Consider the following 57671-nt stretch of genomic DNA (forward strand, 5'->3'; position numbering starts at 1 on the left):
CTCGACGACGATGGCCTCGACGATGTAGCGATCGCGATTGGACATGACCACCTCCGGATTTGGTGGTGTCCACTATGTCTTGCGACATCTGTCCACTATGTGCTGAAACCACACACCTGCCCCTCCGCCACACTTGGGTCTCCTCACCCGCACGCTCGGGAACCGCCACGGCCTTTCTGATCGATCGCGACCGGGCCGAATGTCCTATGGACGCTGCTCTTGCCCTGTGCTAATCCCAATGGGTCTCGGCGGTCTGTGAGTAGGAGGTGGGATGGTGCAGTTCTTTCGCCGGAAGCTTCCAAGCTTCCTCGGAGCGGCCGCTCTGGCGGCGACATTCATGGCGTCGGGGGTCGTCAATGCGGCCGCGTCCTTCCCGGACGCCACCTGCGCCGGAGGCACCGTCGCCGCCGGCACATACCACTCGCTGACCATCACCGGTTTCTGCCTGCTGAACGGCGGGAACGTGACGGTTCAGCGCAACGTGGTGATTCAGACCGGTGCGACTTTGCTGGCAGCGTTTGACGGCTCGAACCTGTCGGTCGGACGCGACCTCCTGGTCGGGTCCAATGCCAGGCTCGTGCTGGGCTGCGAGCCCGCAATCTTCCCGTGCTTTGGCGACGCGGATGGGGTGACCTCCGACACCATCGGCAACAATCTGGTTGCGATTGGGGCCAAGGAAGTCATCGCGCACCACAACACCGTCTGGGGTGAGGTCGCCCAGACCGGTGGCGGCGGTGGCCTCTTCTGCGACTTCAGCATGGGCTTCGCCAGCCTTTTCTACAGCACGTACGAGGACAACGTGATCCACGGCGACGCCACCGTCGCGGACCTCAAGACGTGCTGGCTCGGTTTCATCCGCAACACGGTGTGGGGCACAGCCAACCTCAACCAGAACTCAACCTTTGACGAGGATGGAAACGAGTTCATCAGCAATACGGTCCACGGTAATCTCAACTGCTTCGACAACGATCCCGCCGCTCAGGTCGGCGACTCCGGGGGCTCCCCGAACGTGGTGTTTGGAGTCGCCCGCGGTCAGTGCGCCGCCTTGTCGGTGCCACCCGCGCTCTAGCCTCGGATCGCGAGAGAGGGCCCCACGCCGGGCCCTCTCTCCCCGGCGCGCCGGCAGCGGTTCGCATCCATGCCGGATCGGCTCCAGCCAGCGCATTATGGGATCACTCGGTGGGAGCGGTGGCCGGTTACCTCGTGGTCGCGAATGAGACGGCGGAGAGCCCTGAGCTCCTCAGCGCAGTGGCTGAGATCCACGCGCGCGATCCGCGAGCCGAGTTCCTGATCGTCGTCCCCGCCACGCCGCTCAACCTGCTGCAGCAGTTCGAGGGCACGGCGAAGTCGGCGCGGGCGCTGGCCGCTCAGCGAGCGCAGAGCATGCGCCGGCACCTGGAGGACCGAGGGATCCGGGTCCGCTCGACGCGCATCGGCAGCTGGGACCCGTACGTAGCCATCGAGGCCGAGCTTGCCGCTGAGGAGTACGAGGCGGTCGTGCTGTCGACATTGCCGCCGGGTGTCTCGCGCTGGCTCCGTATGGACCTGCAGTCCCGCATCGCCCGCCGCCACCCAGGCATGCGAATCATCCACGTCGTCGCCCGATCAGCACCGAGCGAATCCGCCGAGAAGACGCCGCGTTAGCGCGCCGCGGTCGCCGCGCCGTAAGGGGTCAGCCCCAACTACGTCCCGCCCGACGGCGCCCTCAACGGCTATCGGGCCTCCGAGCAACTGCAGATCAAATGGCATGACGTCGACACGGTGGGCACGCCCGGCGGCGATCGCGGATGCCCGTGCCAAAGCCCAGGCGATGGCCGGCGCCGCGGGGGTCAGGCTCGGGCAGGTGATGCGGGTGAGCGACCTCTCGACGTCTGGGGGCAGGCCCGCGTACAGGGATTTCGCGGGCGCCGCCATCCCCGCCGCCAGTCAGCTTCCGGTGGGCGAGCTGGACGTGCAGGTGACGGTCGAGGTGGATTTCGCGCTCGCCGGCTGAGCCGGCCTCACAGGGCGGTGAAGAGCGTGATCGCGCCGCTGGCGATGAGGACCAAGCTCCAGCCCAGGTCGAGGTTGAACCAACCCCGGCGCAGGATGCCGAGTCCGACCCTCTCGTACACCACCACCGATACCACTCCCATCACGAACAGCATCGCCGCCACGTGCAGCGATGCCGCCGCCACCGCCAGGAGCGAGATCTCGCGCAGGCTGTGATAGGCGGCGCTGATGGGCAGCCCGAGCAACACCGGGGCCAGCATCAGTCCCGCTCCGTGCGCCGACGACATGAGGAACGACCAGCCCACCAGCCCCATAAAGCCGACGCGCATGCCGAATCCTTTGGGATGCGAGCGCGGCCGCGCCAGCTTGTACGCGCCGAAGCTGACGAGGACCAGCGCCGCGATCAGGCGCACCAGGTAGGGAGGCGCGAACTGCTCGGTGAGCGACACCGCGATGACCACGATCACGATCGAGGCCTCGTGGCCGAGCGCGATGGGCAGCAGGGAGCTGAGCACCGCGTTGCGGCTCTGCTCCTGCAGGCCGCGGGCGACCGCGAACAGCCAGCCCATCCCCGGGTTGATGCCGTGGTAAGCCCCGAGCAGCACGAGTGCCGCCCAGGGCCACCAGTCGACGCTCACGAGTAGCAGTAGGAGTCGGAAGAAGCGTCACCGCCTTCGAGGTGGATCTGGTGGGTTCGCTGCTGGAACTCGGTGAAGAATCCGTCTTCCAGGCTCAGCCCGCCGCCGGCCTTGGCGTGGATCAGCGTCACCCAGCTCTTGATGCCTGCGGGGTAGAACTGCTCGTCCCAGCTCCCGTACAGCGAGTTGGTGAGATAGATCCGCTTGCCGTCGCGGCTCACCTCCACCATCTGGGGGCCGCCGTTGAGCGGCCCGCTGTCGGGATGCGCGGCCTTGCGGACGATGCCGCCCAGGTGAACGCTGCCCGTCTGCTTGGGCTTGAACGGGTCGCTGACGTCGAACTGCAGGAACTCGCCGGTGCCCCACGCCGAGACGTAGAGCCAGCGGTCGTCGAGGGAGAGGTTAATGTCGGTGACCAGCGGCGGAACGGCCTTGAAGCCCTTGAGCAGTGGTGGCAGGTCGTCGGCCGAGGCCGGCTCGGCCGGGATCTCGATCACCTTCTCGACCTTGTACGACGTCCCGTCCAGGTGCCAAACCCAGACCGACGCGCTGAGGTCCTTCAGGCTCGTGACCACGCCGGCAAACCCGTACGCCCTGGTGGGGTTGTGGGCGGGGCGCAGCTCGAGCACCATCTGGTGCTCCGAGCCGAGGTCGATCTCCTGGCGGTGGCGTCGCTTGGGCAGGTCCCAGATGTGCAGTTTGTGGCCGTAGCCGCCCGCCAGCAGGGTCTCCGCGTTGACGCCCGCCTCGACCATGTTGGGGGTGCCCCATTCGCTCGTGATCGCCGTGTCGTAACCCAGGTGCCACCAGAAGTCGTATGCCAGCTGCTGCGGGCCGCGGTCGAGCTCCCACCGACCCTTGACCGAGAAGTTGTCGTGGTCGACGATGAAGATCCCTCCCGGGCCGTTGCCGTCCGGAGCGCCGAGCGCGCTGACGTAGATGCCGTCCGGTCCGCAGTGGATCGTATGCGGCCGGCTGTAGCCCGCGCGGTCGGCGATCTCGTCGGCTTCGATCGTGTGCACGAGCTTGGGCTGCCGCGGGTTGGCCTTGGTGTCGAACACGTAGATCCGCGAAGAGCGGAGCCCAGGAACCAGCAGGTAGCGGCGCTCGATGTGAGGATGTGGTGCATAAGGGCACAGCGCGGAGCTGCACGCGTTCCAGCCGAAGTGGTGGAACTCGTCGCCGGCATGCGGTGCCTCGACGCGGTCCGCCTGCTTGCCGTAGCCGGGCGACTGGGGGTCGAGGTCGAGGGTGACGAGCGCATCCGGCGCTTTGGCGGTCGGGTCGAAGGTGACCATGTAGGCGAGGGTTTCGACCGGTGCTTTTTCCGCCAGGCGTGGCGATGGATAGAAGGTCTGGTCGGGTCTTAGTAATGTGGTGGCCATTTGCTGCTCCTTTCAAGGCGCCTCGAGGGCGCGGGCGGGGGGAAAGGACAGGTCGCCTATGGGCCGGGCGTGCGCCCGGGGGCTAGCGACCTAGCAGGTACAGAAGCAATCTGGGGCCTCGATGAGTCGATGCGCCGGGAACTCCAGATCCGGATTCATCGTGTCCTGGAGTCTACCAGCGGACGCTCGGTTGGATCGGAGGTGGCTATCGTTGTCGCCATGTGCCGGAGCATCAAGACGCTGCGCCATGCGGATGTCGTCGCGACCGATGAGGAGATCCGCGCGGCGGCGCGGCAGTTCGTGCGCAAGGTGAGCGGGTTCCGCGAGCCGTCGGGCAGACACCAGGAGGCATTCGAGGGCGCGGTCGACGAGATCGCGATCGCCTCCCAGCGCCTGCTGGAAAGCATCTCTGGGAACCTGTCCAGGCGATCTTAACGACCTGGGTTGACGCCCCCCATACGCTGGTCTCGGCTGGCCGGCGGGGGAGGGACGGCCTGGTGGAGGAGGGAGGGCCCTCGGCGAGGAGCGCTCGCGGTTAGAGCTGACAGCCTCGGCAGAAGTTCAAGGGCTCCCGGTTCGAGCCGAGTTGGCTGATCCGGTGCCCGCAGCGCGGGCAGGTCTTGCCGCCTTTCATGTGGACCGCCAGGAACGACCGATCCTGCTTCGACTCCTCGTAGGCCGGGTTGGCGAGGATGGCCTCAACCGCACGCCGTAAAACCGCTGGTATTGCCGCGAACAGGGCCTCTTCGTCGGCCGGCTTGAGTGATGCCCGGCGCCGCAGCGGCAGCAGGCGGGCCTCGAACAGGATCTCGTCCGAATAGGCGTTGCCGACCCCGGCCAGGAACTCCTGGTTGCGCAGGAGGTCCTTCAGCTCGTCGCGAAACCGCCGCAGGCGCTTGCGGAAGACGTCGATGCCCATGTCGGGAAGGGAGTCGGCCTCGGGTCCCAGCAGCGCCCAGCCGGGGACCTCACGCTCCAGGTCGGACACCCAGTAGATCCGGCCCATGTCGCGGAAGTCCAGATAGCGCAGCTCACGCCGCCCCTCGATCCTGATGGTGAACACCTCGGTGGCGGGCACCGGTGCCTCGCCGTCGGCCATCTGGAACCTGCCGCCGAGCATGGGGTTGATCACCAGGCAGCGCGGCGACCCGCCGCCGCCGAGCTCGGTGGCGAACACGAGATGCTTGCCGCGCCGCGTGAGTGAAGCGATCCGCCGCGCCGGCAGCTCCCGGGCGAAGTTTTCGACCGGGTAGCGCAGCATGTGCGCCTTTTTCGGGTTGACTGACGCGGCCGTGATCAGCTTCCCCTCGAGTCGGGGACCCAACCGGACGCGGACCGCCTCCAGCTCGGGAAGCTCGGGCATGGCGCCAAGATACGGCTCCGGTTTGGCGCCCGGCGGCGGCGGGTAGCTTGACTACATGCGGTCGGACAGGTTCACGGAAAAGGCCCAGGAGGCTCTGCAGGAGGCTGCCGAGCTGGCACGCAGCAACGGCCAGCAGGCGGTTGAACCCGAGCACCTGCTGCTGGCGCTGATCGAACAGCACGGGGGCGTGGCGCGCACGCTGCTCGAAGGAGCCGGCGTCCAGCTGCGGCGCCTGGAGCGCCGCCTCGCGGAGCGAAGGGTGGGTCTGGTCGTCACCGACGAAGCCCGCCAGCTGCTCGCCAAGCGCGGCTGGGACCCGGTGTACGGCGCCCGTCCGCTGAAGCGCGCCATCCAGCGTCTCGTGCAGGACCCGCTGGCGATGATGCTGCTCGAAGCCAGGTTCGCCGAAGGCGACACGGTCGAGGTCGGCGTCAGCGGCGGCGAGCTGAGTTTTGTGAAGGCCAAGACCGCCGCGCCGGTCGGCTAGCCAGGCGCTCTCAGCCGGGGCAGACGGTCCCGGGGGCGGGGAGCTTGAGGTCGATCAGGTAGGCGTCCTCCGCCTGCCTGGCGCAGGCGCTCTTGTCATAGGACACGTGCCCGTTGCCCTGTCGCGTCAGCAGGACTGAACCCGCCATCTGCCGGTTCACGGCTTGCGCCCACGTGTAGGGCGTCGCCGGGTCGCCGGTTCCCCCGACCAGCAGGATCGGAGGCGCGCCCTCCGCGGTCAGCACGCCCGGAGTTCCGGTCGCCTTCACCGGCCAGTACGCGCACACCAGGTTGGAGTACTGGAACGCAGGCCCGAACAGGGCCGACGCCTTGGCATACGCGGGCCCCAGCTCGTCGTAGGCCGCGACGTCGGTCGGGACCGCACGGTCGAGGCAGTTGACAGCGCTGTTGGCGTCCGTCTGATTGTCGTACGTGCCGTTGGCGTTGCGGCCGAGGTAGAGGTCCGCGAACTGGAGAAGGAGCGCGCCGTTGCCGCGGTCGGCGAGCGTGAGCGCCTGGTCGAGGTAGGGCCAGGTGCTCTGGTCGTAAAGCGGCGTCAGGACTCCGATGACCGCCAGGCCACGGGTCAGCTCGCGGTTGCCGACCGGCAGCGGGCTGCTGTCCAACCGGTCCATCAGCGCCATCAGCTTGGTGCCGGGGTCGCCCGCCTGCGCGTAAGCGCAAGGATTCGCCGCGGTCTTGCGCGCCCGGCAGTCGCTCAAGAAGGACTGCAGGTTTTGCTCAAAGCCCACGAGCTGAGCGAACAAGAGGTCATTCGCCGAGAGGCTGGGATCGATCACACCGTCCAGGGCGAGGGCGCGGACGTGGGTGGGGAAGAGGTGGGCGTAGTTCTCGCCAAGAAAGGTCCCATAGGAGAAGCCGAGATAGGTGAGCTTGGTGTCGCCGAGCGCGGCACGGATGACGTCAATGTCCCTGGCCGCGCTGACCGTGTCGAGGAACGGGAGGATGTTCGCGCTCTTCTGCTCGCACCCGGCGGCAAACGTCTTGTCGGCCTCGATCGCCGCCTGCTTTTCCTGGGTGTCGTCCAGCACCGGGTCCAGCGCGTTGTAGGTGTCCTCCTGAGCGCCGTCGAGGCAGCGCACCGGCGCGCTCTGGCCGATACCGCGCGGGTCGAACCCGACGAGGTCGAATCTCCGATTCAGGTTGGTCATCGCGCCGACTTCGCCACGGAGGAACTGGATCCCCGAAGCGCCGGGACCGCCTGGATTGATCAGCACCGAGCCGATGCGGTTGGCGGGATCGGTCGCCGCCTTGCGGTTGATGGCGATGCCGATGGTGCCGGCTCCCGGATGTGAGTAATCGAGTGGCACCTGCACGGTCGCGCACTGGAACCCGGCCCCGCAGTCGGTCCACGCCACGCGGCTGGGCGAAGGAATCGCATGCGGGCTGTTCTCGGCCGCCTTGTGCGGGTTGCGCGTGCACGCGGTCGCGAAAAGCGCGGCGATCACCGCGAGCGCCGCAAGCCGTCGGACCATTGGACCGAGTCTAATGGCTCACCCTCGCCGGCCAAGTCGTACGGGTCTGCCGTCTATCTGAGCTGGGGCGCTTTGACTACGTCGCGGTCATCGACGCGCCAACGACGAAGTCGCGGCGCAGTTCGCCCTCGCGACGGGCACGCGTGAAACCTGACCACCGAAACCACCCGAGCCTTCACGGAGGCCGAGGTCGAAACGCTGATCAGCGCGCTACCCTGATCGCTGAAAGGTGGCGGCCTCTCCCATCCGCGACGGGTGCGCAATGGCAGGAAAGGAGGGATGCCCTGCCTGACTTGGCAACGCGAACGGGCTCTCGATCTGTGAGCTAGGCAGAGGACCGGTTAGGGCGCCCGCGATCACTGATCCGACGCGAGCAGGTTCTCCTTTTGGCTCTGGAATTCTTCTTCGGTCAAAACGCCGGCGTCGCGAAGCTTGCCTAGCCGCTCAAGTTGTGTGAGTAGGTCGGTAGCGGTGCCAGGACCCGACGGGGGCGCCGAAGAAGGCAGCGGCTGTGCCGTGGACCCGCCTTCGCGGACCCAAGTTACGGTCACCGGATCGCCCTTTCGCGATGGCCGCATAACTGCCCACGGCAGGAAAACGCCTGCCTTAAGCAGTGTTCGACCCATGTTCACTTTGCCGCGAGCCGTCGTCGTTGACAGTGGACGCCAACCCAATGGAATGCGGGAGCGCGCGTCGCGCTCGTAGTCGTCTTCGTTGCGGTACGTATTCACGTCAACCTGTGGCGCCGCGTTGGCACTCGGCGAATTGTTCTGCGTCGTCGGTGTGGCAACCGCCATAACTTTCCGAGAAATGTCTTCCAGGGCGTCAATCGGCTGACAGGCCTCGAACGTCTCAATTAGTTCGGCGCCGTCGTATACCCAGGCGTTTCCGAACTTATCCGCCTTCAGCTGTGCTCTACCTAGCGGGACGGTGATGCTCCGCTCAGGCGTAGGCTTCCTGACTAGGCTTCCCTTATCGGCTGCAATGGTCAAGACGAGCTGATCGCTCACCAACCTCAACTTTGAGCCGGCCTTGGACGAAGCAACCGGTCCCTCGGATACCGATCCAGAGTCAGCTCCGTTCGACCCCCCGGCAATCAACGCTCGTTCGGCCGATGCCAGGTCGCCATGCAGCGAAACGAGCTGCGCCAATTCCTTGCCAGCATCCTCGACCTTGCCGTAGTCCGAAAAGCTGCGACCGCGCAGCAGGTGCGCAACATCCTTGCGGTCCTTGCCAAGCAGCATCCCCGGTTGTCTCGAGATTGGATTCGGCCCTAGGGCAGCCCAGTTTCGGCTGTTCCAGTACCACTGCCCCGAGTCGTCGACGACCGCCCCGTTCGAAAGCATGCGTGCCATGGCGGGGAGTTTGCCATGAGCCCATCGCAAATGCCAGAGGCGCTCGAACTTTTCCGCTCGACGAAGGCGTTCCCGACCGGGCCTCTAACGCGCCACAAAGCCCGCAGCGGTCTCGGACGGACAACAACCAAGCGACCACCATCGAGCACTCAACAGGCAGTCCCGCGCCATCTTCAACGCACTCATCAAGGCCAAGCCCGCAGAGCAGCCAGCGCCTGTCGACCACCACGTCCGCCGCCGCGGCAAAATCGATCGCTTCGGCTCGGTCACCCTGCGCTACCTCAGCAAGCTCCGGCACATCCGCGTCGGTGGCGCCCACAAGAACAGGAAAGTCCACCTTCTCGTTGCCGATGCCGACGTCCGCATCGTCACCGAGGACGGTCAGCTTCTCAGAGCCCTCACACTCGAGCCAAACCGAAGCTACTACGGTCTTGCAGGCCGCTGGCCTGTGCACAATGTCCTGCAACAGGTGTCCTCGATGTCTTGAGACAGGACACTGGCGGGAAGGGAGGGATTCGAACCCTCGAGGGGGTTTCACACCCCCTACCCGCTTAGCAGGCGGGTGCTTTCGACCGCTCAGCCACCTCCCCAAGGAGTCAGGGTCGTCGATCGATTCTATCCGGCGTAGCTCCTCTCCATACTTATTGGCCGATGGAGGCTCCAGGAGGCCCAGGCGCACCGCCCATGTGGGGTCCCGCGCGCAAGATGGCGTTCGGAGCCGCGCCCGGTCCCAGGAGCAAGCTCTGGTACACGCTCGCGGACGGCTCGCTCAGCGAAGTCTTCTTCCCGTTCCTCGATCGCATCGCGCTCCACGAGCTGCGATTCTTCGCCTCCGCCGGCGGAGCGCCGCCGGTCGACGACGCCCGTGACGGCCAGCACCGCGTCAGCTGGCTCAGCCCGGGGGTGCCGGCGTTCACCGTCGACAGCACCCATCACGAATACCGGCTGACCAAAGAATTTTTCTCCGACCCTGAGGAAAACTCGTTGCTGATAGCAGCGACGTTCACACCGGAGCTCCCCGACGTCCGCCTGTACATGCAGGCATCCGCCCACTGGCAGCCCGGTACCGAAGGCAACTTCGCCAATGTGCTCGACACCCATCCGCCGGCGTTGCTGCTCCGGCAGCAGGACGTGTGGATCTGCATCGTCGGCCCCTTCAGTCGGGCCACCGTCGGCTACTACCGAAGCTCCGACCTGCAGGTCGACCTCAATGACGGGGACGGCTACCTCACCACCTCCTACGACCGCGCCGGTCCGGGGAACGTTGCGGTGGGCGCCGAGATCGGCATCCGCGCCGGGTCGTTCCAGATCGCCATCGGCTTCGCTCACTCGCGTGCGGATGCCGAGGAGGTCGCGCGGCAGGCGCTGCAAAAGGGCGCGGGCAGCATCCGCGAGTCGTTCGAGCGAGCGTGGCGGACTCTCCCCGACATGCCGCAGGCGCTGAGCAAGGTGAGCGGCGATGAGGGGATGCTGGCGCGCGCATCGCTCTCGTTGCTGCGATGCCTGGAAGACAAGTCGCACGCCGGCGCTTTCATCGCCGCTCCCTGCGCACCGTGGGGCGAGAGCAACCACGACGGCAACCACGTCTATCACCTCGTTTGGCCGCGCGACCTGTGCCGCATCGCGACCGCGCTGCTCGACGCGGGCGACAGCGATGCGGCGCTCCGTGCCTTCCGGCACCTCGAGTCCCAGCAGCGGCCGGACGGCGGTTGGCACCAGAACTGGTTCATCGACGGCACCCCGCACTGGACCTCGACCGAGCTGGACCAGGTCGCGCTGCCGATCCTGCTCGCCTGGCGCTTGGGAGTCGCCGGCTGCCTCGACCATGACCCGTATCCGGTGATGGTGCGGCCGGCGGCGCAATTTCTCATTCGCGAGGGGCCGCTCACGCAGCTCGATCGCTGGGAGGACCTTGGCGGCCTGTCGCCGTCAACCCTCGCGGTGTGCATCGCCGCGCTCGTGGTGGCGGCGGAGTTCGCCCACGACGCGGGCGAGCACGTCGCGGCCGCTCATCTGCGGGCGGTTGCCGACTACTGGAACGATCGGGTCGAGGCCTGGTGCTCGACGCCTGAAGGTCAGTACGTCCGCCTGGCCGGCGACCCCGACCACCGTCCGACCGAGGGCGCCGTCGGCCCCGAGTTTCTCGAGCTGGTGAGATACGGGCTGCGGCGGCCCAAGGACGAGCGGATCCTGCGCAGCCTCCAGGGGGTGGACATGTCGCTCAAGGTGAGCCTGCCCGCCGGGCCCAGCTGGCGGCGCTACACGGGCGACCAGTACGGCGAGCACGAGGACGGATCGCCGTGGGATGGCAGCGGGCGCGGCCGTGCCTGGCCGGTGCTCACCGGTGAGCGCGCGCGCCACTTCTTCGCCATGGGCCTGCCGGCCGGCGAGCTGGTGCGCACGCTCGAGGGTTTTGCCGGTCAGGGCCTCATGCTGCCCGAGCAGCTTTGGGACGCGGCCGACATCCCCGGCCGCGGCCTGCAGCTCGGACGGCCCACCGGCTCCGCGACGCCGCTGGGTTGGGCGCACGCCGAATACCTGGAGCTGCTGGTCACCATCGCCCTCGCCGGCTTTCCGGACATCGTGCTGCCCGCACGCCGCCGCTACACCGAAGGCGCGGCGCACGAGCCCGCTTTCGTGTGGTCGCACAACCATCAGATCACGAGGCTGGCCGCGGGGCGCCGGCTGCGGGTCCAGCTGCCGCGACCCGGCTCGGTGCACTACACGTTCGACCAATGGAAGACCGTCGGCGAGGTCGAGGCCACCGAAACTACGCTGGGCGTGTGGGTGGCGGAGATCCCCGCCAACAAGCTCGCGCGCGGCTCGGAATTCTCCTGGACCGCGCACTACGCGACCGGCTGGGAGGGGAAGAACTTCGATCTCACGGTGGAGTAGGTCGTCGGACCTGCCCGCCCGGACTCCGCCGACCTCCCAGGTGAGCGGGGAGGTGATGGGTCACCTCTCTTCGGGGGGCTCCAGGTCGTCGAGCCGGAGCTCGTTGCCGGCGTCCTCGTCGAACTGGCTGTGGAGTTCACCGCAATCCGCGCAGCGGTAATACTCGCCGACAAAGCCCTTGTGCCAGACGGCATAGCTCACGACACCCGGCTCCTCGACGAGGATCTCCTGCTCGAGCCGGTAGATCACCTGCTCCCAGCCGCCGGCCTCGATGTCGTCGTCGAGCACGACCACGCAGTAGGGGTGAGGCTCGCCCCAGACCATGGTCACCTCGCCTCGCCGCTCGTCGTCGGCGTTGACGATTGACCAGGCTTCGGCCGCCTGCGCGCGCGTGCTGCGTACGAGGCGCAGCGGCGCCCAGAACTTCTCCGCCGATTCGCGCTCGGCCTTGTCGTGCTCGGCCTGCGCCTCCTGGAACGCGCTCCACATGCGCAGCAGGTGGTTGCGGAAGCGGTGATATGTGGGCAGCATCTTCGGCTGCTGCTTGGGGGATCCGATGAGCTGCTCGAAGGCATGCTCGAAGGCCGCCTCGACCCGTTCCTGGCGGTCGGCGACATCGGGCGCCCAGCTCTCGTCCTCCGACAGCCGCATGCTCTCGTTGAGCACGACTTCGAAGTCGAGCCAGTCGTCGCCGAACTCCGGCACGAAGACGCTCTCGACGAGGTCGGCGAGCCGGTGTTCCTCCAGCACCGCCGGGGTCACTTTGCCGCGCGCGTCCGGCCACCCCTTCCAACCCATGACGTTGTGGATCCAGTAGTCGAAGATCGTGACCGCGTACTGCAGTGCCGCGGGCGATGTCCAGATGCCCGTGGGCCAGGTCCGCTTGCCGGTCCGGACCTTGTTGTAGAGGGCGATGACCTGCTCTTCATCGAGGTATTCGTTCTCCATGCGCCCCCTTCGGTAATTGCGGGTTGAACCCGCCACCAGACCTCTCCCCGAGGGGGAGAGCTTATCTAGTCTAGGAATAACCGCCGAACGACCCTGGGTATAGTTCTTTGGAGATGGCTCAAGGCAAAGGATTCACACCCGACCAGGTTGCCCGCTACGCCCGGCATTTGATTCTGCCCGAGGTGGGCGGCACCGGCCAGCGCAAGCTTTTGGCGTCGAGCGTGCTGCTCTTGGGGGCGGGCGGCCTCGGCTCGCCGGCGGCCATGTACCTGGCGGCCGCGGGCGTCGGCAAGATCGGGATCGTCGATTTCGACGTCGTCGACTCCTCCAACCTCCAGCGGCAGATCCTGCACGGGACCGCGGACATCGGACGCACGAAGGTCGAGTCGGCGGCATCCACGCTGCGCGGCCTCAATCCGGACGTCGAGGTGGTGCCGATCAACGAGCACCTCAACTCGGAGACCGCGATGCGGATCTTTGCCCCGTACGACATCATCCTGGACGGAACCGACAACTTCCCGACGCGCTACCTCGCGAACGATGCCGCCCACTTCCTGGCCAAGCCGCTGATGCACGGCAGCATCTTCCGGTTCGAAGGCCGCCTGGCGATGTTCAACTCGGCCAACGGCACGGGCTGCTACCGCTGCCTGTTCCCCGAGCCGCCGCCGCCGGGGTCGACTCAGAGCTGCGCCGAAGCGGGCGTGTTCGGAGTCCTGCCCGGAATCATCGGCAGCTTGATGGCCTTCGAAACCATCAAGTACATGCTCGGCATCGGCCAGTCGATGATCGGCCGTTACCTGCTGTTCGAGGGCGAGGACATGAGCTTCCGCGAACTGAAGCTGCGGCAGAGCAAGACCTGCCCACTGTGCGGCGAGAACCCGACCATCGACTCACTGATCGACTATGAAGCGTGGTGCGGCGCTCCCCTCATGGAACCCTCCGAAGCCCGAGCGAGCTAATCTCCTTGCTGGAATGATCCAGCTGGACCGCAACGACCCGAACCGCCTGGACATCGCCCGCGGGATCGTGCGCGACCTGGGGTCGGTGCTGGTGGCGTACTCGGGCGGCGTTGATTCCACGCTGCTGTTGAAGCTCGGGCTGGACGAGCTTGGCGACGGCGCGGTCGCTGTTCTGGCCAGCTCTCCGGCTTATCCCGAGGCCGAGCAGGAAGAGGCTCGCGCACTGGCCAAGACGCTGGGCGCCAAGCTGGTCGAGGTGTCGACCGGCGAAGTCGCGCTCGAGGCGTACGCGCGCAACCACGCCGACCGCTGCTTCCACTGCAAGGAGGAGCTGTTCGGCACCCTCGAGCCGATTCAACGTGAGCTGGGGCTCGCGCATCTCGCTTACGGCGCCACCGCCGACGATGCCGGCGATCACCGTCCCGGACACGGGTCCGCCATCCGCCGCGGCGTGCGCTTTCCCCTGCTCGAGGCGGGGATGGGCAAGGCGGAGATCCGGGCGGCTGCACGCGCCCTGGGCCTGCCCAACTGGAACAAGCCGTCGTTTGCGTGCCTTTCGTCGCGCATCCCGCACGGCACGCAGGTGACGGTGCTGGCGCTGCGGCAGATCGAGGCCGCCGAAGCCGCGCTCAAAGCGCTGGGCTTCTCGCAGGTGCGGGTGAGGCACCACGGCGACGTGGCCCGGATCGAAGTCGAGCCCGCGGACATCGCGCGGCTGCTGGCCGATCGGGGCCAGGTCGTGAGCGCGGTGCGGAAGGCCGGCTACAAGTTCGTCTCCGCCGACCTCGAGGGCTACGCGACCGGAAGCCTGAATCGAACCTGGAAACCCGGCGCGTAGCGGAGCCGGCAAACCCGTGCTTGATCGCGGGGTGGTCCTCAGCCTGGACGAGGGCACGACCGGCGCCACCGCCCTCGCTGTCGGCCTCGATGGCGAGGTGCGCGGCCAGGGCTATCGCGAGATCACGCAGCACTATCCCGAGCCCGGCTGGGTGGAGCACGACCCAGAGGAGATCTGGACGGCCGTGCAGCGCGCCGCGAGCGATGCGCTCGCCGCGGCGGGGGCGACGCCCGCGGACGTTCGAGCGATTGGGATCACCAACCAGCGCGAGACGCTCGTCATCTGGGATCGCCGCACGCTCAGGCCCCTAGGTCCGGCCATCGTCTGGCAGGACCGGCGGACCGCCGCCGAGTGCACCCGGCTCCGCGCGGCCGGGCACGAGGACAGGGTGCGCGAGATCACCGGCCTCGTGCTGGACCCGTACTTCACGGCCACCAAGCTCGCCTGGGCGCTGGAGCACCTGGAAGGCGCGGCCGGCGCCGCGGTGGGGACGGTCGACAGCTGGCTGGTCGCGCGCCTGTCGGCCGGGCGTGACCACGTCACCGACGCCTCCAACGCTTCGCGCACGCTGCTGTTCGACATCGGCCGGGGGACATGGAGCGAGGAGATGGCTGGACTGTTCGGCGTCTCCCTCGCCAATCTCCCCGCAGTGGTTGATTCCAGCGGCGATATCTCGCGCAGCGATCCAGCCTCGTTCGGAGGCATAGGCGTGCCGATCAGCGGCATCGCCGGCGACCAGCAGGCCGCGCTGTTCGGCCAGGCCTGCACCAAGGTCGGGATGGCGAAGAACACGTACGGCACCGGTTCGTTCGTGCTGTTGCAGACCGGGGCCGATCGCGTCGCGTCGAAGACGGGCATGCTCACGACGGTCGCGTGGCGCCGAGGCGGGCAGCTGACGTATGCGTTGGAAGGCGCCATCTTCATCACCGGCGCCGCGTTGCAATGGCTGCGCGACGGTCTCGGCATCATCGGCAGCGCCGCCGAGGCGGGCCCCATCGCGTCGTCGGTGCCGGACAGCGGCGGCGTCTTCATGGTCCCGGCCTTCGTCGGGCTCGGCGCGCCGCACTGGGACCCCTACGCCCGCGGCACGATCGTCGGCCTGACGCGCGGCAGCGCCCGCGCGCACCTGGTGCGTGCCGCGGTCGAGTCGATGGCCTATCAGACCTGTGACGTGGTCGAGGCCATGGAGCGGGACACCGGCGAGCCGATGCACGAGCTCCGGGTCGACGGCGGCGCGGCGGTGATGGACGTCCTGTGCCAGTTTCAGGCCGATTTGCTCGGCATCCCGGTGCGGCGGCCGCGGAACAACGAAACGACGGCGCTGGGCGCGGCCTTCCTCGCCGGTCTCGGCGCCGGCATCTGGACCGACTCCGACCTGAAGGACCTGTGGAAGCTCGACCGCGAGTTCGAGCCGAAGATGCCTCGCGACCAGGCGGAGGCGCTGCTGACGCAGTGGCGCAACGCGGTGAAACGGAGCCGGCAGTGGGCGCTACCTGATAATCAGTAGGTCTTGAGCACCAACCCAGTTTCCCCAGGGCGATTGCGGCACCCGATCCTCTATGCCGACCAGATGTGGCGGCAGCAGCGCTTTTTCGCCGGCTTCCTGGTCGCGGTGGGGCTGGTGATGACCGTCCTTCTGGTCTATCAGGGCCAGCTCCACAAGACCGCCAACCTCATCTGGCTGGTGTACATTCCGAGCGGGCTGCTGCTCGGCGGTGCCTTTCTGCTCTACAAGCGGCGCAGCTTCGTCGAACCGCTCGACGGCGGGCTGAAGCTGTCAACCCTCCGATCGAGCGTGCTGATCGATTACGACCTGATCCGGGGCGTGCGGGTGCAGCCGCTCAAGCTGGCGTTCCAGGACCGGCGCAGCCGCATGGTGGCGCCGATGATGAAGCCGCTGATGGACAAGCCCGCGCTCTTCGTTCGACTGCGCGGCACCGACGAGGACGTCGCGCTGCTCAAGAAGAAGTTGGGCTCGCGCATGTTGTACGAGGACACGATCGCGCTTCCGGTCAAAGACCCGGATGCGGTGGCATGGGAGATCAGCTCGCGACTGCCGGACCGCCTGGGCCAGAACCAGGGCGGGGGCAAGCACCGTAAACGGCGACGTTGACGGGGCCGCCCGCCCATCAGTTAGAAGAGTCACAAGCACCACAGGCTCGGCGCGAGCGAACCCATCTCGACCGCTGGGATCTGGTCGCGCTCCTGACGCTGACGGCCGTCGCGTTCGTCCTGCGCTTCTTCAGCCCGATCATGCCCGACGTTTTCGCCCACCCGTTCCACGGCCCGGCCGTTTCCGACTGCGTTTCGAGCACGCCCATCGACCCTCAGGGTGACCCGGGCACGCTGTGCGGCCTCGCCTACCCGTTCAACCGCGGCTACCCGGACGCCAACGGCCAGCTGTCGCCGCCCAACGGCCAGGTTTTCGACGAGATCTACTTCCCCGTCGACGCCTATGACGACGTCAAGGGCATGGAGGTGTGCCGGCCGTCCACGGTCAACTGCCGGTTCAACTATTTCGACCCTGAGCCTCCGCTCGGCAAGCTGATCATCGCCGCCGGCGAGTGGAGCTACGGCTGGTACCGGGCTCACTTCCAGGGCGCCACCGGCGATTACATCGACCTGGGATTCAAGCCTTTTGGCTGGCGAATCGCCGCATGCCTCTTCGGCACGCTCTGCATCTCGATCATGTACCTGCTCGCCCGGCGCCTGTGGCCCAACCGGCTGTTTGCGATCGCCGCCGCCACGCTCGCCTGTTTCGACGGGATGTTCTTCATCCAATCTCGAATCGGAATGATCGACATCTTTCCGATCTTCTTCATCCTGCTCGCCTACCTTCTCTACCTGGTCCACGTCCAGAGCCGCGGTCCGCGCGGGTCGCTGATCTCACTGCTGGCGCTCGGAATCGTCCTGGGCATCGGCATCGCCTCGAAGTGGATCGTCCTCGCCGCGTTCGCGAGCATCGTTTTCCTCCTCGTCATCCGGGCCGTCCGCCGGCACGTGAATTTCCACGTCGGTCCGCCCGGCGGCCCGATCTGGTCGTGGGGCCGAGGCGATGGGCCCGCGGTCCCGGGCGGCGTGCGGTGGCAGGTGTACCTGCCGCTGGCCCTGGTCGCCCTGGTGGTGATCCCGGCCGCGATCTACGTCGCCGCGTGGTACCCGTTCTTCGCCCGCGGCCAGTTCCACAACCTGGCCGACCTCATCGACTACCAGCGGGCGTCGTACATCTACCACGCGACGTTGAAAGCCACGCATCCGTATGGCTCGCCGTGGTGGTCGTGGCCGTTCCTGTCGCGGCCGGTGCTCTATTACGCCGAGTACACCGGCCTGGGGGTGGACCACTGGACGGGCCAGCAGCTCGTTTCGCGGATGGCGAACCTTGGTAACCCCTGGATCTGGTGGACGAGCCTGCCCTGCGTGGCGTCGCTGCCGTACTTCATCCTCCGGCACCGAAGCTTCCCGGCCACGGTGATCCTGCTCGGGTTCATCAGCCAGTACCTGCCCTGGTCTCAGATCAGCCGGGTGATCTTCATGTACCACATGTTCGGCGGGCTCATCTTCATGATCCTGGCGCTCGCGTTCGTGCTCACCCACATGGCCGAGCACCTGCGTCCGCCCGGCCGGCAGCTCCTGGTCGTCAACCACCTGGCGGTGGCCGTGGTCTTCTTCATGTACTTCTACCCGGTCTGGACCGGCCTGCCGATCTCCGGCTCGGCGTACTTCATCGGTTCGGGGACGCCGCCTTGGGGGCCGAAGATCTGGCTCATCAACTGCAAGGCCAACCTGCCGCCTGGGCAGCCACAGTTGTGGTGTTGGAACTAGCGCCGGCGAGCTTTCTGGTCGCGTGCGTGGCGGCCGGGTTCGGCATCACGTACCTCAGCGGCCTCGCTTTGAATCTCGAGGAGCGGGTGGCTTTCGGGGCCGTGCTCGGCGCGATGGCGGTGGCGACGGCGAGCTTCGTCGCGTCGATGGTGGTTGGCGAGGTCACGGTGCCGACGGCGCTTGCGGGGCTGGCGATCAGCCTTGCGCTCGGCGCGGGAGCCGCCTTCGCACGGCGCTCGCAGGTCATCTCGGATTGGACGGATGCGCGCCGGCGCTGGTCGGCGTCACCGAAATCGTCCGCGCATCCCTGGCCCCTCGCCGCGGTGGTCCTCGTCTGTGGCGTCTGGTCGGTCCACTTCCTGCACCAGGCGTACGTGTATCTGCCGAACGGCCTGTTCGCGGGCTACGTCAACATCTGGGGCGATTGGGCGGCGCACCTGAGCTTTGCCGGCTCTTTCGCGTACGGACGCAACTTCCCGCCCGAGTACTCGATCGATCCAGGCAACCACCTCGGCTACCCCTTCATGATCGATTTCTTCGCCGCCGACCTGGTGCCACTCGGCAGCAGCCTGACCTCGGCCCTGGTGCTGACGTCGGGCCTGCTCGGCCTGACTTTTCCAGCCGTGCTGTACCTGGCGGCGCTCAGATTCGCGGGCGGCCGGGCGGCGGCCGCGATCGCGGTGTTCGTGTTTCTCTTGAGCGGCGGGCTGGGGTTCGTCTATCTGTTCGGCGACGTGCAGCGCGGTGGCCTCGGCGCTTTGCTGCACCTCGGTCGCGAGTACACGCTCAATCGCGGGCTCAACTACCAGTGGCTGAATCCGGTGCTCGCCTACCTGGTGCCGCAGCGCTCGACGCTGTTCGGCTTCAGCCTCGCCCTGATCCTCCTCGTCGTGCTGTGGCGCGCGGCGCGCGGCGGTGCCGGCTGGCGGCCGTTTCTCTTCGCCGGCCTGGTCGCCGGACTGACACCGGTCTTCCACGTGCACGCTTATGGAACCGTCGTCGCGCTCGCCGTTTTCTGGGCGGTCTTCAGCCGGCGGCGCGAATGGCTCGCTTTCTTCATCCCCGCGCTCGCCCTGGGGGTCCCGATCCTGGTGTGGATGTGGCCGCCCGCGAACAACAGCATCTGCGCCGGCGGCCTGGCTGTGCACGGCTTTTGCCTCGAGGCGGGCTGGCTTTCGTACACCGATTGGCAGCGCGACGGCGTGTTGTGGTTCGGCCGCGACTTCGCGTGGTTCTGGATCAAGAACACGTCGCTCTTCATCCCGCTTCTCATCGCCGCCCATTTCCTGCATCGATGGTTCGACACCGATTTCCCCCGGTGGTTCGCGCCGATGTGGCTGTGGTTCATCGTCCCGAGTTTCATCGTCCTGCAGCCCTGGGACTGGGACAACACCAAGTTCTTCATCTTCTGGGCGCTGCTGGGCAGCGTGATGGCCGGCGCGGTGCTCGCCGGCATGCTGCGGCGTGGGGGCGGCACGGCGATCGCCGCCGGGGTGCTGCTGCTCCTGCTCGGGCTCGCCGGGACCCTCGACCTGGCGCGCGCCTCGGATTTCAGCGTGAGCTCGGTGCGGTTCACGGACCAAGGCGGGCTGCGGGTGGCGGATTGGGTGAGGCAGCACACGAGCCCGACTTCGGTTTTCGTCGTCGCGGACGAGCACAACAACCCCATCCCTACGCTGACGGGCAGGCGCGTGCTGATCGGCTACCCGGGCTGGCTGTGGACGTACGGGCTGGACGATTACGTCCAGAAAGGGGTGGACGAAAAGCTCATCCTCGACGGTGCGCCCTCGACGCCCGACCTGGTGCTCAAGTACGGCGTCGACTACGTGCTGATCGGCCCGCAGGAGCTGCCGCGCGGCGCCAGTCGCGCGTACTGGGACGAGCACGGCACGCTGGTCTATGACAGCGGCGATTACGCCGTGTACCGAACCTTGAGGGCTGGCGCGGGTTAGGGTCGTGCCCCGTCGGACCTGGGTCGGGCCTATGGGGCGGGGAGGATGATCGGGGGACGCTCCGGTGCGCTGGGCTTGGGCGTCGGAGGTTCGATGCTCGAGTCCATGGCCGCCTCCAGCCGGCGCGTCAGGCGCTTCATCTCGCGATCGCTGCGGTCCAGCCGGTTGACGATCTGAAGCAGGATCTCGTCCTGGTGCATCAGGTGGTTCATGAGCGCCTTGAGCTCTTCTTCGGCTTTGACGTCGAGCTCGTAAGCGTGCTGCGCTCGAAGCCGGTCACGGTCGGCGAGCCGGTTGAGGGCCATCAGCACGACGGAGACCCACACCGCGGCCTCGAGGCTGAGGATGAAGTTGAGGAACATGAAGGGGTAGCGGTCCCAGGGCCGGATGAGGTTGAGGGCGTTCAGGGCGACCCACAGGACCATGATGCCGACCTGGGCCAGGACGAAGGCCCAGCTCCCGATCAGGCGGGCGAAATCGTCGGCGACGCGATCGGCAAAGGTCAGCTTGCGTTCGACTTCGCGGTTGAGATCGCGGACCGGCGGATGGTCGTGCTGATGCCTGATCAGGTCTTTGGCGATGTCTTCGATTTCTCGGCCGATTGACATTGGGTCCATCCTCTGGGGTTGCTGCGTTGAATAGGCGTAGCTGATAGCTTCGCTCAAAGGACCCCCACCTGGCTACCGAAAGTAAGTCTTGGGTTGGTCCCTGCTAACGGTAATCGTGCGAGCGCTGCTGGGGCCGGGGCACGCCCCGGAGCGCTTCGATGTGGCTCGCGAGCACCGACCAGACACCATCTTGGCGCTGCATCACGCCGTCGATGATCAAGATCGGTTGGCGGTTAGCGATGTGGCGGTAGCGGTCGTAGACGTCGGGCTTGATCGTGACGTTGACCTGGCCGAACTCGTCCTCGAGGGTGAAGAAGCGGATCTTCTTCGCGGTCGAGGGCGCCTGGCGGGTGATCACCAACCCGGCCACTCGCACCCTGTGGCGGTCGGGGATCGACGGCAGCTGGTTGCTCTCGAGGGCGCCCATCGCTCGGAGTCGGTCGCGGCAGAAGTGGATGAGGTGGTGGCCGGTGGAGAGGTCTGAGATTCGGTACTCGAGCTGGTTGGCGTCGAACTCGTCGACCGCTGGCAGGTCGGGAGCGGTGCCGTTCAGTCGCAGCTCGGCTTGGGTCCCAAGGCCCCGGCGCAGACCGTGGCCGTGCCATCGTTCCTGCCAGCCCCACAGGAGCTTGCGCCGGGGTTGGCGGAGGGCATCGAAGGCGCCGACCATGACGAGGTTGCGGACCGCGCGAGGGCCGATGGGTCCGCCGCGGAGGCGGTTCAAAAAATCGTCGAAGGAGCTGTAAGGGCCGGCGCGCCGGCGCTCGGCGACGATCGCGTTGCGGCCGTCCTCGCCCAGGTCGCGGACGTAGTTGAGGCCGATGCGCATGGCGTGGGTCATGGCCGCCTGCGCCTTAACCGCCTGGGTTGACGCGACCGATACGCTGATTTCGGTTGGCCGGCGGGGGAGGGACGGCCTGGTGGAGGAGGGAGGGCCCTCGGCGAGCTGTGGCTTGGTTGGGGAGAGGGCCAGGGGTTCGGGGAGGCATCTTGCGTACGAACGGTTGACGTCCACCGGCAGCACCTTCACTCCGTGGCGCTTCAGGTCCTCGACCAGCACGCTGGGGTGGTAGAAGCCCATCGGCTGGTGGTTCAGGAGGCCGCAGCCGAACTCGACCGGATAATTGAGCTTGAGCCACGCCGTCTCGTAGGTCGTGCGCGCGAAGGCGGCGGCATGCGAGCGGCAAAAGCCATAGACGGCGAAGCCCTGCACGGCGGCGAAGAGCTGGTCCGCGACCTCGCGCGGCACGCTGTTGGCGAGGCAGCCGTTGATGAAATCACCCTCCAGCGAAGACATCTCGACGCGGTTGAGGTGGCGGGTCATCGCGCGCCGGAAGCCGTCCGCCTGGCTGGGCGTCATGCCCGCGACCCGCATGGCGATCTCGATGATCTGCTCCTGGTAGAGAATCACGCCGAGCGTGTCCTTGAGGACGGGCTCGAGCAGCGGATGCGCGTAGATCACCGGCTCGCGGCCCTGCTTGCGCCGGATGTAGGGATGGACGGCATTGCCCTGGATCGGACCGGGCCGGATGATCGCGACCTCGACCACCAGATCGTTGAAGCTCTGCGGCCGGGTGCGCGGGAGGGTCTGCATCTGGGCACGCGACTCGATCTGGAAGACGCCGATGGTGTCCGCCTCGCTGCACATCTCGAACACCTTCGGATCGTCCAGCGGCAGCCGGTCGAGGTCTGGGCGCGTGCCGGTGGTGTCTTGGATGAGGTCCAGGGTCTCGGCCACGACCGAAAGCGTGCGCAGACCGAGCAGGTCCACCTTGATCAGGCCCAGGTCCTCGACGTCGTCCTTGTTGAACTGGACGACCCGGCGCCCTTCCATCGTGGCCGGCTCGACCGGCACGATGTCGACCAGCGGCTCGCCGGTGACCAGCATCCCGCCCACGTGGATCGAGAGGTGCCGCGGGAATTCGATGACCTCCCGGCACAGCTCCAGGAACTGCTGCCAGCTCTGGGGACGCATATCCGCCGGCGGCGGCATCGCGCCGGTCATCGAATCCTCGACGCCTTCCGTGGGGTTTCCAGGCGGCGTCAACATCTCGCCTGGGGCCGGCCATCGGTCCACGCCCTTGGCGAGCCGGTCGAGCAGCTCGGCCGAGAAGCCCAGCGCCTTGCCCACCTGCCGGATCGCCATGCGCGGCTGGAAGGTGACCACGTTGCACACCATCCCGGTCCGCTCCCAGCCGTACTTGTCGTAGACGTACTGGATCACCTGCTCGCGGTGCTTGGTCGAGAAGTCGATGTCGATGTCCGGCGTGCTCGTCATCTCCTCGTGCAGGAAGCGCTCGAAGAGGAGGTTGTGCTCGATGGGGTCGACGCGCGTGATGCCGAGCACGTAGGCGACGATCGAGTCGGCGGCCGAGCCGCGGCCCTGGCCGGGGACGCCGTGCTCACGCGCGAAACGCATGAGGTCCCAGTTGATGAGGAAGAACTCGGCGAGCCCGGTCTTCTCGATGACCTCGAGCTCGCGTTGGAGCCGGCGGGCCACCTCGGGCGTGATCGGCCTGTAGCGCTCTCGAACGCCTTCGAAGCAGAGCTTGTAGAGAAACGAGAAAGGGGTTTCGCCCGCGGGCACCGGGTAGCCCGGGAAGCGCACCTTGCGGAAATCGAGCTCGACAGCACACTCCTGCGCGATGTCCCACGGCGCCGCCAGCGCCTCGGCGTGGCCTTTGAAGAGCGGGCGCATCTCATCGCCTGCCTTCAGGTGATGCTCGGCGTTGGGGAAGAGGTGCGGCCGCGCCCCGTCCAGGGTGGTGCGGTGGCGGATCGCGACCAGCACGTCGTGGAGGCGGCGCCGCTCAGGGACGTGGTAGTGGACCTGGTTGGTGGCAACGACGGCGGCCCCGCACCGCTTCGCCATCGACGCCCGGCCCTCGAGCACCCATGGGTCCTCAGGGCGAAGGTGGTGGTGGAGCTCGCTGAAAACGCTCTCGTTGCCGAGCGCCTCCTGGAGCTCGCGCAGGCGCCGTTCATCGTCGGTGGCGCTGAGATAGAAGAGGTCGCCCTTGTGCTCGGCGACCCTGGTGAGCGTCGCGCGCGCCTCGCCTTTCGGTTGATCGGCGTGAGCAAGGCTCAGGAGCCGGCAGAGGTTGGAGTAACCGCGCAGGTTGCGGGCGATGACCACCGTCTCCTGGCCATCGACCTCCAGCGCCGTGCCGATGAGCGGCTTGACCCCGAGCTTGCGGCAGGCCTGGAGGAACTTCACCGCGCCATAGACCCCGCCGCGATCGGTGATCGCGAGCGCGGGCATCTCGAGCTCGGCGGCGCGCGCCGCCAGCTCGGCGGGATGCGAGCCGCCATCGAGGAAGGAGAAGTTGGAGTGGCAGTGCAGCTCGACGTAGGGCGCGCGCATCAGGCGGGCCTCGGGAGGTCTACCGCCGGCCGGCGATGCTCGGCTCCGGCATCGTTCGTCAAGGTGCTCAGTCGTAGACCCGTTCCACGAACCATTCGTCGCGCGAGAGGTCGTGGTACAGCTCGCACAGCACGTTGCTGTTGAGCAGCGCCTTCCAGTACTCGCGGACCACGGGCTCGTGCCACCACTCGGTTTCGACCTTCCAGCGCGCGATGGGGTCGATGGAGCCGCTGAACCCGCCCGAGATGAATGCCGGGGTGCGGTCATCACCGAGCGTGACCTCGACCGCGGCGGGAGGCGACAGCAGGTGGGTCATGCGAAGCGCTGTGAGGGGATTGGGGAAAAGACAAGTCCAGGGCGCGGCTTGCGCACCACGTCATCGCCGTGTCGTTCCTGCAACCGCTCGAGTGCCGCGATCACCTCGTCACTGTTGCCGTCCCCGCCCGCCCACAGCCGCAGCTGTCTTCGACCCGCGCCTTCCAGGACGGGGAGCTCGATCCACAGCTCGGTGATCGGAGCGCGCGGCTGCCACTGCTTGATCCACGAACCGATGAGCCCGAACAGCTCGGCCGCGCTGGAGAGTGGATGGCGCACGACGGAATCACGCGTCTCGGGCCGCCCCGATTCGAAGAGCAGCCGTATGCGCACGTGTTTGGCGCCGGCGCCTCGCAGCCCCAGCTCTTCGGCAAGGTCGCCGCACAGCGCTCGCGCGACGAAGAGCAGTGCCTCGCGGTCTTCGACCGGTGAATCGAACTGTCGATGCGCGCTAGTGAATTGCGGAGGACGCCAGGGCGTTAGCTGCTCGGGTTCGAGGCCTCGCGCGAGAAGGACCGCGCGCCGGCCGGCGGGGCCGAGCTGGCTTTCGAGCTCGCGCGGTCCGATGGCCGCCACGGCGCCCAGCGTGCGAAGGCCCAGCAGGTCGAGGCGTTCCAGCTGCTCCGTGTCGAGGGAGAGCTCGTGAGAAGAAAGTGGGGCGAGGAACGCGCCCGCGTCATCGACGCGCATGAGGCGGCCTGGTCGCGCGCGAGCCGCGGCGAGCTGGGCGGAGAAAGGCCCGGGCGCTAAACCGAGCCGTGGTTCGCGGCCGATGGCGGTGCGCAGGCGACGCCGCGTTTCGCGGATCGAATCGCCCGGCTTCGGCACACCGCTCACGTCCAGCCACGCGACGCCTTCGACTCGCGCCTCGACCACCGGGGCGAGGTCGTAGAGCGCGGAGGCGATGAGCTCGCGCAGGCGCGCGGCCGCGTCGGGGTCCGGCGGTAAGAAGGTCGCGTGCGGGCAGAGGTGCTCGGCCTGGCGCAACGGCATCCCGGGCGCCACGCCGAACGGCAGCGCCTCCTCGGAGGCGGCGATGACGCGGTCCTCCCAATGGCCGACCACGACGGGCCCCCCGTACAGGTCGGGGCGTCGGGCGAGCTCCAGATGCCCGGTCAGACCACAGCAGTGGCTGGTGAAAGATCCCAACTTGTCACCTCCCGCGACTGCGTCGCGGGGACCCCAGAGGACGTGGAGGCTGGGGAGGGGGCGCTGACGCAGACGTTGACCTGGTGGTCGAACAGGGGCTGTGCGCTCAGCGGGTAACGGATCTCCAGCTCGGTTTCTCCAAGCGGAGGCGCCACGCGATTCTTCAAGCAGCGCGCCGAAGTCCGCAGGCCGACCAGCTGCCCTCGCTCCCAGACCCAGTCCGTGCGGGAAAAACCAAGGCTCAGGCTCGAGGCGTGTGCGAACGCGCGGCCGGGCGCATCGACCACTCCCACCAGCACGGTTCCCGAGCGGTTGGCTCCGGCTTCAAGTGGTCCCAGCCAGTGCTCCGGGACCTCTCCCATTAAAAGGATGAAGCCGGCCCCGGCCCGGGCCAGCGCCGCCGCCGCCTCCCCGGCCGGGTCGGGATCGGGCGGGCGAATCACGGTCAGCGAGCTCAGCTTCGGATCGAAAGGCAGCAGCGCCCAGGGATCGAAACTGGCGCCGCTGTCGATCACCATGGCGTGCGCGAACTCATGGGTGGCGCCGGCGAGCAGCGCGAGAGCAAGCGTGAGCTTGCCGCAGGTCCCGCTCCCGGTCAGAAGCACAAGCCGGCCGCGCGGCAGACCCTCGATCCCGGTCAGGCGATCGATCGGGGTCCGGCTGGGCCAGGGCCGAGGAGGCGGGAGCTCCGCCGCCCTGGTCAGCGCCTGGCTGCCGAAACGGAGCCGGATCGAGTTGATGGCGTCGTCGAGCTGTGCCTGCATCTTTTTCTCCAGTGGGCGGGCCTCCGGATAAGAGAGACGCAGGGGGGAAGAGGAGGTGCCTCAAGCCTATCGAACAGATGTTCTGAAGTCAAGCCAGAGGCTATCTTTCTTATATGGCCCGGGTGGTGGTGATCGGCGGCGGCGTGATCGGCTGCGCCATCGCCGAGCGCCTGACCCTCGAACGCCATCACGTCACCCTGCTCGAACGAGACCGGCTCGGTGGCCGCGCCTCCGGCGCTGCGGCGGGCGAGCTCAGCCCTCAGGCCGCTGGCCGCACCCTCGAATCCGCCGCCCGCAGCCTGCGGATGTTTCCCGAGCTGGTGGCGCGCATTGAGAAGGACGCCGGGGTGGAGGCCGAGTACCGTCCCCTGCCGGCGCTCCTGCCCGCCTTCGACGAGGACGAGGCGGCGCGTCTCAGGGCCTGTGGAGGACGCTGGCTCGATGCCCAGGCCTGTCGTGGCATGGCTCCCTCTTTGACTCCGGACGCGGTCGGGGCTCTGCTGCTCAACCACGCACAGATCACGCCGCCGCGCTTCGTGCGCGCGCTGGCCCGGGCGGCGGCGTCACGTGGCGCGGAGATTCGAGAAGGGACACCGGCCACCGGCTTGGTCGTCGAAGGTGGCGAGGTGCGAGGCGTCAGGACTCCCTCCGCCACCCTGGAAGCGGACTGGGTCGTGATCGCGGCCGGACCCTGGAGCAGCGAGGTGGCGTCGTCGGCCGGCATCACCGTCGACGTTCGCCCGCAGCGGGGTCAGCTGGCGGCGCTCAGCTCCACGTCGGTGCGGTTGACGCAGAGCATCTTCTGGTCGACGGGATACCTGGTGCCGAAACCCGACGGCACCGTCATCGCCGGCGGCACGGAGGAGGATTCGGGATTCGACGACCGGCCGACCGTGGCGGGTGCCGCGAGTCTGTTGAGCTTCGCCTGCCGCATGGTGCCGGACCTTGGCGCGGCGACGCTCGAGCGGCTGTGGGCGGGTCTTCGACCCGTGACCCCTGACGGCGAGCCGATCGAACGCCTCGCTCCAGGCGTCGCCAACCTGATCGTCGCGACCGGTCACCACCGCAAGGGCATCCTTCTTTCCCCGCTCGCGGCGGCCACCGTCGCGTCGATGATCGGCGGCTCGAGAAAGTAAGAGCGCCGGGGCTCCACAGAACCCCGGCGCAGAACGAACGAACTAGGAAACGCTTGAAGAAGTTCTAGTTACTTCTTCTTCGCGGACTTCTTGGCAGCCTTCTTGGCAGCCGGCTTCTTAGCAGCCTTCTTCTTAGCCATCATGCATTACCTCCTTCTCCCTTGATGCGGACCCGATAGGTTCCATCGGCTTGGCGGGCTCCATGTCCTGGTGGGACGTGATGCACGTTCTCTTCTGCACGCACCTCCTCTGCAACCCCACGGGTTTCGCCGCGAAGCCTCATCGATGAGGTCTCCGAAACGTTGGCGGTTGTGCGAAATGGGTCGCGCACTCGCGTCGGGTCCGTCGCCTCTGTGGTGGCAACCGCGAGTGGCATCGCCATACAAGTTGTTGTGATACTCGACTGAACCCACTCACGTCAATGGGTAGCTAAGATTTTTTTTGTGAGGTCTCCGACGATGTACGTCGACGGCGTCACCCTCACGACCTCTCTCGACGTTTTGAAGCACTGAGACGGCGGACGACATGAGGATCGTGCTCGGTCATGGCGCATCGGGCAATGCAGCGTCGATGAAGCCCTACGTCGATGGTTTCAAGCGTCGCGGAATCGATGCCGTCGCGGTCGATCTTCCACGCGGAAGCGCGGAGCACGCGGTCCCCGTTTTCATCAAGGCCTCGGGACGAGGACACCAGGCCATCGGTGGCGGCCAGTCGTTCGGCGGCAGGGTCGCGAGCCTGGCCGCGGTCGAGGCGGACTTCGGTGGACTGATCCTCTTTTCGTATCCGCTTCACCGGCCGGGCTTCACCGACGAGCGCCGCACCGTGCACCTGCCCTCCATTCGCTGCCCCACCCTGTTCCTGAGCGGCGACCGCGATCCCTTTGCGCGCCTCGACCTCCTGCGGGAGTCCGTCAAGCTCGTCCCCAACGCCCGCCTCGAGGTCTTCAAGGGGCAAGGCCACGGCCTGCTCGCCGTCCTGGACCAGGCGCTCGACGTTGCGGCCGATTTCATCAGCACCCTCAAATGACGGCCAGCCAGCACATGGTCCACGCCAACGGACTGCGCTTCCGCACCATGGTCGACGGACCCGCCGGCGGCGAGCTCTTCATCCTCCTGCATGGGTTCCCGGAGGGAGCGGAGTCCTGGTCAAAGCAGGTGGAGGCTCTGTCGAGGGCCGGCTGCCTCACTGTCGCGCCGGATCTTCGCGGCTACGGCCTGAGCGACGCACCGGACGGAGTCGAGCACTACGCCATCACCCACCTGGTCGAGGACGTGGCGGGGATCATCAAAGCTTTCGGCCGGGCCGCCGCTCACGTCGCCGGTCACGACTGGGGTGCGGTCGTGGCCTGGTTCTTCGCCGGCCGCCACCCGGAGATGACGAAAACGCTCACGGCGCTTTCGGTCGCGCATCCCGCCGCGCTCGCCGCAAGCAGCCGCGAGGACGAAGACCAGCAAACCCGCTCACGCTACGTCGCGCTTTTCCTGATGGAGGGCAAGGCGGAGCGGGTCCTGGCGGACGAGGACCATCGCCGGCTGCGCGCCATGTTCGCATCGGGCCCCAAACCCGACGCGGTGCCGCGCGGCGTGATCGATCACTTCACGCGATCACTCGGCCGGCCGGGCCGCCTCACCGCCGCGCTCAACTATTACCGCGCCAACCTCCGGACCGAAGGCGGCGCCTGGGAGGCACTGGCCGGCCTGGGCGCCATCCAGGCACCGACGCAGCTGCTGTGGGGCGACCAGGATCCCGCGCTGGGCAGACGCGCCATCGAGGCCACCGCCGCCCGCGTCCAGGGCGAGTTCCGGCTCGAGATCCTGGCCGGCGCGGGGCACTGGCTGCAGTTCGAGCGTCCCGACGAGGTCAACCGTGCGCTCACGCGAGCCGCGAGTAAGCTTTCTGGGATGCTCCACCGGGACGAACAGGAGCGGCGGCAAGGCCTGCGCCGACTCGATGACATCCTGGACACGCTCGAGCAGCTCAACCTTCACGACAGGACCGAACTGCCCGACCACGTGGCCGAGGCCCTGGTGCTGCTGGGGATCACGGCTCCGCACAGCATTCCCGTCCCGCAGCTGATCGAGCGCGTGTGGGCGATGCAGCAGCCGTACCTCATCACCATCGTCGTCGAGCGCCGCCGGCGCCGGCGCCGAAAGGTCTCGAGCGAATCCGCCCTTGTCTGAGAGCGAGACCACGCCGCACTGGTTCCGCGCCCGCTGAGACCCAGCGACTGGCTCGAGGTCTTTGTGCGGATCAGCGCCGGCGTGCGCCAGGTCGTGCTGCCTCTCGCGGGCACCGAGGCGGGACGCGCGCAGCTGGACATCGGCGCGGGCGGCGACCGGACGATGGAGCTCGACCGGGCGGCGGAGGCGGTCGTTTTCGTCGAACTGGAAGCGCTGGCCGAGCGGGGGGAAAGCTTTTCGGTGCTTTCTGAAGAGGCGGGGCACCGGAGCTTCGGCTCCGATTACCCGCTGGTTCTCGTCGACCCCGTGGACGGCAGCCTCAACGCCAAGCAGGGCATCCCGCTGTTCGGGGTCATGCTCGCCGTGCTCGACGGCCCGACCCTCGACGACACCTTCGCCGGCTGCGTCCTGAACCTCAACGCCGGTGAGTCCTGGACGGCGATCCGCAAGCAGGGCGCGTGGCGCAACGGGCGCCCGCTGACCGTGCTGCCTCGGCCGGATCCCCAACGCATCCAGGTCGTCGGGCTCGAGAGCACGCCCCGCGCGCTGGCGCTCGCGCGTCCGCTGGTGGATCGCGCGACCAAGATCCGCATACTGGGTTCGATGGCGCTTTCCATAGCGCACACCGCCGCGGGTGGGTTCGACGCTTTCTGCGCGCCGATCCCGGTGCGCGCCTTCGACACGGCCGCGAGCCTGCTGCTCCTCGCCGAGGCGGGGGGCGTGGCCACCGACATGCGCGGCGCTCCGCTGGGCCCGCTGCCCTGCACGCTGGACAGCCGGACCACGGTCCTGTGCGCGCCCAGTCCGGAGCTGCACGCCGAGGCGATCAGGGCGCTGGGGCCGCGGCGGTGATCAACGGCCCGCGCCGGACGGTCTTCGTCGTCCTGAGCTTCGAAGGGCCCGACGTTTACAGCCAGGCGGGCGGCCTCGGCGTGCGTGTGAAAGGACTCTCACGCTCGCTGGCGAAGCTGGGTTACGACACGCACCTCTATTTCTGCGGCGATCCCGACCTGCCGGGCGAGGAGACGCACGAGGCCGGCAGGCTGCACCACCACCGCTGGTGCCAGTGGATATCGGCCCGGCATCGCGGCGGCGTGTACGACGGCGAGGAGGGAAAGATCCGCGACTGGAACTCCAGCCTGCCGGCCAGCTTGATCGACAACGTCATCGCGCCGGCTGCCGCCGCAGGCAAGAACGTGGTCGTGCTCGGCGAGGAGTGGCACACGTCGTGGTCCATGCACCTCATCGCCGAGGCGCTGCGTTGGCGCGGCCTCCGCGATCGAGTGGTCATGCTGTGGAACGCCAACAACACGTACGGCTTTCACCGCATGGATTGGGGCCGGCTCGCGTCGGCCGCGACGATCACGACCGTCAGCCGATACATGAAGTTCAAGTTGTGGGATTGGGGCCAGAACCCGATCGTCATTCGCAACGGCATCCCGCGCTCGTCGATCCAGAACGCCGGCGCCGAGGCGGTCGCCGAGCTCAAGGCGGCGGCGGGCGCGGACCACTTCTGTTTCAAGATCGGACGCTTCGACCCCGACAAGCGCTGGCTGATGGCGGTGTCGGCGGCGGGCCAGCTGAAGCGGAGCGGGCACTGCGTCAAGCTCCTGATGCGCGGTGGTCGCGAGCCGCACGGCGGCGAGGTGCTCGACCACGCCCGGCAGCAGGGGCTGACCGTCATCGACGCCAAGGCGCCGCCCGACGCATCCGGCCTGTCCGCGCTCCTGCGCAAGAACCCCGACCGGGATGTGATCAACCTGACGAGCTTCGTCGGCGATGCGCTGCTCGGGGTCATCTATTCGGCGTGCGATGCCGTGCTCGCCAACTCCGGGCACGAGCCCTTCGGCCTCGTCGGCCTCGAGGTGATGGCGGCGGGCGGGCTCGCGGTGACCGGGTCGACGGGCGAGGACTACGCCGAGGCCTACCGGAACGCCCTGGTCCTGGAAACCGACGACCCGATCGAGCTGGTCACCGGCCTGAGGCTGCTGAAGGAGCGGCCGAGGCTCGTCGAGTCGATGCGCAAGCGCGGCCGGACCACCGCGCGGGCCTACGTCTGGGAGAAGGTGATCGCCGAGCTGCTCCTGCGCATCGAATTCGCCGCCGCCCGGCAGTCAATACCCTAGAGGGAGATGAAACCACTTCAGGTCGCCTTCGTCTGGCACATGCACCAGCCGTATTACAAGGACGACCTCACCAACACATACCTGCTTCCGTGGGTCCGTCTTCGCTCGGCCAAGGATTACTTCAAGATGCCGGCGCTGCTCGACGCCTATCCGAAGGTGCGCGCCACGTTCAACCTCGTGCCGTCCCTGCTGGCGCAGATCGAGGACTACGGCAAGGAGGAGTCGGTCGACCTCTTTCTCAACCTCAGCCGGCGGGAGGCGGGCGAGCTGTCGGCCGAGGAGCGGGAGTTCCTGCTCCGATGGATGCGGGAGTCACCGCGCGCGCTGCGCGTCCAGCAGTCGCCCCGCTACCTCGAACTCGCGTCGCGAACCGTGGACGCGCCGTTCACGACCGCAGACATCCGCGACCTCCAGATCTGGTTCAACCTCGCGTGGTGCGACCCGGCGTGGGCCGAGTCGGATCCGCGCCTGGCCGAGCTCAAGCGCAAGGACCGCGACTTCACGGAGGAGGACAAGCTGCCCCTGTTCGAGGCGCAGATGGAAGTCATGCGGCGGATCATCCCCAAGTACCGCGAGCTCGCCGACCGGGGGCAGGCGGAGCTGACCTTCTCGCCCTACTACCACCCGATCCTGCCTCTCATCTGTCATGTCGACTCGGCGCGCAGCGCAAATCCGCACCTGCAGCTGCCGGAGCGCCACTTCTCTCATCGCGAGGACGCGGAACGGCAGATTGGCCTCGGGCAGGGGCTGTTCGAGCGCCTGCTCGGGCGCCAACCGAAAGGCATGTGGCCTTCCGAGATGGCGGTGGGGGAGAGCGCGGTCGGGCTCGCGGTGAGGGCCGGCGTCGAATGGATGATCAGCGACGAGGAGGTCCTGGCGCGCTCGCTCGACGCCCACTTCTCGCACGACGGCGAGGGCAGGGTCAACGCGCCGGAGCAGCTCTACCAGCCGCGCCGCGTCGACCGCGAGGGCCAATCGCTCGCGATGGTGTTCCGCGACTCCAATCTCTCCAACGTCATCGGGTTCGACTACCAGCGAATGTCCTCCCCGGACGCCGCCCGCAACCTGATGGGACGGCTCAGGCGCATTCGCGAGCAGCAGGGCGATCGCGATTTCCTGGCCGTGATCGCGCTCGATGGCGAAAACCCGTGGGAGTTCTTCCCCCGTGACGGCCACGACTTCCTGAACGCGCTTTACACCGAGCTGGAGGCGAGCGAGGACATCGTGACCACCACCGTCTCCGACTTCCTCGCCGAGCACCCGGCCCAGCAGCCTCTCCATCACCTGCACACCGGGAGCTGGATCGGCGCGAGCCTCGACACCTGGATCGGCGACCCCGAGCACAACATCGCGTGGGACCTGCTGGCCGAGACGCGCTCGTGGCTCGAAGACCAGTCGAGGCAGCGGCCGAAAGATTCGGACCAGGCGGCGCTGGCGTGGCGCGAGATCCTGATCACCGAAGGCAGCGACTGGTTCTGGTGGTTCAGCCGCAAGCACGATTCGGGCATGGACCCGATCTGGGACAACCAGTTTCGCCTGCACCTGCGCAACGTCTACAAGCTCATGGGCGCGCGCGCCCCGGCGCGGCTGTTCCAGCCGATCATCAAGCGTGCCCCCACGCCCGAGCGCGGCGTCCCGGCGGTCGTCATCAGCCCGGAGTCGCGCGAGGACCCGGCCTGGAGCCAGGCCGGCTACTACCTGGTCGGATCAGGGTTCGGCGCACTGCACCGGCCGGCGGGCGTGGTCGAACGCGTGCTCTACGGCCATGACGACCAGAACATGTATTTCCGCATCGACACGCCGCGCTCGGCGGGCGAGCTGGAGTCGGAGCACATCGACTTCTGGCTTTACTGCTCGGGCGCCCCGGCGGGTGACGGCGCGAGCGACATGGACCTGCCGCTGCCGGCGACCGCGGCGTCCGATCTCGGATTCGAGCCCGCGTACGTGATCAGGATCGTTCCCCGCGCCCACGGCGGCTCGGTCACCGTGGCCCGGATCGTCGAGCCGCAGACCAAAGCGGTCGCCGAGTCGGGCTGGGAGATCGCCGACCCGTTCTTCGTCTGCATACCGTTCCAGCAGCTCGGCAAGCGTCCCGGCGACACGCTGGAGGTGGCGGTGGTGGTGAGCCGCGACGGCCGCGACATCGAGCAGGTGCCGCCCTCGGGTTCGCTCGGCCTGCGTGTCCCCGGTGAAACGGCCGCGGCCGAGGTGCCGCACGCCAAGCACCTGAAGGTGCTGGTGGCCACGGCCCAGCTCGCGCCCTTCGCCAAGCTCGGCGGCGTCGCGGACGTGGCCGCGGCCCTGTCGAAGGAGCTGCGCCACCTCGGGCACGACGTGCGGGTGGTGCTGCCGCGCTACCGCCAGATCGACATCGACCGGCACGGACTGCGCCCGGTGCTCACCGACCTGCAGGTTCCGCTTGGGGCTCAGAGGTTGGCGGCGACGATCTACGAGAGCCGGCTCGGCGAGGTGGTCGTCTACTTCGTCGACTGCCCGTCGCTGTACGACCGCGACGGGATGTTCGGGTTCGGAGACGACGACGCGCGGTCGGTGTTCTTCTCGCGGGCGCTGCTGGAGATGCTGCCGGCGCTGGAGTTCTTTCCCGACGTCATCCACGTCCACGACTGGTACGCCGCGCTGGTGCCGAACCTGCTCGATCGCGTCTACACCGATGGTCCTTACGCCCGGATCGCGACCACGCTCACCATCCACAACCTGGCCGCCCAGGGCGTGTTCGGGTTTGGCGCGCTGATGCTGGCCGGCCTCGAGGAATGGGGTCTCATCAGCATCGGCATACCGGGCCTGGACAACGTCGTCAACGTCCTCGGGCGCGGCATCCATTTCGCCGACGTCGTCAACACCGTGAGCGAGCGCTACGCCGCCGAGATCCAGACTCCGCCACTGGGCGAGGGCCTTGACGAGCTGCTGCGGTCGAACGCCCACAAGCTGCACGGGGTGGTCAACGGCATCGACTACGAGCTCTTCGATCCCGAGCGCGATCCCAACATCACGCACCACTACTCGGCGGAGGTCCCCGAGCCGAAGGCCCTGTGCCGGGCGGAGCTGCGAGCCGAGCTCGGCCTCGACGACGTCGACAAGCCGCTCTGCGCGATCGTTTCTCGCTTTTACGACGTCAAAGGCCTGGACCTGGTGGAGCAGGCGATGGCGCAGCTGCTGCAGCTCGGGCTGCAGGTCGTCGTCATCGGCACCGGCGATCGCCGCTACGAGGACATGTTCCGGCGCTGGGCGGCCGAGCGGCCGCACCAGGTCGCCGTCTCGATCGGCTTCGACGCCGCGCTCGCCCAGCGCATCTATGCCGGCGCGGACATGCTGTGGATGCCGTCGCGATTCGAGCCGTGCGGCCTGGCACAGCTGATCGCGCTGCGGTACGGGACGATCCCGGTCGTGCGTGCGACCGGCGGGCTGGCGGACACGATTCGCGACTACGACCCGGTCGCGGCGACCGGGCACGGCTTCACGTTCGAGGCCTACGACGCGTGGCAGTTCTTCGCCGCCGTCGTCCGCGCCGCGGAAACGTACCGGCATCCTTCACTGTGGGCCTGGCTGGTCCGGCGCGCGATGACCGAGGACGTCTCGTGGTCGCGCTCAGCGCATCGCTACGTGCAGCTCTACCTGGCGGCGATCACGGCGCGGCTGGAGCGCCTCGGGGTCACGGCAGCGGTCGACTGAGAGAAGGCGTGACGTGGGGCCTGAGCTCCAGCGGTTCTCACCCACCCCAGTCGGGAAGCAGGCGCAGCTGCTCGACGCGGCGGGCGCCGGGCGCGTACGCCTGGTTGAAGTAGTCGATCACCATGCGGCGGGCAGCGAATGCCGTCGCGGTGTGACGGATCGACGCGCGCATCATCTCCACCCAGCGCTGCGGGATCCCATCCGCGTCGCGCTCGAAGAACGCGGGCACGACCTCTCGCTCGAGCAGCCGGTAGAGGTTTTCCGCCTCCGCCCGGTCGTCCACCTCCGGACGGTCGAGCGTGGCCGCCGACGGGATCGCCCACCCGAGCTCGGGGCGGTAGGCCTCGTCCCACCAGCCGTCCAGGATGCTGACGTTCAGGACACCGTTGGCGCCCGCCTTCATGCCACTGGTGCCGCTCGCCTCGAGAAAGCGGCGCGGGTTGTTGAGCCAGACGTCCGCGCCATGCACGAGACAGCGGGCGAGTTCCATGTCGTAGTCCTTGAGAAAGACCACGCGGGGCTCCTCACGCGCGAGGGCGACCACGCCGGCGATGATGTCCTTGCCCGGCTGGTCCGCCGGGTGCGACTTGCCCGCGAAAAGCATCTGTACCGGCCGCTTGGCGTCGCGCAGCAGCCTGACCAGACGCGGCCGGTCCTGGAGCAGGAGATCGGCCCGCTTGTAGGGGGCGAAGCGGCGAGCGAAACCAAACGTGAGCGCACTCAGGTCGAGGTCGGCCGAGTCGTCTGACCGCACCTTCGCCATCGCGAGCAAGCGGCGCTTCATCTCGACATGGATGCCCCAGAGCTCCGCCGCCGGGATCTCGAAGACCGCGTGCCAGCGGCCGTCGGCGCCATCCAGGTCCCACCAGTCGGGCCCCACGTACCGGCGCAGCAGATCCGCGATCTCCGGCGCCACCCAGGTCGGCATGTGCGCGCCGTTGGTCACGGACCCGATCGGCACCTGCGTCTCGGGCAGCCCGCGCCAAGCGTCCTTCCACAACCGCCGCGAGACGGCGCCGTGCAGGCGGCTGACGCCGACCGACTGGTCCGCCAGTCGTAGGGCGGCATACGTCGTGCACAGCTTCTCACGCGGGTCGCCAGGGCGCTGGCGGCCGAGATCCATGAACCGGTCGAAGCCGATTCCGACCTGACTCAGGTACGGGTTGAGGAGGTCCCAGACCAAGCCGGGCTCGAAGTAATCGCTGCCCGCGGCGATCGGTGTGTGGGTGGTGAAAACGATGCCGGCGCGCGCCACGAGCCGGGCTTCCTCCAGCGTCATCTGGCGCAAGGCGCGAAGCTCGCGGATGCGCTCGATGGCGCACAGCCAGCTGTGGCCCTCATTGAGGTGGAAGACGCCGGCATCGATGCCCAGCGCGCGCAGCACGCGCACCCCGCCGATGCCGAGCACGACCTCTTGGCGCAAGCGGCGGTCCGGCTCAGGCACGTAGAGGCGGTCGGTGATGGCGCGCAGGTCGGGCGGGTTGGCCTCCAGGTCGGTGTCGAGCAGGAACAGAGGCACCCTGCCGACCTGCGCGCGCCAGACTCCGATGCGCACGCTCCGGCCGCCGATCGGGGCCTCGACCTCGACCCCTTCGACCCGGCGCACCGGGAGCTCGCCGCCGTGGTTTTCCGAGTACACCTCGACCTGGCGGCCGGCGGCGTCGATGTCCTGCCGTCCGAAGCCCTGCTTGTAGAGAAGGCCGACGGCGACCAGAGGCAGGCCGAGGTCGCTCGTCGCCTTCAGGTGGTCGCCGGCGAGCACGCCGAGACCGCCGGAGTAGATGGGCAGGCACTCGGCGAGGCCGAACTCGAGGGAGAAGTAGGCCACGACCAGCGGCGCGTGCGCGTCCATGAAGCGCGGGTGGCGGTCGTAGTACTCGCGATATGCCGCGCGAGCATCGTCGAGCGCCCTCTGCACGTCCTCGCGCTCGCACGCACGGGCGACCCCGTCCCCGCCGAGCCGCGCGAGTAGCTGCACCGGGTTCTGCCGCGTCGACTCCCACAGCCCAGGGTCGAGGGCGCGAAACAGAGCTTCGATGCGCGGCTGCCAGGTCCACAGCAGGTCGAGGGCGAATTGCTTTAGTTCTTCCAATACCGAACTAGGATGGTACTGACTGTGATGAGCGCGACATGAAGGCGGTGGTCATGGCGGGGGGGGAAGGGTCTCGTCTCCGACCGCTCACCAGCCGCCAGCCCAAGCCGCTGGTGCCGGTGGCCGGCCGGCCGATCATGGAGCACATCCTCCTGCACCTGCGCCGCCATCAGATGCGCGACGTGGTGGCCACGGTGCAGTACATGGGCGCCTCCATCCGCAACTACTTCGGCGATGGCTCAGAACAGGGGGTGGCGCTCACCTACTCGGTCGAAGACTCGCCGCTGGGGACCGCCGGCTCGGTCATCCTCGCCCGGCAGCACCTCAACGAGCCGTTCGTCGTCATCTCCGGCGACTCGTTGACCGACATCGACCTCGCCGCCGCCGCCCGCTTCCATCGCGAGCGCCGGGCGATCGCCACCATCGTGCTCAAACCAGTGCCGAACCCGCTCGAGTACGGCGTCGTCGTCGTTGACCAGGGTGGGGCGGTCCAGCGCTTCATCGAGAAGCCGAGTTGGGGCGAGGTGATCTCCGACCTCGCCAACACCGGGATCTACATCCTGGATCCGGCGGTCTTCGATTTCTTCCGGCCCGGCGAGGTGACGGACTGGTCGGGTGATGTCTTCCCGAAGCTGCTGAAAGAGGGCGAGCCGGTCTTCGGCTGGGTGGCGTCAGGCTACTGGGAGGACGTCGGCAGCCACGCCGCCTACGTCAAGGCGAACTTCGACTGTCTCGAAGGGCGCGTCAAGGTGCAGATTCCAGGCGACCGCGTCGGCGACTCGACGTGGATCCATGAGGATGCGGAGGTGTCGCCCGGGGCGCGCATCGACGGGCCCGCATTCATCGGCGCCGGCGCCAAGGTGCGTGCGGGCGCGTGGGTCAACGGGCCCTGCGTGGTCGGCGCGTACACGACGGTCGACTCCGGCGTCAAGATCTCCAACTCCATCACGTGGGACCACACCTACATCGGGTTGAATAGCCGCCTTCGCGGTGCTGTGGTGTGCCGGTCGGTGACGATCAAGAACGGCTGCCTGCTCGAAGAGGGGAGCGTCGTCGGCAGTGACGTGGTCATCGGCGCGGGTTCGACAGTCAACGCGAACGTGCGCATCTGGCCCAACAAAGAGGTCGAGCCGGGCGCGGTCGTGCACGAGTCGATCATCTGGGCGGGGTCCTGGAAGCGCGGCCTGTTCAGTTCCTACGGGCTGAGCGGCCTGATCAACGTGGAATTCACGCCGGAATTCGCTTCCCGCCTGGGCGCGGCCATCGGCGCGCTCAGCCCCAAAGGCAAGGAGATCGCGATCTCACGCGACTACACGCGGTCGGCGCGCATGATCCACCGCGCCCTGATGTCGGGAATGATCTCCTCGGGGGCCGGCGCCACTGACCTGTCGGTGCTGCCGGCGCCGGTCGCGCGCTACTGGGCCCGCCATAATCACATCCCCGCCGTGCACGTGCAGACGTCCCCGGTCGATCCGCGTTCCGCGGACATCCGCATCTTCGACGACCACGGGCTCGACCTGGACAAGCGGAGCGAGCGCAAGCTCGAGGGTCTGTTCTTCCGCGAGGACATCAGGCGTGTCTCGCACTATGAGATGGGTCGCATCGTGCGGCGCGACGTCCAGACCGACCGCTACATCGAGGACATGATCGGCAAGCTTGACCTCGAGGCGGTGCGCGGGGCGGCGTTCAAGGTGCTCATCGACTACAACAACGGCGCGGCCGCCCTGGTGCTGCCGCGCGTGCTACAGGAGATGAACTGCACGGTCATCCCGCTCAACGCCTCGCCCGCGGAGATCGTGGTCGAGCAGGACGAGGCCACTTTCCGCGATCACCTGAAGGAGATGGGCGTGATCGTTTCGGCGGTCAAAGCAAAGCTTGGCGTTTTCATCGATACGCCCGGTGAGCGCTGCTTCCTGGTCGACGAGACCGGGGCCGTGCTCGATCACGACACCGCCTTTGCCGTGATCTCTCAGCTCGCGCTGGCGAACAAGATGGGGATGGTGCTCGGTCCGGCGTCGGCATCGCTGGCCTTCTCCATGATCGCCGACCAGATGCAGAGCCGGTTCGTGCCGACCAAGATCACGCCCGGTGCGGTCCTGCGAGCGGCTCAGCATGCCGATACGGTGGTGGCTTCGGACGGTGCGGGCGGTTACTGCTGGCCCGACTTCGCGGTCTCGTTCGATGCCATCTTCACGACCGTGCGCGTGCTCGAGCTGCTGGCGCAGACGGGAGCCGGGTTGGGCGCGCTCCGCTCCCGCATCCCGCCGGTGTCGCACCGCACCGCCGTGGAGTTCTGCCCATGGGAGGTGAAGGGCCGAGTCATGCGAACCATGATGGAACAGCACCTCAAGGACCGGGTCGACCTGACCGACGGGGTGAAGGTGTTCGTCGAGGGCGGGTGGGTGCTGGTGGTCCCGGACGCGGACCGCCCTGAGTACCACGTCATCGCCTCGACGTTGGATCCGGTCCAATCGGAGCGCCTGGTCGAGAAGTACTCGGCCATGGTGCGTTCGGTCGTCTCCGAAGCGGCCCCGCAGGCCGAAGCGGTCGTCGAGACGTAGTCGCCTAGAATCTGGAGTTCGCGGATCGAGCGGGAGTAGCTCACTGGGTAGAGCGCGACCTTCCCAAGGTCGAGGTAGCGGGTTCGAAGCCCGTCTCCCGCTCCAAACCTCCTTGTTCGAACTCTGGCAAAACAAAAAGCGCGCCAAACGGTTCGCGATATGCGATCTCGCTGATCTCTCCGTTTCGCACCGTGAGTCGCTCGAACACAGCCGAGTTGTAGAGTTTGCGAGTGCGGCCGTTGGCCGACCGATACGCCTTTCCGCAATTGGTGGCGAACTTGAAGGCTATGGCGAGCACCTCCTGCCATTCGGCCAGTGACGCCTCGACGCTCTTGAGCCGCTCCTCGACCTCGCGAATCTCGCTCCCAATCCGTTGCTGCTCGCTGCGCAGTAGTGCTACGTCGATCGCACCCGCGTAGTAGGCCTCGAGTAGCTTCCGTCGTTCCGTCTCGACCTTGGCCAGCTTGCGGGTGAGGAACTCGCGCTCGCTGGCGTTGCGGTCCTGGCGGGCGATGATCTCCGCCTCCATGGATGCGCGCAGACGCTTGGCCCACTCGGGCGGGAGCTGGACGCGTTGGTAGAGCTCCTCGACCTGGCGCTCCAGCTTTTCGGCGGCGATGTAGGCCTCTTTGCAGCCGGTGGGACGCCGGCGGTCTTTCTGGCCAAGACAGAAGAAGTAGAGATAGCGGCCCTTCGAGCGTTGAAGAGAAAGACCCCGGCCGCAGACTGCGCAGTAGAGGAAGCCTTTCAGATAGTGCGCGTGGCGGATCTCGCGGGTCCAGCGGCCGGAACGGCTGGCGAATAGGTCTTGGACTCTGAAGAACGCCCTGGAGTCCACCAGAGGCTCGTGGAGGCCCTTGTACTCGACTCCCTGCCACTCCACCAGCCCGGCGTAGAACTTGTTGGTCAGCAGCCAGGTCAAACCGTGCATGGTGATGGGCATGGCCGGGTAATCCTTGCGGCCCCGGTTGGTCAGACCGCGTGCGCGCAGCTCTTCTAGCAGTGCCTCCAAGGTGTGGTCGCCAGTTGCGTAGAGATTGAAGGCGAGCCGAACCAGCTCCGCCCGCTCGGGATCGGGAGCCACGTAGGAGATGCGCCGGCCGCCGGCCCATTCGCGCACGTTGATGTAGCCGAGCGGTGCACGATGAGTCCAGCCGCCCATCTCGACTTTTTGTTTCATCCCCTTCTTGACCTCGGCCGAAAGATTGGCCGAGTAGAACTCCGCCATCAGAGCGTGGATGCCTTCAACCAAACGTCCTGAGGCGGTCTCTTCCAGTTGCTCCTGGACCGAGACCAATCGAACGCCGCGCTGGCGCAGAGCAGCCCTCACGGCCAGGTGGTGGGCGGCATCGCGGGAGAATCGATCCAGCTTGTGGACCACGACCACGTCGACGTCGCCCTGCTCGAAGATCCGCGCCAGCATGGCCTTGAACTGGGGCCGGTCGCCCGAGCGCTTGGAGGCCGAGTCGCGGTCGACGTACTCGTCGACCAGCGTCCAGTGCTGGTCGCGGATGTGCTGCAGGCAAGCCTCGCGCTGCGCCGGCAGCGAAAAACCCTCCTCGGTGAAGTCGCGCTGGGTCTGCTCCTCCGTGGAGACGCGGAGATAGATCACGCAACGCGGTGAAGGCGATGCCATAGACTCGCTCATGTCTTGACCCTCCATATCAGGGTTGAGGCCACGGGGTCGGCCGTTCACGCGGCGCGACCCCACCTCTTTCGCCGCCGATTGTAGATCCCTACCGGGCGGTCTGCCGGTTTGGATACCACTGCGGTAGAAGGAGCGATGCTCGGCTCTGCCGTCCGCTGCAGCGCGTATGCCTCCATTGCAGAAACGATCATGGCTCGTGCCAGGCGGCGCAACGATTCGATGGCTTCATCGGACGGTAGGGGTTCAACGTCGGACCCCTGTGGGCTGTCGCGTAACAAGCCGCCATGCACGGGTCGAGCGCTCGACCCTCGCTGCTTTCCCGGCGAACCTTCCTTCATGCCACCTGACCGCCCCCAGGCCGGCGCTCCCACCATGCCGGCTTACCGATGCAATCGGCGATCGCTCGCTCGTTGGGTTGCATGGGCGGCAGTCGCCTGAACGGAATGCGCTTGCCGAGCTTGGTCACACTCAGCGGGGGCGGCTCGGCGGCACGGTTCTCGACCCTCAGCCAGATCGTGCCGAGCGGACCCCACCAGCGCAGGCGATCGGAGGTGGTGGTCCAGAAGCTGCAGCAGCTATCGCTACCGAAGTGGGGGCGTCCCTGCCAGATCGTGTACTGCAGCTTGTCCTCGCGATCGTCGGTGGGCACCACGAAAAGCACGTGGTGCTGCTCGGCGTTGCGGAAGTGCTCGAAGTAGCCGACGTAGGAGGCGATCTTCTGGCGCATCCGGCCCATCGACTCTGTCGCCCGATCCCACTCCAGGTCGAAGAGGATGCGTCCCGCGTCGGCTAGATAGACCCCGCAGCCGTCCGGCGTCGGCGTGGGCCATTTGTACTCGCGCGCCTTCTCGCGGCGCTCGGCTCGGACCTGCTCCTCGCCGTGCCAGAGCAGCAGCCCCTCGCTGGCCAGTTGCCGGCTGCGGCTGACCAGCGAGACGAAGAACTGGTTGGCCTCCAGGTCGTGAAGGGCGTGCCAGCAGTGGTCGCGGGCGTCGTGACTGCGCTCGACGTAGTCGCGCGGATTGTCACCGTGGCAGTCGGCGAGCACCCTGGCCCCCCGCGCTGAGATCAGGCACATGGAATGACGACGTCTGACGCCGGGGGTTTCGATGACTTTCCAGACGTAGACGAGTCCGAGATGCTTGAAGTGTTGCAGCCGGATCTGGCAGGAGCGGAGGCTGGGAAAGAAGAGTTCTGTGACCTGGAGCGTGTTCAGGTAGCGATAGTCGTATAGGACTTGGAGGATGACCAGGTCGCGTTGGGTCAGTGATCGGTGGAGTTTGCTGAGTTGAGCTTGTGAGGGACGAGCGTCGGCTTGGGGAGGAAGGTCTCGGAGGATGATCGGATGAGTTGAGAGGAGAGACCGTCCTGGTTCGCCGGGTGGCTCAGTTTGATCTTGGAAGGTGGGGTCCTCGTCTTTCGCTTCCTGAAGCGCAGGCCGCAACGAACCCCCAGAAGCGAAAGACGAAGCGAAATCGGGCACTTCCTCCGCCTTTTCCGCGGGAACGTCCTCGGCCTCTGGCTCCTCGTCGACGTCGCCTGATTTGTCATTGGGTTCCTCATCGTCGTCGTCCAGCGACTCGGAATGAGATGGCCTCATACTTGCCATCCCCTCTGGGTCTCAGCTCCATCAACGCGGTAAGGCCGGAGCCGTCGACCGCACGCAGAGCGCACGCTGGGCGCACGCTGAGCTTGGGAGATGGTCGTGGAGGGGGCCGGAGTCCGGCCCCTCCTGCAAGACCGTAGGAGTCTCGAACGCTTGTCGCCGAGCGCCGTCGAAGGGAGCTCGAGAGCGGAGGTGGAGGGCGAAATCGCCTTCGGCCGACCCCGGTCTGGCCGCTCAGCTTTGCGCCGAGGGCCCTGGGTCAAAAGCCATGGGCGTCCCGACAAATGCTTCTATAGATACTAAGTGTGGACGATTTGCGTCCTTCGCCTTGAAACTGCAAGCTGCAAATGCGATCGCGACAGGTGAAGTTCAGACTGATCAAGCTCGACGTTGCGGCCAAGCGTGTGGGATGCCACGTCGAGACGCTCAGGCTGCGGATCCGGAGCGGGAGATTGAAAGCCGTTCGGGGGCCGCACGGCGCCTACTTCATCTCGACTCGCTCCTTTCTGGGCCTTCGCGTGCGCAAGCCGCCGCCGTGGAAGCGGCGCCGCCCAACCGCTGAAGAGCGGGAAGCAGCCTGGGAGACGGCGGCGAAGAGACTGCGGCGGCAGTCGCGCGCCTTCGATGAACTCATCCCGTTTCTTGTCGCGCTGAAAGTGAAGCCTTCCCTGAAGACGCCCGCCCATCGACTCATTTGTGCCCACGGCCTCCGAGACCTTGGCTTCGGCGCGGCGGCGATTGCGGCGGAGCTGGGCGTGTCTACGCGTCACGCCCGGCGCTTGATTCGAGAGGACCTCGCCGGCCCTATCGCCGGAGCCGCCCATCGCTGGGCGCAGATCGAAGCGCGGCGATTGGTCCGCGAGCTGCGCGAAGGCCTCAAAGCAGAGGGGTTTCGTTTCCACCAGTGGGTGATGCGAGGCGATCGCGTGGCCGGTCCACCGACACATCGCGATCGCCCCAGGCCGGCCTTCAAACTGATCGCGCTGACCCGGGACGAGAAGATCTCGCTGCGAGCGGCGGGTCTTACCAATGACCAGATCTGGGCGATCGGCGTTATCGGCATCGGCTCGGACGAGCTGAATGAACTACAGCTTCATGGGCTTCCCTGACACGGCGTTGCCCTCGAAGGCGAGACGTGGCCACCGTTTCGTGCAACCTTGGCCGGTCGCTTGCCGAGCCACCGAGCTTGGAGCACGGCTCGCGACGCTCGCTAAGCGAGCAGTAATGCTCTTGAATAACCAACCGCTTGACAACACGCGGAGGAAATGTAAGCTCAGTTTGGCAACAGATGCTCGGGGAGTCAGCGGGGTGGCGGAATGTTTAGCGGGTCGATGCTATTGGGACCCGTAGTCCCGATTACAGAAGGGCTGCAGCTCGCGACCGCGGCGATTAACTGTGTCGCGGCCGCATTGTTGATCAGTGCTGGAGTGTCTAAGCTGGCAAGGCCAGACCCATTTCGTCACGCGCTGGAGGAGGTCGTCGGCCGAACCGGCCGGCTGGTTAGCCGGACGTGGATTCGGCTCATTGCAGTTTTCGAAATCGTCGCAGGCGTTTCCCTGACGACCGCTCCATCGAGGGTGCCCGGAGCGGTTGCCGCAGGATGTCTTGGAATCTGTTTCGTGGTTTTGGGTGTGGCCGGGTCAATTCGTGGCAGTCGACTGCCCTGCGGTTGCTTTGGCGCTACTAACGGAAGGCGCCCGTTTGGATGGGTCAACGTTGTGAGCGGCGCATTCTTCATCCTGCTCCTGCTGACCAACCTGCTGCAGAGCGTCGTGGTCCAGACGGTGCCGAGCCTTTACCTGGTCTCAATCGCGATCGTCGGTTGGACATTTTGGGTTCACCGCGGCCTAGTGGGTGGTGTCCTCGTCCGCCGTGCTTAGCACCGAAAGAGCGAGGTGATGGGACTGTGATCGATTTGCTGTTCGCGTTCGTGCTCCTCTTCATGGCGGCAGCAATTGTCGTGCTCTTCGCCATGCTTGGTGAACTGGCTTCGCGAATTCCCCAGCCTGCGCGGCTTCATTCGGGACCTTCGATCAAGCCGGTTGAAGGTGCACGCATCGGACATGTGGCCTCCTGGTGGCCGACGCAACTGGCATACCTCAAGGAAGCTCGAGACGGTGTGCTCTTGGTATTGAGTAGCGCATGTGCCAGCTGTGAGGAGATTGGAGTGCAGTTTCGGAAAAGTGAGGATCCGCGCATAAGCGGATTCGGAATCCTCATGTCATGTGGAAACATCGAGTCCGGCCACGACTTCATTGCACGGCACGGACTGAGCAAGGCCAGTTCCTACATCGATAAGGGAGGTGAATGGGTTCGAGGTGAATTCAACGTAATGATGAGTCCGGTAGCCCTCTTCTTCAGGGAGGGTCGCCTGCAAACGGCGCTTGTATTCGATGACCTGGATGCGCTGCACAAGCTAACCGATGACGGCCAATCGCTTTATCCGATTCCTACCGTTGCGAACGTATGAAGTCAGGGAGCTTAGCGCTATGAGTGATAGAGGTGGCCTCGCGAGCGTATTCGACGAAAGACCTCCGCGCCGGAAGTTCTTGACATGGTTAGGTGCCGGAGGGTTGGCAGCGGCTGCAGGACTGTTCGGTCACACAGGCACCGTGCAGGCGTCATGCGGGCTAGCGTGTTGCAATCTGATCTACTGCCCGCCAAACGAAAGCATCTCCGCCTGTATGAACTACCCCGGCAGCTACACGTGGATCTGCAACCAGGATCAGTGCCAATCGTGCTACTGCTGCGAGGACTGGCACGGTCATTCCGCCCAGAGTTGTTCCAGTCCGGGGTGTTGACCCGAGCCCTCAAGCATGAGTACCACGAGCTGGACGGCGGTCTCGTTAGCGGTCGGGGTTGTCGGCGCGGCACTGCAAGCCTTCAGTCCTTGAGGTCTGTCGATGACTGGCGTGGCCAGCCCAATGCTTAAAGCCTTTCCTGCCCGCGGCGTCAGGTTTGTGACCGGCCTGTTAGTTGGGGGCGTGGCTGCGGGTTTGCTTCTATCGCTCGCCGTTTATCTGATTGGTTCCAGCGCGGTAGCCCTTCTACCGAGCCGCAACAGATTGCTCATTGTCGCTGGCATCGCCATGACGTTGGGTATTGCAGATGTTATCGGCCGCACGCCTTCTATCAATCGCCAAGTACCGCAACGTATGGTGCGGTCGGTGCCTGCAGGCTTTCTTGGGCTGACGTATGGATTCGATCTCGGCCTTCTGTTCACGACCCAGAAGACGACATCTCTGATTTGGCTTGCAATCGCAATGGCACTCCTCCTCGAGCCCGCTTCGTCTCCTCTCATTTTGCTGGCAATTGCGTTAGGAGCCGCGGGCATCGTGGTGCTTGTTAGCTTCATCCTGAACGGAGATATGGCCCGAATCGAGGGGCCGCTACTGATTAACGGCCGCCACCTAAGCGTCGTAGATCATATTCGGAAGGGAACAGGCCTCCTCATCCTTGCGACCGTTCCAATTCTGGCGTGGCAGGCGCTCATTGCGTAGGTGGTACATGTGCCTGATCACGATGATCAGACTGGAGGTTGCGTAGTTATTACACGTTTCGAGTGTCGCACGTTGCCGCGTCTGTTGTACCTGGTGTTAAGACACTCAGCTACTAAGCGGGCTGTCAGAAGGAGCGCAAAAGGCTATGTGGGCAGCAGAGCCATCGTCGACTGGCGCCAACGAACCCTGATGAGTGTATCGCTCTGGCGGAGCGTCGCATCCATCTTTTCAATGGGTGAGGTCCAGGAGCACGTAGTCGCAGCTCGCTTGCCACGGAGACTTGGAATCGCTACGACGTGCGGTATCTACACGTTCGCCGGCGATTGGCGGACCGTGATGTTTGGCACCGTCACTGAAGCCCACTCACCCTTGGAACTAATCAGGAATGAATAGTCACGGAATCCCGACGTGGTTGTTAGGAGGACAGCACGATGACATCACCAACTGATAGAGGGAACGTAATCGTCCGCAACGAGTCAGATGGCACTACAACTGTCATGCTCTGCGCGGGCTTCCGCGCCGGTAAGCCAGTCGACGTTTTTGCAATCCACTCCCACGTGGCATCTGTGGAGATCCAAGACGGCATAAGCCTCCGACGGCTTCCTGGAGGTGGAGCTGACAGCTACACGGACGACATCGTGCAGGTTTACCGCGACGACGATGGCACCGTGCGTGTGCAGTCGCCCGGCGCTGGGCTGTTTCCTGGATAGGACGGAGGTCTTTCGAGGTTCTCGTTTGAGGTATCAATACTGGCTGGCACTCCTGGCTGCTCCACTGCTGGTTTGCTGCTCTGGCAATCCAAGCTCGACGCTGACTCCCTCGAAGGTGATGATGAATGACAGTTGTGGGGCGACACCGATATACAAGGGAGGAATGCCTGACTGGATTCGCCACCAGCTTGGGTCATCTGCTTCGAATGACTCGGTCATCTATGTCGTTGCCTCACCCTCGGACGCGGCAGGCATCCTGTTTGGCTATCCGCTACGTGCTGGCCATCCCACGAACCCCAATAACAAAATCCTTTGGTTGGTGAACGGCTTGCCGACCGGCCCTGCCCTCGAGATCAGTGGCAATGCAGCCGACTCGTCGGTCGCAAATGTTCGACAGGAAGTGCCATTTATCGCAAGTGGACAGGGCCCCTCAATAGTTGACCTTCCAGCAGCCGGTTGCTGGCACCTACAGCTATCTTGGTCCGGTCACACAGCTGCGGTCGACGTTCCATACCACTGAGGCCATCGAAACGGCCGCGTTCCCGGTCCGCCTTCCAGACTGATTTCCGAGGTGGTAGGTGAACTGGACGAGCGCATTGCGACCCGGGCCTTGAACCCCGGTCTCCCAGTCCACCTTCAACCTCGCTCCCCTCGAACTCGGTTGGCGCGGACGATGGAGCTCGCCGGGTTCGAAAAGTCCGGCGCCAGAAGCGCTGGTGGCCCGTGTCGATGCGATGCGACGCGCCCTGGATAGGACGGAACGGCGAGAGCGGCCAAGGGCCTGATCCGATGAGCCATCGCGCTGAGGTTCGAACAAGCAAGCGTGTGGTGCTCCAGTACCAAGCCTTCAAAAAACGGTCGCCAAGCCTCGCGCGGAACGGCGACCACTCGCAACGAACCCTCCGGCAAAGCCTCGGCTTCGAGATGCTCGAAGATGCCTGCGACGAGGCGCTCCCGCTGGCTTGAGTCAGCCTTCTCCCATGCCGTCGTGAAATCGAGCAGCTGGGATTCGCACCACACAACGTCGACCGAGCCTGCGTCAGTCGCGTTCTCAAGCTGACGCTTCTGCTCGTTGAGCTCCTCACGCCGCTTGCAGAACGTCTCCCAGTCGTACTCCCCGTACTCGAAGAGCCTCCTGGCGCGATCAAGCTGGGCAGCCAGACGCTCGACCGCCGCGGCCGTGCTCTTACGGGATGCAGTTGGCCGGCCGCCAGCGCGAAGGCGATTCCGCAGTGCGGCATGCATCTCGCCGCTAGGCACCAGCTGCGACAGCTCGTGATGGATCGCATCCTCGAGCAGCTCGCTTTTGAACATGCGTGCATCGCACCGCGGACCAGAGGGATGGACTGCGGAACGGTTCCGTCGCGCGACGTGGCAGCCGTAGTAGCGCTGAATCCGTCCTTTGCGGCTGTCGGCCTCACCGTGCATAGGACCGCCGCAGCGGGCGCACAGCAGGATCGGGGTCAGCGGATAGGTGTGTTTGGTCCAGGCCTTGCTGGTGCGCCTTACGTTGCGCTTCTTGACGTCCTGGCAGGCTCGCCAGGTCTCCTCGTCGACCAGCGCGGGATGGAGACCCTGCACGAGCTCGCCTTCGACGAGGACCTTGCCGGCGTAGGAGGGGTTGCCGATGAGGTCTTTGAGCACGTCGCCGGTGAAGATGATCGCCCTCGATCGGTTGTGATTCGTCTTATCTGCGCCGCGGTAAGGCTTGATGCCAGACCGATTCAGATGCTCGGCCAGGGAGCGCAGGCTGAAGCGGCCGGTGGCATAGAGCCGGAAGATCTCCTTGATCGCCGGTGCCGCATCGGGATCCTCCATGATCCGTCCATCGACGCGGCGGTAGCCCTGCGGGATCGTGCCCAGTAGCTGCCCATTGCGTCGTAGGTAGCGGAGGTTGTCGCGGACGCGCCTCGACACCTTCTCGCGCTCCTCCTGGGCGACGATGGCCTTGATCTTCCAGGAGAGCCGATCGACGTTGCTGATCAGGCCATTGGTGTCGAAGACCAGGATGCGGCGCTCGGTCATCTCGGCCATGAAGCGGAAGAACTCGACGTCGTTGCGATGGAGGCGATCGGCGTCGAAGAAGGCAATAGCGCCAACCTGCCCGGCCGGCAGTGTCCGAGTGCGCTCCATGAGTGCGAGGTAGCCAGGACGTCTCGAGGTTTCCTTGCCGGAACGGTCGGCATCCTCGAAATGCTCGAAGGCGAGACCCTCCAGCTCTGGTCGTCGCAGGACCGCGTCCAGTTGCTGGCTAAGCGAGGGACCGCGCGGACGTCCGTCGGCATCGAAGTCGCTGACAGACTGGCGGGTGTATACGAGCACGACCGGTGCTGAGCGATGCGCGTTAGCGGCGCTACGCAACCGCTCCAGTGCAGCGGCTTCGGTCTCGCGTGTCCACTCGTCCTGCCGGTTCATGCATTCACCTTCAAACTCGAGTGACAGTCATGCGATGGCCAAGCCGCACGGTGCTGAAGTGGCGCATGTCGACCGTGATCAGCTCTTCCACGCGATTTCGTTCCGCGGCTGCCAGCAAGAGAGCGTCGACGTAGGAGAGACGGAGCTGGCTGTAGCGCTCCAGGATTCCGGCCGCGCGCTGATGGTCGGCCTCGTCTGTGCGAAGCAGCTCGATCCCGCTCTCGCGAGCCCAGCGCAGAACGACCAGGGCGGGTTCGGCTGAGCGGGCAGGCGCGTAGCGCATGCGAAACAGCGTGTAGGCCTCACCGATCACCTCCCAAATCGTGCACAGCTTCCTCCCTCTCCGACCGCTGGCCTTGATCGCTGCAACTGACGCCGCGTGGTGCTCGTCGTCCTCAGAAAGGAGTCCGACCACCGGCCCGGTATCCAGAATCACCGCCCGCACGTCTCAGCGGTAGACCACCTCGTCGACTTCCTCTGAGAGCGTGGGGGGTGCCCCCTTGATCACGCCCGCGAAGGCGAGGACGTGGTCGACCTGGGTTGCGGTCTCGGGCAGGGCTTCGACGGCCTCGACGATCAAAGCGCTCTGTGAGATCCCCTTCTGGCGCGCCAGTCGTCGGATCCTCTTGTCCGTCTCTGACGGCACAATGATCTGCTTGCGAACCAACATGAGCTGCATTGTACATCGATCAGTGTGTAGCGGTCACGCAGCCGGAATGTCTTCGAATGATTCTTTTTTGGCGGGATCATTTGGAATCATTCGCGCGACTGAATTGCCTTCGACGGGCCGTCTTCGGCGCTGCTCGAGCATGATCTCCGCGACTACAGCGATCACCTGAACGATCTCGGGCGCCAGGTCGGCCGGCGTCGATGGCGCCTTCGTTCGGGGCCGTGCGCTCGAAGGGGTCAAGCGCTTGACTCTCAGCCTCCTCAAGCGACCTGACCTCCACCCGGTCTTCGCTCCCACCAGAATGGCTTGCCGATGCAGTCAGCAGTCGAGCGATCGGTGTCATCCATCGGCGGCAGTTGCCTGAAGGCGATCCGCTGACCGACTCTGGTGAATCCGATCGGCGGCGGTTTCTCGGCGCGGTTCTCGACCTTGAGCCAGATCGTGCCCAGCGGTCCCGACCGGCGCAGGCGATCTGAAGTCGTGGTCCAGAAGCTGCAGCACGTGTCGAGGCTGTAGGTCGGCCGGCCTCGCCAGGTCTCGTACTGGAGGCTGTCTTCGCGCCCGTCGTTGGGGACGACGAACAGGACGTGGTGCCGTTCTGCGTCACGGTAGTGCTTGAAGTAGGCGACGTAGGAGGCGATCTTCTGGCGCATCCGCTGCAGCGACTCGGTGGCCCGATCCCACTCCAGGTCGAAGAAGATCCGCCCTCCGTTGGCGCGGTAGATCCCGCGCCCGTCCGGCGTGGGTATCCGCTGCTTGATCTCGCGCGTCCGCTCCCTGCGCTCCTCTCGGACCTGCTCCTCACCAGCCCATACCTGGAGTCCATGGCGGCTTTATCGAGGCTGGCCTGGAAGGCCTCGAAGAAGGAGAAGGCCGCGGCCGGCGCGCAATTTATGGCCGGGAGGATGTGGAGCGCGTGCTGAGCACGACCATGTCCAAGCCGCCGGATGGAACCACACATTGGAGTACGCGGACCTTGGCCGAACGCGTTGGTCTCAGCCGCAGCACAGTGCAGCGGATCTGGAAGGAGTACCGTCTGCAACCCCACCGCTCTCGCAGCTTCAAATTCAGCAAGGATCCTGAACTCGTCGAGAAGGTCACCGATGTGGTCGGGCTATATCTCCAGCCACCCAGGAATGCAATCGTGCTCAGCGTCGACGAGAAGAGCCAGATTCAAGCTCTGGATCGGACTCAGCCCTTGCTGCCACTGCGGCCTGGGCAGCCCGAGCGACGCACCCATGATTACAAGCGGCACGGCACAACAACCCTGTTCGCATCACTCGACGTCGCCACCGGGGAGGTGCACGGCAACTTCTCGCCTCGCCATGGCGTCAGCGACTTCTTGGACTTCTTGAAGTTGCTCAACCGCACCTATCCGCGCCACGAATTGCACCTGATCGTTGACAACTACCACCCCCACAAGAACGTGCTCGTCAAGCAGTGGCTCAGCCGACACCGGCGCTTCCACATGCACTTCACCCCGACCGGCTCGAGCTGGCCCAACCAGGTTGAGGGTTGGTTCTCGCTTCTCAGCCGGCGTGCCATTCGTCGCGGCGTCTTCCAGAGCGTTGGTCAGCTCATTGAAGCGATTCAGCGCTTCATCGCCACCTGGAACAACCAGCGCCATCCCTTCATCTGGGTCAAGACCGCAGATGAGATCCTCGCCAAAGCCAACCCGAAAGCTACTTTCGGGTCGGTGCACTAGGAGCGTTCTTTCTTGAGAGGGCGCGTCCTCGGCGCGCCAGACCTAGCCAGTCGACCTTGAAACTGGACTCGGTAGGTCCGGAGTTCCCGACGCCCGTGGCGAATCCACGGCGACTCCAAAGCGACTCCGGGCGCACTTTCCGCTATGGACGAAGCAATCTCTGGCGCGTCCCAACGACCCGGCAAGCGGGGTGCCGTTCAACAAAAGCCTCTACGTCCGCAGCTTTGCCCTAGTGCCTTGACACATTAGTTAACGGCAGGTAGAGTGCTGGCTCGTCAGCTGGGTTCCATGTGTTGCGAGGGGACAAATAATGGTTGCACAGGCTGCCGACGATCGACTGGAGCAGGCCGGCACGAAGGCTCGATTCACGCCGCGAGAGGCAGAAATATTGCTTCTCCTGTCTCAGGGCTTGGCTGACAAGCAGATCGCGTCGATCCTGTCCATCTCGCTCAGCACGCTCCGGACACACATCCACCGTCTATTCACCAAGACTGGCTGTTTCAGCCGGGCTGGACTCGTCGCCGCTTGGCTGGCCGTCCAACCGAAACGGTTCTGAATTGTGGCAGCGCAGCTTGCGCGCACCGGGGCGCTGTCGTCATTTCTGCTGACTGTACGCGGCTCAGGTGCACTGCCAAAGTCGAGGCACTTCCTGGCGGGCTCAATAGGGACGTGACCAGACGTTTCGGATAGAAACAAGATGGAGGCAAAAGGGCCATGCATTGTCCTCGGCTACGGTCTTTACTCCTTGCTGCCGTAACCGTATTTGGCTTCTCGATGTTAGGGGATGTGTCAGTCTATGCCTACAGCGGCAACGGGGCGGCGTCTTGGGCCGATGGGCACTGGAACGCAGATGCCCCTGGATGGCCAACATTCAGCGACGATTGCACGAACTACGTCTCGCAGGCGTTGTACCTCGGAGGCGGGTATCCCCAGACAGCGAATAACGGGTCACCGACAGACGACTCTTACTGGTACATGAACCTTGGTAGTCAAACATGGACGTATAGCTGGACGGTCGCATTTGACCAGGAGAGGTTCCAGGCGATTCACTACCCCGGCGGCTACTACTGGGGGACTTACTCCGGTACCTACGGCGGCAATGACACTATTTACGCGGGCGACGAGCTCTTTTATGACTGGAATAGCGACGGCAGAGTCGATCACATGTCGATTCAGGTTTCGTATGGCACCGACCCGAACAGCGGATGGTACGGCGATCTAGTGGACCAGCACACAACGAATCGCTACCACGCCTACTGGACACTACAGCCTTACAACGCCAATTCATCGACGACCAGCATCGACGAATATCACATCTCTTCAAGCAACTGAGGGCGCGAGAAATGGCATCGAGACCCTACTTCATCCCAATCCGCGTTCGCGGTATGTATCGACTGATCTTGATGGCAATTGCCGCCCTAATCGCGGCAGCTGCGATCTTCTCGTCAGTCGCGCTTCGAGCTAACGCTACGACTGATGAGGTTGCCATTCAGCAGGTCATTCGCGGAGCTTTGACTGCGACGCACACTCTGGAAGTTCCGCCACCGGCGTACCAGGGCGGAATAATGCCCGACGCGATCAACCAGCAGATGATCGACCGCGTTCCTGTGGTTCTCAGTCAGTACTACACCGGCTCACCGTTGGCCAGAAACGTCAATGTGATCCAGGCAAATATTCGCGCTGACAAGCCTGGAAAAGTCCGCTACCTTGCCGGCGGCGTCGAGAATCTGGTGTTCACGTCTATATCGGTCAACGGGTCAACTGCACTTGTAAGCGTCTCTTTGACCGCGTGGACGAGGGTTGCCCAAGACCAAAATGGCACGTTAGTTCAAGCTAATCCGCATAACGACGTTGACTACACCTTCACACTTACCAAGGCCAGCGGGCGCTGGCTAATCGACAGCGAGGCATGGAGCTTTAGACCAGGCAGCGCTCCGTAAGTCGCCGTTGGAAAGACGAGCCGCCTCAGTCAATAGGCGGCTCGTCTACTGGGTCCGATTGGAATGAAGCGAAATTCTGAACTGGTCATTTATCTGCCGTCGATCGCCTTTCTATCGCTATGTAGTCGAATCGGAATCGGGCTTGCTGTGGGGGCAGTGGGCGGCCAGCCTATTGCAACCCTTCTCGGCACTGAGGCTTATCTGACTATAGCGGGCCACCTTCCTTCGCAGATGGCCTTGTCTCGCGCAGTAGCCGTGCCGTTGCTCGCTGTGATTGCCGCACCGGGTTTGATTCTTGCTGTCGTGATCGGAATCTCACGGCGGAGCGCTGCCGGCATTGGACTGAGCCTCGGCCTCACAGGGGCGTCGGTCTCCGCAGCTTGGATACACATCATTTCTGCGGGCCTCGGACGGTAGGCACCAGGCGCTCAGTGGCGGACGGGTTTGTTGAGGCTGACCAGAAGTCCTGTCCTGATTGGCAGCCCTAGGCATCCCTAAACAATCCTGTAGATGAACTGGACCGAGCGCTTGGCACTTGGGGCCTCGCGCCCCGTCTCCCGCTCCAGCTGACTCTCGCCTACGCCCCGCGAGTTCGCAGGATCAGTCGCTCGGCGTCGACACGGCAACGCTGTGCGAGAAGCGGTAAGCCGCGAGACTCGAGTCGACCGTCCAAAGCCTCTCGACCCGGCGATCGTCATCGGCACTCAGGAGGACGATCGCGTCCACCCATGAGAAGGACTGGTCGATATATCTCGCTAACAGAGCCACGGAGCGCCGAAGAGATTCATCTGGCATGCCTCGGACTTCAAAGATCTTGCTGCCTGCCTCGAGGAGACCGAAGACAGTGAGGGCGGGCCGGGCGTCGCCGCGGCCGCTGATGCGTCGGTCGTATCGCAGTTTGGTGAAGGCTTCGCCTGCGACCACTTCAGGTACAACTAACGGAGTCCTTAATCTTCGTTGAGCCTCTATTGCGTTCATCGCCCAGCGATGGTGGCGATCACCACGATTCAGCGCTGCGATCAGAAGCCCGCTGTCCGCGACAGAGCTCAGCGGCGATACACCGTCTCGTCGATGGTTTCGGACAGGTCTGGAGGACCGTGGAGAACTCCAGCGAAAGCCAACATACGGTCAACCTGACCCGCTTCAGCGTCCAGGCCCTTCTCTACAAGGTGGACGATGAGCCCACTCTGCGTAGTGCCTCGTTTGAGCGCGGTCTTACGGATGCGTTCGTCGAGTGAACGGGGAAGCGTGATGTTCTTCCTCACGTGCGTTGCCATTAACCAACTATACACACCAGGATCATCGGCGTACACACTATTGTCCTAACTAATTGACGCGGTAGACGAACTCGACGCCCTGATGGTACTCGGGGCGTTGGACCCCGTCTCCCGCTCCAGCTTGTGCACTCGATTTCAAACGCAGATGCTGGCTCAAACGCGTCCCGGCGCTAAGGGGGCCTTGCTATTTCATGCCGCTTTCCCGACCTCGGACTTCGGCGGCCCTTGGCCGCAGGCCGTTCCGCTGCAGATCCACATGATGGAGGCCGACGAGTGGGTGCAGGAAGGAGACCTCGACGCTGCCCGCGAGCTCAACCGAACGATTGATGGCGCGGAGCTGTTCCTGTACCCAGGCGATCGCCACCTCTTCGCTGACAACAGCCTCCCCGACTACGACGAAAGAGCCGCGGCACTGCTCATGCAACGGGTGCGCGCCTTCTTGAAGGACGTTGGGTAGCAGGATCGAAACGGCCAGTCAAGCCAGGCGGTAGATGAATTCGACCGACTGATTGGTACTCGGGGCAGCGGACCCGTCTCCCGCTCCACCTTTTTCCCTTTGCTGTTCTCACCGGGCGCGCGCCGAGACGCCGGCTGGCGTCGGGCATGAGGCGATGCACGAATCAGCGCGTTACGTGCAGGCTGCGCCCAGACGCCAGCTGACCTTGGCTCCCATCGGAGGCGATAAGTGAATTGGACGGATGGCTTGGTAGTCGGGGCCCCGCCTCCCGCCTCCCGCTCCACCGCCATAATCCGCCTGCTGTGGCCCGTAACGGCAAGACGCACAGACGGTCAGGACGCCTCAATCTCGTTCCTGCGTTCGTCCTCATCGGCTTGGTGTTCATCGCCATCGGAGCCACACCGCTGGTCACTGGACTGCCCGGCCAGCTGGAAAGCTCAGCCAGGCGATACCACTCATCTCCGACCTGCGGGCCCTACAGCCATGACGCGGCCGTTTCCGCATCGACCCGTTGTCGCTTTCAGGATTCAGGCACAGTCACGCAACAGTTCACCTCGGCCTGTGGCGGGCGTTACACATCAACCTGCTACAACGTGGTCGTGACCACCTCGTCCGGTCTGAGTTCCACGACAGACAGCCGGGCTCTCTACGACGAAGTGGCAGTGGGTTCGACCTATCCGGTCGAGATCTGGCAATCAAGGATTACGTGCATCTTTGTCCAGCCCGGTGCTTGTGCCCAGACGGGGGACAATCCAGATCTGGTCGCCAGCAACAACAGTGCCGTCCGGATGCTTCTGATCGTCGGCATCGGGCTGCTGTTTGGCTTCCCGCCTCTGGCGTACGAATTTACCGAGCGACTGCGGCGTGGACGTAAGAAGCGCCCCTAGCAAACAAAGATCGCTCTGGTTGGCGGGGGGAGCCACGTGACCGATGTCCTGGAGTCGAATCGTGACTGTCCTGGTACGGTGACCGTCGCCCCGGCGCGGCTCCCGTGGCGGCGGATCTGGCTGTGGTCGCTGGCTGCGTTCACCGTCACGCGGGCCGGCTTCTTGCTGCTGACCGTCGTCGCGGGGGCGGTCCATGGGAGCCACGTCCCCGGCTCCTTGCTCGAACTGTGGGACCAGTGGGACACCCATTGGTACCAGCTGATCTCCCGGCAAGCCTACTTCTCGCCCAAGGCCACGGTGTTCTTTCCGCTCTATCCGGCTCTGCTCGGAGCCCTGGCGGGGGCCCTCGGTCACGCGGGCGGCCCGGTGTGGCCGGCACCCGACCCGGTCCGGCTTGGGGCTGCCATGCTGGTCGCCAACCTGGGAGGCCTGGCCGCGATCGCCGGCGTGGTCGCGCTCGGCGCCGCCGAAGAGGACGAGGCGCTCGGTCGCCGCGCGGCGCGCCTGTTCCTCGCCTACCCCTTCGCCTTCTATCTCGCGGCGGCCTACACCGAGGGACCGTTCATCGCCTTCGCGGTCTGGTCTCTGCTCCTCGCTCGGCGGGGCAGATGGGCGCCGGCGGCCGGGCTCGCCTTCCTGGCCGCACTGACCCGGGTCACCGCGGTGATCCTGGTCTTGCCTCTGATCTGGGATTTGGGCCGCCAGCGGGGCTGGTGGCAAAGGCAGACCGCGCTGGCCCGGC

Annotated in this window: 50 protein-coding genes, 2 tRNA genes and 2 pseudogenes (1 of these 54 running past the window's edge); 31 read left to right on the forward strand and 23 right to left on the reverse strand. The window is 65.9% G+C overall.

What is annotated here, in order from left to right; genetic code table 11:
* Nucleotides 1-271: 271 nt before the first annotated feature.
* From EPN29_09930 to EPN29_09940, 3 genes are all read left to right on the forward strand, one after another.
* Complete coding sequence (locus EPN29_09930) at nucleotides 272-1069, forward strand: hypothetical protein (GenBank protein TAN32039.1); 798 nt, start codon at nucleotides 272-274, stop codon at nucleotides 1067-1069.
* A 110-nt stretch (nucleotides 1070-1179) separates the two neighbouring features.
* Nucleotides 1180-1644, forward strand: a complete 465-nt coding sequence (locus tag EPN29_09935; GenBank protein ID TAN32040.1) for a hypothetical protein — start codon at nucleotides 1180-1182, stop codon at nucleotides 1642-1644.
* Between the two features lie 103 nt (nucleotides 1645-1747).
* Entirely contained in the window at nucleotides 1748-1993 is a 246-nt protein-coding gene (locus tag EPN29_09940) for a DUF541 domain-containing protein (protein ID TAN32041.1), read from the forward strand.
* A 7-nt stretch (nucleotides 1994-2000) separates the two neighbouring features.
* On the opposite strand, the gene EPN29_09945 is transcribed toward EPN29_09940, so the two are convergent.
* Both EPN29_09945 and EPN29_09950 read right to left on the reverse strand, forming a co-directional pair.
* Nucleotides 2001-2630, reverse strand: a complete 630-nt coding sequence (locus EPN29_09945) for a hypothetical protein (protein ID TAN32042.1) — start codon at nucleotides 2628-2630, stop codon at nucleotides 2001-2003.
* Nucleotides 2627-4015 (reverse strand): selenium-binding protein, encoded by a 1389-nt coding sequence (locus tag EPN29_09950; GenBank protein TAN32043.1) that lies wholly within the window; start codon nucleotides 4013-4015, stop codon nucleotides 2627-2629. The genes EPN29_09945 and EPN29_09950 overlap by 4 nt, the downstream gene beginning before the upstream one ends.
* 219 nt (nucleotides 4016-4234) lie before the next feature.
* Between EPN29_09950 and EPN29_09955 the strand changes: the two genes are divergently transcribed.
* Nucleotides 4235-4450: a DUF2277 domain-containing protein gene (locus EPN29_09955; protein TAN32125.1), complete on the forward strand. Its 216-nt coding sequence runs from the start codon at nucleotides 4235-4237 to the stop codon at nucleotides 4448-4450.
* 100 nt (nucleotides 4451-4550) lie between these two features.
* Here EPN29_09955 and EPN29_09960 read toward each other — a convergent pair whose 3' ends face one another.
* Entirely contained in the window at nucleotides 4551-5378 is an 828-nt protein-coding gene (locus EPN29_09960; GenBank protein ID TAN32044.1) for a hypothetical protein, read from the reverse strand.
* A 55-nt stretch (nucleotides 5379-5433) separates the two neighbouring features.
* Between EPN29_09960 and EPN29_09965 the strand changes: the two genes are divergently transcribed.
* Nucleotides 5434-5865 carry a hypothetical protein gene (locus tag EPN29_09965; protein ID TAN32045.1) on the forward strand — a complete coding sequence of 144 codons (432 nt, stop codon included), beginning with the start codon at nucleotides 5434-5436 and terminating at the stop codon, nucleotides 5863-5865.
* Nucleotides 5866-5875: 10 nt separating this feature from the next.
* On the opposite strand, the gene EPN29_09970 is transcribed toward EPN29_09965, so the two are convergent.
* The 3 genes from EPN29_09970 to EPN29_09980 all read right to left on the reverse strand — a co-directional run bounded on the left by EPN29_09970 (nucleotide 5876) and on the right by EPN29_09980 (nucleotide 9305).
* Nucleotides 5876-7360, reverse strand: coding sequence for an alpha/beta hydrolase (locus tag EPN29_09970; protein TAN32046.1), 1485 nt, complete (start codon nucleotides 7358-7360; stop codon nucleotides 5876-5878).
* A gap of 356 nt (nucleotides 7361-7716) precedes the next feature.
* Nucleotides 7717-8157, reverse strand: a complete 441-nt coding sequence (locus EPN29_09975) for an SHOCT domain-containing protein (protein ID TAN32126.1) — start codon at nucleotides 8155-8157, stop codon at nucleotides 7717-7719.
* 1055 nt (nucleotides 8158-9212) lie between these two features.
* Nucleotides 9213-9305: transfer RNA gene (locus EPN29_09980), tRNA-Ser, on the reverse strand.
* A gap of 61 nt (nucleotides 9306-9366) precedes the next feature.
* Between EPN29_09980 and EPN29_09985 the strand changes: the two genes are divergently transcribed.
* On the forward strand, nucleotides 9367-11610 hold the full coding sequence (locus EPN29_09985; protein ID TAN32047.1) for a hypothetical protein: 2244 nt from the start codon (nucleotides 9367-9369) through the stop codon (nucleotides 11608-11610).
* 60 nt (nucleotides 11611-11670) lie between these two features.
* On the opposite strand, the gene EPN29_09990 is transcribed toward EPN29_09985, so the two are convergent.
* Nucleotides 11671-12594, reverse strand: coding sequence for a hypothetical protein (locus EPN29_09990; GenBank protein TAN32048.1), 924 nt, complete (start codon nucleotides 12592-12594; stop codon nucleotides 11671-11673).
* A gap of 77 nt (nucleotides 12595-12671) precedes the next feature.
* Between EPN29_09990 and moeB the strand changes: the two genes are divergently transcribed.
* From moeB to EPN29_10020, 6 genes are read left to right on the forward strand one after another with little or no spacing between them, the layout of a single operon-like run.
* On the forward strand, nucleotides 12672-13517 hold the full coding sequence (gene moeB, locus EPN29_09995) for a molybdopterin-synthase adenylyltransferase MoeB (GenBank protein TAN32049.1): 846 nt from the start codon (nucleotides 12672-12674) through the stop codon (nucleotides 13515-13517).
* 13 nt (nucleotides 13518-13530) lie between these two features.
* Nucleotides 13531-14355, forward strand: a complete 825-nt coding sequence (gene larE / locus EPN29_10000; protein ID TAN32050.1) for an ATP-dependent sacrificial sulfur transferase LarE — start codon at nucleotides 13531-13533, stop codon at nucleotides 14353-14355.
* A 31-nt stretch (nucleotides 14356-14386) separates the two neighbouring features.
* On the forward strand, nucleotides 14387-15862 hold the full coding sequence (glpK, locus tag EPN29_10005) for a glycerol kinase (GenBank protein ID TAN32127.1): 1476 nt from the start codon (nucleotides 14387-14389) through the stop codon (nucleotides 15860-15862).
* A gap of 3 nt (nucleotides 15863-15865) precedes the next feature.
* Nucleotides 15866-16468, forward strand: a complete 603-nt coding sequence (locus tag EPN29_10010) for a hypothetical protein (GenBank protein TAN32051.1) — start codon at nucleotides 15866-15868, stop codon at nucleotides 16466-16468.
* Complete coding sequence (locus EPN29_10015; protein TAN32052.1) at nucleotides 16465-18177, forward strand: phospholipid carrier-dependent glycosyltransferase; 1713 nt, start codon at nucleotides 16465-16467, stop codon at nucleotides 18175-18177. The genes EPN29_10010 and EPN29_10015 overlap by 4 nt, the downstream gene beginning before the upstream one ends.
* A complete protein-coding gene (locus EPN29_10020; GenBank protein ID TAN32053.1) occupies nucleotides 18168-20129 on the forward strand; it encodes a hypothetical protein in 1962 nt (653 codons plus the stop codon). The genes EPN29_10015 and EPN29_10020 overlap by 10 nt, the downstream gene beginning before the upstream one ends.
* A 29-nt stretch (nucleotides 20130-20158) precedes the next feature.
* Here EPN29_10020 and EPN29_10025 read toward each other — a convergent pair whose 3' ends face one another.
* From EPN29_10025 to EPN29_10040, 4 genes are all read right to left on the reverse strand, one after another.
* Complete coding sequence (locus tag EPN29_10025; protein ID TAN32054.1) at nucleotides 20159-20746, reverse strand: DUF1003 domain-containing protein; 588 nt, start codon at nucleotides 20744-20746, stop codon at nucleotides 20159-20161.
* A 94-nt stretch (nucleotides 20747-20840) separates the two neighbouring features.
* Nucleotides 20841-24368 (reverse strand): DNA polymerase III subunit alpha, encoded by a 3528-nt coding sequence (gene dnaE / locus EPN29_10030; protein ID TAN32055.1) that lies wholly within the window; start codon nucleotides 24366-24368, stop codon nucleotides 20841-20843.
* 45 nt (nucleotides 24369-24413) lie between these two features.
* Nucleotides 24414-25784, reverse strand: a complete 1371-nt coding sequence (locus EPN29_10035) for a hypothetical protein (GenBank protein TAN32056.1) — start codon at nucleotides 25782-25784, stop codon at nucleotides 24414-24416.
* Nucleotides 25532-26329 (reverse strand): hypothetical protein, encoded by a 798-nt coding sequence (locus EPN29_10040; GenBank protein ID TAN32057.1) that lies wholly within the window; start codon nucleotides 26327-26329, stop codon nucleotides 25532-25534. The genes EPN29_10035 and EPN29_10040 overlap by 253 nt, the downstream gene beginning before the upstream one ends.
* 113 nt (nucleotides 26330-26442) lie before the next feature.
* Here EPN29_10040 and EPN29_10045 point away from each other — a divergent pair, with 113 nt between their 5' ends.
* From EPN29_10045 to EPN29_10070, 6 genes are all read left to right on the forward strand, one after another.
* Complete coding sequence (locus tag EPN29_10045) at nucleotides 26443-27465, forward strand: FAD-dependent oxidoreductase (protein TAN32058.1); 1023 nt, start codon at nucleotides 26443-26445, stop codon at nucleotides 27463-27465.
* A 525-nt stretch (nucleotides 27466-27990) separates the two neighbouring features.
* The gene (locus EPN29_10050; protein ID TAN32059.1) at nucleotides 27991-28491 is read left to right on the forward strand and encodes an alpha/beta hydrolase; all 501 of its coding nucleotides are present in this window, start codon (nucleotides 27991-27993) and stop codon (nucleotides 28489-28491) included.
* A complete protein-coding gene (locus EPN29_10055) occupies nucleotides 28488-29645 on the forward strand; it encodes an alpha/beta hydrolase (GenBank protein TAN32060.1) in 1158 nt (385 codons plus the stop codon). The genes EPN29_10050 and EPN29_10055 overlap by 4 nt, the downstream gene beginning before the upstream one ends.
* A 63-nt stretch (nucleotides 29646-29708) precedes the next feature.
* Entirely contained in the window at nucleotides 29709-30497 is a 789-nt protein-coding gene (locus tag EPN29_10060; GenBank protein ID TAN32061.1) for an inositol monophosphatase, read from the forward strand.
* A complete protein-coding gene (locus EPN29_10065; protein ID TAN32062.1) occupies nucleotides 30494-31771 on the forward strand; it encodes a glycosyltransferase in 1278 nt (425 codons plus the stop codon). Before EPN29_10060 ends, EPN29_10065 begins: the two co-directional genes overlap by 4 nt.
* A gap of 6 nt (nucleotides 31772-31777) precedes the next feature.
* Complete coding sequence (locus tag EPN29_10070; protein ID TAN32063.1) at nucleotides 31778-35461, forward strand: glycosyltransferase; 3684 nt, start codon at nucleotides 31778-31780, stop codon at nucleotides 35459-35461.
* A gap of 37 nt (nucleotides 35462-35498) precedes the next feature.
* Here the strand turns inward: EPN29_10070 and glgP are convergent, their stop codons facing one another.
* The gene (gene glgP / locus EPN29_10075; GenBank protein TAN32064.1) at nucleotides 35499-37553 is read right to left on the reverse strand and encodes an alpha-glucan family phosphorylase; all 2055 of its coding nucleotides are present in this window, start codon (nucleotides 37551-37553) and stop codon (nucleotides 35499-35501) included.
* Nucleotides 37554-37591: 38 nt separating this feature from the next.
* On the opposite strand from glgP, the gene EPN29_10080 reads away from it, so the two are divergent.
* Both EPN29_10080 and EPN29_10085 read left to right on the forward strand, forming a co-directional pair.
* Nucleotides 37592-40114, forward strand: coding sequence for a nucleotidyl transferase (locus EPN29_10080; GenBank protein ID TAN32065.1), 2523 nt, complete (start codon nucleotides 37592-37594; stop codon nucleotides 40112-40114).
* A 29-nt stretch (nucleotides 40115-40143) separates the two neighbouring features.
* A tRNA-Gly gene (locus tag EPN29_10085) sits at nucleotides 40144-40219 on the forward strand.
* A gap of 469 nt (nucleotides 40220-40688) precedes the next feature.
* Here EPN29_10085 and EPN29_10090 read toward each other — a convergent pair.
* The 3 genes and pseudogenes from EPN29_10090 to EPN29_10100 form a co-directional block, all read right to left on the reverse strand.
* A pseudogene (locus EPN29_10090) lies at nucleotides 40689-41027 on the reverse strand (recombinase family protein).
* 240 nt (nucleotides 41028-41267) lie between these two features.
* Nucleotides 41268-41777: pseudogene (locus EPN29_10095) on the reverse strand (recombinase family protein).
* A 319-nt stretch (nucleotides 41778-42096) separates the two neighbouring features.
* A complete protein-coding gene (locus EPN29_10100) occupies nucleotides 42097-43371 on the reverse strand; it encodes a hypothetical protein (GenBank protein TAN32066.1) in 1275 nt (424 codons plus the stop codon).
* Nucleotides 43372-43730: 359 nt separating this feature from the next.
* Here EPN29_10100 and EPN29_10105 point away from each other — a divergent pair, with 359 nt between their 5' ends.
* The 4 genes from EPN29_10105 (at nucleotide 43731) to EPN29_10120 (ending at nucleotide 46868) form a co-directional block, all read left to right on the forward strand.
* A complete protein-coding gene (locus tag EPN29_10105) occupies nucleotides 43731-44477 on the forward strand; it encodes a hypothetical protein (GenBank protein ID TAN32067.1) in 747 nt (248 codons plus the stop codon).
* Nucleotides 44478-44684: 207 nt separating this feature from the next.
* On the forward strand, nucleotides 44685-45248 hold the full coding sequence (locus tag EPN29_10110; protein ID TAN32068.1) for a hypothetical protein: 564 nt from the start codon (nucleotides 44685-44687) through the stop codon (nucleotides 45246-45248).
* Nucleotides 45249-45274: 26 nt separating this feature from the next.
* A complete protein-coding gene (locus EPN29_10115) occupies nucleotides 45275-45838 on the forward strand; it encodes a hypothetical protein (protein ID TAN32069.1) in 564 nt (187 codons plus the stop codon).
* 433 nt (nucleotides 45839-46271) lie between these two features.
* Nucleotides 46272-46868, forward strand: a complete 597-nt coding sequence (locus tag EPN29_10120; GenBank protein ID TAN32070.1) for a hypothetical protein — start codon at nucleotides 46272-46274, stop codon at nucleotides 46866-46868.
* A gap of 743 nt (nucleotides 46869-47611) precedes the next feature.
* Here EPN29_10120 and EPN29_10125 read toward each other — a convergent pair.
* The 6 genes from EPN29_10125 to EPN29_10150 form a co-directional block, all read right to left on the reverse strand.
* Entirely contained in the window at nucleotides 47612-47797 is a 186-nt protein-coding gene (locus tag EPN29_10125; protein ID TAN32071.1) for a hypothetical protein, read from the reverse strand.
* A 417-nt stretch (nucleotides 47798-48214) separates the two neighbouring features.
* A complete protein-coding gene (locus EPN29_10130) occupies nucleotides 48215-49993 on the reverse strand; it encodes a recombinase family protein (GenBank protein ID TAN32072.1) in 1779 nt (592 codons plus the stop codon).
* A 10-nt stretch (nucleotides 49994-50003) separates the two neighbouring features.
* Entirely contained in the window at nucleotides 50004-50438 is a 435-nt protein-coding gene (locus tag EPN29_10135) for a PIN domain-containing protein (GenBank protein TAN32073.1), read from the reverse strand.
* A gap of 3 nt (nucleotides 50439-50441) precedes the next feature.
* Nucleotides 50442-50672 (reverse strand): ribbon-helix-helix protein, CopG family, encoded by a 231-nt coding sequence (locus EPN29_10140; protein ID TAN32074.1) that lies wholly within the window; start codon nucleotides 50670-50672, stop codon nucleotides 50442-50444.
* Nucleotides 50673-50696: 24 nt separating this feature from the next.
* A complete protein-coding gene (locus tag EPN29_10145) occupies nucleotides 50697-50903 on the reverse strand; it encodes a hypothetical protein (protein ID TAN32075.1) in 207 nt (68 codons plus the stop codon).
* Between the two features lie 20 nt (nucleotides 50904-50923).
* Nucleotides 50924-51424, reverse strand: coding sequence for a hypothetical protein (locus EPN29_10150; GenBank protein ID TAN32076.1), 501 nt, complete (start codon nucleotides 51422-51424; stop codon nucleotides 50924-50926).
* A gap of 50 nt (nucleotides 51425-51474) precedes the next feature.
* Between EPN29_10150 and EPN29_10155 the strand changes: the two genes are divergently transcribed.
* From EPN29_10155 to EPN29_10170, 4 genes are all read left to right on the forward strand, one after another.
* A complete protein-coding gene (locus EPN29_10155; protein ID TAN32077.1) occupies nucleotides 51475-52368 on the forward strand; it encodes an IS630 family transposase in 894 nt (297 codons plus the stop codon).
* A 310-nt stretch (nucleotides 52369-52678) separates the two neighbouring features.
* Complete coding sequence (locus EPN29_10160; GenBank protein TAN32078.1) at nucleotides 52679-52924, forward strand: LuxR family transcriptional regulator; 246 nt, start codon at nucleotides 52679-52681, stop codon at nucleotides 52922-52924.
* A 158-nt stretch (nucleotides 52925-53082) separates the two neighbouring features.
* On the forward strand, nucleotides 53083-53700 hold the full coding sequence (locus EPN29_10165) for a hypothetical protein (GenBank protein TAN32079.1): 618 nt from the start codon (nucleotides 53083-53085) through the stop codon (nucleotides 53698-53700).
* A gap of 53 nt (nucleotides 53701-53753) precedes the next feature.
* Nucleotides 53754-54308, forward strand: coding sequence for a hypothetical protein (locus tag EPN29_10170; protein TAN32080.1), 555 nt, complete (start codon nucleotides 53754-53756; stop codon nucleotides 54306-54308).
* A 600-nt stretch (nucleotides 54309-54908) separates the two neighbouring features.
* On the opposite strand, the gene EPN29_10175 is transcribed toward EPN29_10170, so the two are convergent.
* Both EPN29_10175 and EPN29_10180 read right to left on the reverse strand, forming a co-directional pair.
* Complete coding sequence (locus tag EPN29_10175; protein TAN32081.1) at nucleotides 54909-55358, reverse strand: PIN domain-containing protein; 450 nt, start codon at nucleotides 55356-55358, stop codon at nucleotides 54909-54911.
* On the reverse strand, nucleotides 55355-55585 hold the full coding sequence (locus EPN29_10180; GenBank protein ID TAN32082.1) for a hypothetical protein: 231 nt from the start codon (nucleotides 55583-55585) through the stop codon (nucleotides 55355-55357). The genes EPN29_10175 and EPN29_10180 overlap by 4 nt, the downstream gene beginning before the upstream one ends.
* A gap of 82 nt (nucleotides 55586-55667) precedes the next feature.
* On the opposite strand from EPN29_10180, the gene EPN29_10185 reads away from it, so the two are divergent.
* The 3 genes from EPN29_10185 to EPN29_10195 all read left to right on the forward strand — a co-directional run.
* Entirely contained in the window at nucleotides 55668-56042 is a 375-nt protein-coding gene (locus tag EPN29_10185) for a hypothetical protein (protein ID TAN32083.1), read from the forward strand.
* 302 nt (nucleotides 56043-56344) lie between these two features.
* Nucleotides 56345-56929, forward strand: coding sequence for a hypothetical protein (locus EPN29_10190; GenBank protein ID TAN32084.1), 585 nt, complete (start codon nucleotides 56345-56347; stop codon nucleotides 56927-56929).
* A gap of 78 nt (nucleotides 56930-57007) precedes the next feature.
* Nucleotides 57008-57671 carry the 5' portion of a hypothetical protein gene (locus EPN29_10195; GenBank protein TAN32085.1) on the forward strand. It continues 527 nt past the right edge of the window, so only the first 664 of its 1191 coding nucleotides appear in the window; it begins with the start codon at nucleotides 57008-57010; the stop codon falls past the right edge of the window.

Source organism: bacterium, assembly GCA_004299235.1.
In the GTDB taxonomy this organism is placed as follows: domain Bacteria; phylum Chloroflexota; class Dormibacteria; order Dormibacterales; family Dormibacteraceae; genus SCQL01.

Excerpts from the sequence above, each read along its gene's own strand:
- EPN29_09930 (TAN32039.1), top strand. The coding sequence starts at position 272 with ATGGTGCAGTTCTTTCGCCGGAAGCTTCCAAGCTTCCTCGGAGCGGCC.
- EPN29_09940 (TAN32041.1), top strand. The coding sequence starts at position 1,748 with ATGACGTCGACACGGTGGGCACGCCCGGCGGCGATCGCGGATGCCCGT.
- EPN29_09950 (TAN32043.1), bottom strand. The coding sequence starts at position 4,015 with ATGGCCACCACATTACTAAGACCCGACCAGACCTTCTATCCATCGCCA.
- EPN29_09955 (TAN32125.1), top strand. The coding sequence starts at position 4,235 with ATGTGCCGGAGCATCAAGACGCTGCGCCATGCGGATGTCGTCGCGACC.
- EPN29_09960 (TAN32044.1), bottom strand. The coding sequence starts at position 5,378 with ATGCCCGAGCTTCCCGAGCTGGAGGCGGTCCGCGTCCGGTTGGGTCCC.
- EPN29_09965 (TAN32045.1), top strand. The coding sequence starts at position 5,434 with ATGCGGTCGGACAGGTTCACGGAAAAGGCCCAGGAGGCTCTGCAGGAG.
- EPN29_09970 (TAN32046.1), bottom strand. The coding sequence starts at position 7,360 with ATGGTCCGACGGCTTGCGGCGCTCGCGGTGATCGCCGCGCTTTTCGCG.
- EPN29_09975 (TAN32126.1), bottom strand. The coding sequence starts at position 8,157 with ATGGCGGTTGCCACACCGACGACGCAGAACAATTCGCCGAGTGCCAAC.
- EPN29_09985 (TAN32047.1), top strand. The coding sequence starts at position 9,367 with ATGGAGGCTCCAGGAGGCCCAGGCGCACCGCCCATGTGGGGTCCCGCG.
- moeB (TAN32049.1), top strand. The coding sequence starts at position 12,672 with ATGGCTCAAGGCAAAGGATTCACACCCGACCAGGTTGCCCGCTACGCC.
- larE (TAN32050.1), top strand. The coding sequence starts at position 13,531 with ATGATCCAGCTGGACCGCAACGACCCGAACCGCCTGGACATCGCCCGC.
- EPN29_10025 (TAN32054.1), bottom strand. The coding sequence starts at position 20,746 with ATGGACCCAATGTCAATCGGCCGAGAAATCGAAGACATCGCCAAAGAC.
- dnaE (TAN32055.1), bottom strand. The coding sequence starts at position 24,368 with ATGACCGCACCCCGGCATTCATCTCGGGCGGGTTCAGCGGCTCCATCG.
- EPN29_10040 (TAN32057.1), bottom strand. The coding sequence starts at position 26,329 with ATGCAGGCACAGCTCGACGACGCCATCAACTCGATCCGGCTCCGTTTC.
- EPN29_10045 (TAN32058.1), top strand. The coding sequence starts at position 26,443 with ATGGCCCGGGTGGTGGTGATCGGCGGCGGCGTGATCGGCTGCGCCATC.
- EPN29_10050 (TAN32059.1), top strand. The coding sequence starts at position 27,991 with ATGAGGATCGTGCTCGGTCATGGCGCATCGGGCAATGCAGCGTCGATG.
- EPN29_10055 (TAN32060.1), top strand. The coding sequence starts at position 28,488 with ATGACGGCCAGCCAGCACATGGTCCACGCCAACGGACTGCGCTTCCGC.
- EPN29_10070 (TAN32063.1), top strand. The coding sequence starts at position 31,778 with ATGAAACCACTTCAGGTCGCCTTCGTCTGGCACATGCACCAGCCGTAT.
- EPN29_10080 (TAN32065.1), top strand. The coding sequence starts at position 37,592 with ATGAAGGCGGTGGTCATGGCGGGGGGGGAAGGGTCTCGTCTCCGACCG.
- EPN29_10100 (TAN32066.1), bottom strand. The coding sequence starts at position 43,371 with ATGGCAAGTATGAGGCCATCTCATTCCGAGTCGCTGGACGACGACGAT.
- EPN29_10110 (TAN32068.1), top strand. The coding sequence starts at position 44,685 with ATGTTTAGCGGGTCGATGCTATTGGGACCCGTAGTCCCGATTACAGAA.
- EPN29_10120 (TAN32070.1), top strand. The coding sequence starts at position 46,272 with ATGACTGGCGTGGCCAGCCCAATGCTTAAAGCCTTTCCTGCCCGCGGC.
- EPN29_10125 (TAN32071.1), bottom strand. The coding sequence starts at position 47,797 with ATGACCGAGTCATTCGAAGCAGATGACCCAAGCTGGTGGCGAATCCAG.
- EPN29_10130 (TAN32072.1), bottom strand. The coding sequence starts at position 49,993 with ATGAACCGGCAGGACGAGTGGACACGCGAGACCGAAGCCGCTGCACTG.
- EPN29_10140 (TAN32074.1), bottom strand. The coding sequence starts at position 50,672 with ATGCAGCTCATGTTGGTTCGCAAGCAGATCATTGTGCCGTCAGAGACG.
- EPN29_10160 (TAN32078.1), top strand. The coding sequence starts at position 52,679 with ATGGTTGCACAGGCTGCCGACGATCGACTGGAGCAGGCCGGCACGAAG.
- EPN29_10165 (TAN32079.1), top strand. The coding sequence starts at position 53,083 with ATGCATTGTCCTCGGCTACGGTCTTTACTCCTTGCTGCCGTAACCGTA.
- EPN29_10170 (TAN32080.1), top strand. The coding sequence starts at position 53,754 with ATGTATCGACTGATCTTGATGGCAATTGCCGCCCTAATCGCGGCAGCT.
- EPN29_10180 (TAN32082.1), bottom strand. The coding sequence starts at position 55,585 with ATGGCAACGCACGTGAGGAAGAACATCACGCTTCCCCGTTCACTCGAC.
- EPN29_10185 (TAN32083.1), top strand. The coding sequence starts at position 55,668 with ATGGTACTCGGGGCGTTGGACCCCGTCTCCCGCTCCAGCTTGTGCACT.